Annotated in this window: 57 protein-coding genes, 1 other RNA gene and 2 pseudogenes (2 of these 60 only partly in view); 25 read left to right on the top strand and 35 right to left on the bottom strand. The window is 55.0% G+C overall.

Going from position 1 to position 56,756, the window contains the following annotated elements; all coding sequences use genetic code 11:
• Positions 1-1,085 carry the 3' portion of a guanine deaminase gene (gene guaD, locus DL239_RS03980; RefSeq protein ID WP_167682532.1) on the top strand. Its footprint begins 202 nt before the window's first position, so the window shows 1,085 of its 1,287 coding nt (coding positions 203-1,287); the start codon falls outside the window, past its left edge; the stop codon is at positions 1,083-1,085.
• A gap of 72 nt (positions 1,086-1,157) precedes the next feature.
• On the opposite strand, the gene DL239_RS03985 is transcribed toward guaD, so the two are convergent.
• The 4 genes from DL239_RS03985 to DL239_RS04000 form a co-directional block, all read right to left on the bottom strand.
• Complete coding sequence (locus DL239_RS03985) at positions 1,158-1,598, bottom strand: CAP domain-containing protein (RefSeq protein WP_240931706.1); 441 nt, start codon at positions 1,596-1,598, stop codon at positions 1,158-1,160.
• Between the two features lie 4 nt (positions 1,599-1,602).
• Positions 1,603-2,940 (bottom strand): 8-oxoguanine deaminase, encoded by a 1,338-nt coding sequence (locus tag DL239_RS03990; RefSeq protein WP_167682534.1) that lies wholly within the window; start codon positions 2,938-2,940, stop codon positions 1,603-1,605.
• A 110-nt stretch (positions 2,941-3,050) separates the two neighbouring features.
• Complete coding sequence (gene hisN, locus DL239_RS03995) at positions 3,051-3,842, bottom strand: histidinol-phosphatase (protein ID WP_167682537.1); 792 nt, start codon at positions 3,840-3,842, stop codon at positions 3,051-3,053.
• Positions 3,843-3,896: 54 nt separating this feature from the next.
• Positions 3,897-4,268, bottom strand: coding sequence for a helix-turn-helix domain-containing protein (locus tag DL239_RS04000; RefSeq protein ID WP_167682539.1), 372 nt, complete (start codon positions 4,266-4,268; stop codon positions 3,897-3,899).
• 369 nt (positions 4,269-4,637) lie between these two features.
• On the opposite strand from DL239_RS04000, the gene DL239_RS04005 reads away from it, so the two are divergent.
• On the top strand, positions 4,638-5,603 hold the full coding sequence (locus DL239_RS04005; protein ID WP_167682541.1) for an NADPH:quinone oxidoreductase family protein: 966 nt from the start codon (positions 4,638-4,640) through the stop codon (positions 5,601-5,603).
• 85 nt (positions 5,604-5,688) lie between these two features.
• On the opposite strand, the gene DL239_RS04010 is transcribed toward DL239_RS04005, so the two are convergent.
• Positions 5,689-6,576 (bottom strand): LysR family transcriptional regulator, encoded by an 888-nt coding sequence (locus DL239_RS04010; RefSeq protein ID WP_167682543.1) that lies wholly within the window; start codon positions 6,574-6,576, stop codon positions 5,689-5,691.
• 127 nt (positions 6,577-6,703) lie between these two features.
• Here DL239_RS04010 and DL239_RS04015 point away from each other — a divergent pair, with 127 nt between their 5' ends.
• From DL239_RS04015 to DL239_RS04025, 3 genes are all read left to right on the top strand, one after another.
• The gene (locus DL239_RS04015; RefSeq protein WP_167682545.1) at positions 6,704-6,913 is read left to right on the top strand and encodes a DUF1127 domain-containing protein; all 210 of its coding nucleotides are present in this window, start codon (positions 6,704-6,706) and stop codon (positions 6,911-6,913) included.
• Between the two features lie 183 nt (positions 6,914-7,096).
• Positions 7,097-7,876, top strand: a complete 780-nt coding sequence (locus tag DL239_RS04020; RefSeq protein ID WP_167682547.1) for a Bax inhibitor-1/YccA family protein — start codon at positions 7,097-7,099, stop codon at positions 7,874-7,876.
• An 83-nt stretch (positions 7,877-7,959) separates the two neighbouring features.
• Complete coding sequence (locus tag DL239_RS04025) at positions 7,960-8,433, top strand: GNAT family N-acetyltransferase (RefSeq protein ID WP_167682549.1); 474 nt, start codon at positions 7,960-7,962, stop codon at positions 8,431-8,433.
• Between the two features lie 81 nt (positions 8,434-8,514).
• Here DL239_RS04025 and DL239_RS04030 read toward each other — a convergent pair whose 3' ends face one another.
• The 8 genes from DL239_RS04030 to gatC form a co-directional block, all read right to left on the bottom strand.
• Positions 8,515-8,664, bottom strand: coding sequence for a hypothetical protein (locus tag DL239_RS04030; protein ID WP_167682551.1), 150 nt, complete (start codon positions 8,662-8,664; stop codon positions 8,515-8,517).
• Between the two features lie 227 nt (positions 8,665-8,891).
• Entirely contained in the window at positions 8,892-9,377 is a 486-nt protein-coding gene (locus DL239_RS04035; RefSeq protein ID WP_167682553.1) for a GNAT family N-acetyltransferase, read from the bottom strand.
• A 71-nt stretch (positions 9,378-9,448) separates the two neighbouring features.
• Positions 9,449-9,616: a 50S ribosomal protein L33 gene (rpmG, locus tag DL239_RS04040; RefSeq protein WP_008206879.1), complete on the bottom strand. Its 168-nt coding sequence runs from the start codon at positions 9,614-9,616 to the stop codon at positions 9,449-9,451.
• A 106-nt stretch (positions 9,617-9,722) separates the two neighbouring features.
• Positions 9,723-10,118, bottom strand: an RNA gene (rnpB, locus tag DL239_RS04045) — RNase P RNA component class A.
• 179 nt (positions 10,119-10,297) lie between these two features.
• The gene (locus tag DL239_RS04050) at positions 10,298-10,984 is read right to left on the bottom strand and encodes an N-acetylmuramoyl-L-alanine amidase (protein WP_167682751.1); all 687 of its coding nucleotides are present in this window, start codon (positions 10,982-10,984) and stop codon (positions 10,298-10,300) included.
• Positions 10,981-11,748, bottom strand: a complete 768-nt coding sequence (locus DL239_RS04055) for a hypothetical protein (RefSeq protein WP_167682555.1) — start codon at positions 11,746-11,748, stop codon at positions 10,981-10,983. Before DL239_RS04055 ends, DL239_RS04050 begins: the two co-directional genes overlap by 4 nt.
• A gap of 40 nt (positions 11,749-11,788) precedes the next feature.
• Positions 11,789-13,276 carry an Asp-tRNA(Asn)/Glu-tRNA(Gln) amidotransferase subunit GatA gene (gene gatA, locus DL239_RS04060; RefSeq protein ID WP_167682557.1) on the bottom strand — a complete coding sequence of 496 codons (1,488 nt, stop codon included), beginning with the start codon at positions 13,274-13,276 and terminating at the stop codon, positions 11,789-11,791.
• Between the two features lie 4 nt (positions 13,277-13,280).
• A complete protein-coding gene (gene gatC, locus DL239_RS04065; protein ID WP_167682559.1) occupies positions 13,281-13,568 on the bottom strand; it encodes an Asp-tRNA(Asn)/Glu-tRNA(Gln) amidotransferase subunit GatC in 288 nt (95 codons plus the stop codon).
• A 164-nt stretch (positions 13,569-13,732) separates the two neighbouring features.
• On the opposite strand from gatC, the gene DL239_RS04070 reads away from it, so the two are divergent.
• On the top strand, positions 13,733-14,143 hold the full coding sequence (locus tag DL239_RS04070) for a VOC family protein (RefSeq protein WP_167682561.1): 411 nt from the start codon (positions 13,733-13,735) through the stop codon (positions 14,141-14,143).
• 73 nt (positions 14,144-14,216) lie between these two features.
• On the top strand, positions 14,217-14,909 hold the full coding sequence (locus tag DL239_RS04075; protein WP_167682563.1) for a metal-dependent hydrolase: 693 nt from the start codon (positions 14,217-14,219) through the stop codon (positions 14,907-14,909).
• An 85-nt stretch (positions 14,910-14,994) separates the two neighbouring features.
• On the opposite strand, the gene DL239_RS04080 is transcribed toward DL239_RS04075, so the two are convergent.
• From DL239_RS04080 to DL239_RS04095, 4 genes are all read right to left on the bottom strand, one after another.
• Complete coding sequence (locus DL239_RS04080; RefSeq protein ID WP_167682564.1) at positions 14,995-15,603, bottom strand: DNA-3-methyladenine glycosylase I; 609 nt, start codon at positions 15,601-15,603, stop codon at positions 14,995-14,997.
• A gap of 18 nt (positions 15,604-15,621) precedes the next feature.
• A complete protein-coding gene (locus DL239_RS04085) occupies positions 15,622-15,909 on the bottom strand; it encodes a YciI family protein (protein ID WP_167682566.1) in 288 nt (95 codons plus the stop codon).
• A 36-nt stretch (positions 15,910-15,945) separates the two neighbouring features.
• Positions 15,946-16,515: a TetR/AcrR family transcriptional regulator gene (locus DL239_RS04090; RefSeq protein WP_369410533.1), complete on the bottom strand. Its 570-nt coding sequence runs from the start codon at positions 16,513-16,515 to the stop codon at positions 15,946-15,948.
• A 126-nt stretch (positions 16,516-16,641) separates the two neighbouring features.
• On the bottom strand, positions 16,642-17,091 hold the full coding sequence (locus tag DL239_RS04095; RefSeq protein WP_167682570.1) for a nucleoside deaminase: 450 nt from the start codon (positions 17,089-17,091) through the stop codon (positions 16,642-16,644).
• A gap of 61 nt (positions 17,092-17,152) precedes the next feature.
• Between DL239_RS04095 and DL239_RS04100 the strand changes: the two genes are divergently transcribed.
• The 6 genes from DL239_RS04100 to DL239_RS04125 all read left to right on the top strand — a co-directional run bounded on the left by DL239_RS04100 (position 17,153) and on the right by DL239_RS04125 (position 23,784).
• The gene (locus DL239_RS04100) at positions 17,153-18,163 is read left to right on the top strand and encodes a pseudouridine synthase (RefSeq protein WP_167682572.1); all 1,011 of its coding nucleotides are present in this window, start codon (positions 17,153-17,155) and stop codon (positions 18,161-18,163) included.
• 164 nt (positions 18,164-18,327) lie between these two features.
• Positions 18,328-19,221, top strand: a complete 894-nt coding sequence (locus DL239_RS04105; RefSeq protein ID WP_167682574.1) for a 5-bromo-4-chloroindolyl phosphate hydrolysis family protein — start codon at positions 18,328-18,330, stop codon at positions 19,219-19,221.
• Positions 19,222-19,237: 16 nt separating this feature from the next.
• Positions 19,238-20,428, top strand: a complete 1,191-nt coding sequence (locus tag DL239_RS04110; protein WP_167682576.1) for a toxic anion resistance protein — start codon at positions 19,238-19,240, stop codon at positions 20,426-20,428.
• 3 nt (positions 20,429-20,431) lie between these two features.
• On the top strand, positions 20,432-21,400 hold the full coding sequence (locus DL239_RS04115; RefSeq protein ID WP_167682578.1) for a DUF2927 domain-containing protein: 969 nt from the start codon (positions 20,432-20,434) through the stop codon (positions 21,398-21,400).
• 15 nt (positions 21,401-21,415) lie between these two features.
• Positions 21,416-22,576 (top strand): SPFH domain-containing protein, encoded by a 1,161-nt coding sequence (locus tag DL239_RS04120; protein WP_167682580.1) that lies wholly within the window; start codon positions 21,416-21,418, stop codon positions 22,574-22,576.
• Positions 22,577-22,653: 77 nt separating this feature from the next.
• Positions 22,654-23,784, top strand: a complete 1,131-nt coding sequence (locus DL239_RS04125) for a TFIIB-type zinc ribbon-containing protein (protein WP_167682582.1) — start codon at positions 22,654-22,656, stop codon at positions 23,782-23,784.
• A 63-nt stretch (positions 23,785-23,847) separates the two neighbouring features.
• Here the strand turns inward: DL239_RS04125 and DL239_RS04130 are convergent, their stop codons facing one another.
• From DL239_RS04130 to DL239_RS04140, 3 genes are all read right to left on the bottom strand, one after another.
• Positions 23,848-24,261, bottom strand: coding sequence for an Hsp20/alpha crystallin family protein (locus tag DL239_RS04130; protein ID WP_167682584.1), 414 nt, complete (start codon positions 24,259-24,261; stop codon positions 23,848-23,850).
• Positions 24,262-24,397: 136 nt separating this feature from the next.
• Entirely contained in the window at positions 24,398-25,504 is a 1,107-nt protein-coding gene (locus DL239_RS04135) for a CaiB/BaiF CoA transferase family protein (RefSeq protein ID WP_167682586.1), read from the bottom strand.
• 19 nt (positions 25,505-25,523) lie between these two features.
• The gene (locus tag DL239_RS04140; RefSeq protein ID WP_240931710.1) at positions 25,524-26,120 is read right to left on the bottom strand and encodes a cupin domain-containing protein; all 597 of its coding nucleotides are present in this window, start codon (positions 26,118-26,120) and stop codon (positions 25,524-25,526) included.
• Between the two features lie 119 nt (positions 26,121-26,239).
• Between DL239_RS04140 and gabT the strand changes: the two genes are divergently transcribed.
• From gabT to DL239_RS04170, 6 genes and pseudogenes are all read left to right on the top strand, one after another.
• Entirely contained in the window at positions 26,240-27,538 is a 1,299-nt protein-coding gene (gene gabT / locus DL239_RS04145; protein WP_369410535.1) for a 4-aminobutyrate--2-oxoglutarate transaminase, read from the top strand.
• Between the two features lie 11 nt (positions 27,539-27,549).
• A complete protein-coding gene (locus DL239_RS04150; protein ID WP_167682590.1) occupies positions 27,550-27,690 on the top strand; it encodes a hypothetical protein in 141 nt (46 codons plus the stop codon).
• A gap of 3 nt (positions 27,691-27,693) precedes the next feature.
• Positions 27,694-27,846: pseudogene (locus tag DL239_RS21615) on the top strand (aldehyde dehydrogenase family protein); the annotation flags it as partial.
• A gap of 4 nt (positions 27,847-27,850) precedes the next feature.
• Positions 27,851-28,726 (top strand): 3-hydroxybutyryl-CoA dehydrogenase, encoded by an 876-nt coding sequence (locus DL239_RS04160; protein ID WP_167682592.1) that lies wholly within the window; start codon positions 27,851-27,853, stop codon positions 28,724-28,726.
• An 18-nt stretch (positions 28,727-28,744) separates the two neighbouring features.
• A complete protein-coding gene (locus DL239_RS04165) occupies positions 28,745-29,503 on the top strand; it encodes an electron transfer flavoprotein subunit beta/FixA family protein (protein ID WP_167682594.1) in 759 nt (252 codons plus the stop codon).
• The gene (locus DL239_RS04170; protein ID WP_167682596.1) at positions 29,503-30,432 is read left to right on the top strand and encodes an electron transfer flavoprotein subunit alpha/FixB family protein; all 930 of its coding nucleotides are present in this window, start codon (positions 29,503-29,505) and stop codon (positions 30,430-30,432) included. The genes DL239_RS04165 and DL239_RS04170 overlap by 1 nt, the downstream gene beginning before the upstream one ends.
• 414 nt (positions 30,433-30,846) lie before the next feature.
• Here the strand turns inward: DL239_RS04170 and DL239_RS04180 are convergent, their stop codons facing one another.
• Genes DL239_RS04180 through DL239_RS04195 form a run of 4 tightly spaced genes read right to left on the bottom strand, consistent with a single transcriptional unit; the run spans position 30,847 to position 35,024 of the window.
• Positions 30,847-31,836 carry a glycosyltransferase family 4 protein gene (locus DL239_RS04180; protein WP_167682600.1) on the bottom strand — a complete coding sequence of 330 codons (990 nt, stop codon included), beginning with the start codon at positions 31,834-31,836 and terminating at the stop codon, positions 30,847-30,849.
• Between the two features lie 43 nt (positions 31,837-31,879).
• The gene (locus DL239_RS04185) at positions 31,880-32,851 is read right to left on the bottom strand and encodes a glycosyltransferase family 2 protein (protein ID WP_167682602.1); all 972 of its coding nucleotides are present in this window, start codon (positions 32,849-32,851) and stop codon (positions 31,880-31,882) included.
• A gap of 17 nt (positions 32,852-32,868) precedes the next feature.
• Positions 32,869-33,786 carry a glycosyltransferase family 2 protein gene (locus DL239_RS04190; protein ID WP_167682604.1) on the bottom strand — a complete coding sequence of 306 codons (918 nt, stop codon included), beginning with the start codon at positions 33,784-33,786 and terminating at the stop codon, positions 32,869-32,871.
• Positions 33,735-35,024, bottom strand: a complete 1,290-nt coding sequence (locus tag DL239_RS04195; protein WP_167682606.1) for an oligosaccharide flippase family protein — start codon at positions 35,022-35,024, stop codon at positions 33,735-33,737. The genes DL239_RS04190 and DL239_RS04195 overlap by 52 nt, the downstream gene beginning before the upstream one ends.
• Before the next feature lie 213 nt (positions 35,025-35,237).
• On the opposite strand from DL239_RS04195, the gene DL239_RS04200 reads away from it, so the two are divergent.
• A complete protein-coding gene (locus DL239_RS04200; protein WP_167682608.1) occupies positions 35,238-36,437 on the top strand; it encodes a polysaccharide biosynthesis/export family protein in 1,200 nt (399 codons plus the stop codon).
• Between the two features lie 5 nt (positions 36,438-36,442).
• On the opposite strand, the gene DL239_RS04205 is transcribed toward DL239_RS04200, so the two are convergent.
• From DL239_RS04205 to DL239_RS04215, 3 genes are all read right to left on the bottom strand, one after another.
• On the bottom strand, positions 36,443-39,001 hold the full coding sequence (locus tag DL239_RS04205; RefSeq protein ID WP_167682610.1) for a PAS domain-containing hybrid sensor histidine kinase/response regulator: 2,559 nt from the start codon (positions 38,999-39,001) through the stop codon (positions 36,443-36,445).
• 38 nt (positions 39,002-39,039) lie between these two features.
• Entirely contained in the window at positions 39,040-39,546 is a 507-nt protein-coding gene (locus DL239_RS04210; RefSeq protein ID WP_167682612.1) for a putative pterin-binding protein, read from the bottom strand.
• Positions 39,547-39,697: 151 nt separating this feature from the next.
• Positions 39,698-41,089: a WecB/TagA/CpsF family glycosyltransferase gene (locus DL239_RS04215; RefSeq protein WP_167682614.1), complete on the bottom strand. Its 1,392-nt coding sequence runs from the start codon at positions 41,087-41,089 to the stop codon at positions 39,698-39,700.
• Positions 41,090-41,329: 240 nt separating this feature from the next.
• On the opposite strand from DL239_RS04215, the gene DL239_RS04220 reads away from it, so the two are divergent.
• The 3 genes from DL239_RS04220 (at position 41,330) to DL239_RS04230 (ending at position 44,818) form a co-directional block, all read left to right on the top strand.
• Positions 41,330-41,944: a response regulator transcription factor gene (locus DL239_RS04220; RefSeq protein ID WP_167682616.1), complete on the top strand. Its 615-nt coding sequence runs from the start codon at positions 41,330-41,332 to the stop codon at positions 41,942-41,944.
• Between the two features lie 364 nt (positions 41,945-42,308).
• Positions 42,309-43,550, top strand: coding sequence for a GumC domain-containing protein (locus tag DL239_RS04225; protein WP_206188330.1), 1,242 nt, complete (start codon positions 42,309-42,311; stop codon positions 43,548-43,550).
• Positions 43,547-44,818: an O-antigen ligase family protein gene (locus DL239_RS04230; protein WP_167682620.1), complete on the top strand. Its 1,272-nt coding sequence runs from the start codon at positions 43,547-43,549 to the stop codon at positions 44,816-44,818. Before DL239_RS04225 ends, DL239_RS04230 begins: the two co-directional genes overlap by 4 nt.
• Before the next feature lie 48 nt (positions 44,819-44,866).
• On the opposite strand, the gene DL239_RS04235 is transcribed toward DL239_RS04230, so the two are convergent.
• From DL239_RS04235 to DL239_RS04265, 7 genes are all read right to left on the bottom strand, one after another.
• Entirely contained in the window at positions 44,867-46,702 is a 1,836-nt protein-coding gene (locus tag DL239_RS04235) for an aminopeptidase P family protein (protein ID WP_240931714.1), read from the bottom strand.
• On the bottom strand, positions 46,674-47,672 hold the full coding sequence (locus tag DL239_RS04240; RefSeq protein WP_167682622.1) for an ABC transporter ATP-binding protein: 999 nt from the start codon (positions 47,670-47,672) through the stop codon (positions 46,674-46,676). Before DL239_RS04240 ends, DL239_RS04235 begins: the two co-directional genes overlap by 29 nt.
• Entirely contained in the window at positions 47,669-48,661 is a 993-nt protein-coding gene (locus tag DL239_RS04245) for an ABC transporter ATP-binding protein (protein ID WP_167682624.1), read from the bottom strand. The genes DL239_RS04240 and DL239_RS04245 overlap by 4 nt, the downstream gene beginning before the upstream one ends.
• Positions 48,662-48,671: 10 nt before the next feature.
• Entirely contained in the window at positions 48,672-49,538 is an 867-nt protein-coding gene (locus DL239_RS04250; RefSeq protein ID WP_167682626.1) for an ABC transporter permease, read from the bottom strand.
• Positions 49,535-50,476, bottom strand: a complete 942-nt coding sequence (locus tag DL239_RS04255) for an ABC transporter permease (RefSeq protein ID WP_167682628.1) — start codon at positions 50,474-50,476, stop codon at positions 49,535-49,537. Before DL239_RS04255 ends, DL239_RS04250 begins: the two co-directional genes overlap by 4 nt.
• Before the next feature lie 63 nt (positions 50,477-50,539).
• Entirely contained in the window at positions 50,540-52,126 is a 1,587-nt protein-coding gene (locus tag DL239_RS04260) for an ABC transporter substrate-binding protein (RefSeq protein ID WP_167682630.1), read from the bottom strand.
• Positions 52,127-52,430: 304 nt separating this feature from the next.
• Complete coding sequence (locus DL239_RS04265) at positions 52,431-53,033, bottom strand: helix-turn-helix domain-containing protein (protein WP_167682632.1); 603 nt, start codon at positions 53,031-53,033, stop codon at positions 52,431-52,433.
• Between the two features lie 596 nt (positions 53,034-53,629).
• Between DL239_RS04265 and DL239_RS04270 the strand changes: the two are divergent.
• A pseudogene (locus DL239_RS04270) lies at positions 53,630-54,425 on the top strand (site-specific integrase).
• Positions 54,426-54,810: 385 nt separating this feature from the next.
• On the opposite strand, the gene gcvA reads toward DL239_RS04270, so the two are convergent.
• The gene (gcvA, locus tag DL239_RS04275; RefSeq protein WP_167682634.1) at positions 54,811-55,728 is read right to left on the bottom strand and encodes a transcriptional regulator GcvA; all 918 of its coding nucleotides are present in this window, start codon (positions 55,726-55,728) and stop codon (positions 54,811-54,813) included.
• A gap of 735 nt (positions 55,729-56,463) precedes the next feature.
• Between gcvA and queC the strand changes: the two genes are divergently transcribed.
• Positions 56,464-56,756, top strand: partial view of a 7-cyano-7-deazaguanine synthase QueC gene (gene queC / locus DL239_RS04280; protein ID WP_167682636.1) — the beginning only. The gene runs 400 nt beyond the window's last position; 293 of the gene's 693 nt are visible here — the first part of the coding sequence; it begins with the start codon at positions 56,464-56,466; its stop codon lies off the right edge, out of view.

Genomic DNA, 56,756 nt, shown 5'->3' on the forward strand with positions numbered 1-56,756 from the left:
TGGCCGGATTCGTTGATGCCCATGTGCATTACCCACAGACAGCCATCATCGCCAGCTGGGGCAAGCGGCTGATCGACTGGCTGAATGCCTATACCTTCCCTGAAGAAATGCGGTTTGGTGACCGCGCTTATGCCGACCAGGTTGCAAATCGGTATCTGGATCTGACAGCAGCCAATGGCACCACCACAGTGTGTTCTTTCTGTACGATCCACCCAGAAAGCGTCGATGCCCTCTTTTCGGCAGCACAGGCGCGCGGGCAGCGGATTGTAGCAGGCAAGACCTGTATGGATCGTAATGCCCCGGATGGCCTACGCGACACGCCGCAGACTGCATATGATGACAGTGAAGCTCTGATCGCACGATGGCATGGCGTTGATCGGTTAGATTACGCCATTACACCTCGTTTCTCACCAACCTCGACCCCGGACCAGCTAGAGGCCATGGGGGCGCTTTGGGCCAAGAATCCTGACTGCCTGATGCAAACACATCTGAGCGAGCAGGTTGATGAGATCGAATGGGTCAAATCTCTGTTTCCGCAGGCACGGGATTATCTGGACACCTACGAAGAGTTTGGCCTGCTGGGCGCGCGCGGATTGTATGGCCACGCCATTCACCTGGAAGAGCGCGAGCGGCATCGTTTGCGGGAATATGGTGCTGCGCTGGTGCACTGCCCGACTTCGAACACATTCATCGGATCTGGGTTGTTCGACATGAACGGCCTGATGGCCGAGGGCCAGCGGATCGGTCTGGCCACCGACACTGGTGGCGGGTCAAGCTTTTCCATGCTGCGGACCATGGCGGCGGCTTATGAAGTTGGCCAGTTACGCGGCACGCCGTTGCACGCATCGCAGCTGTTGTGGCTCGCCACCCAAGGATCCGCGGCGGCGCTGCGGTTGGAGGATAAGATCGGCAACGTTGCTACGGGTATGGAGGCTGACTTGGTTGTTCTGGATCTGGAGTCGACCCCTGCGATTTCCCAGCGCACTGCGCAGGCGAACGATCTGTGGGAGGCGGTTTTTGCCACTATTATGATGGGCGATGACCGCGCTGTGGCCGAAGTTTGGATAGGCGGCAAGCCAGTCTAAGAAAAACGCCCGCAGGCGCGGGCGTGCCTCCGGCGGAGGTATTTAAGACAAGAAGAAAGATGGGTTGCGCATTCAACAACCCGGACGCGCCAGCACCATAACCCAGATATTGCCTGACCCGCGGGCCAGTGCAAATTCGCTGACGGCTTTGTGCAGCATGTTCTTTCGGTGCCCCTGTGACGTTGTCCATGATTGCATGACGTCAACCAATGTAGGTTGGCCTGATGCAATGTTCTCGGCAGCCGTGCACCAGCCATAGCCGCTGCGCCTGACGCGGTCACCCACGCCTGATCCATCGCTGCCTGTGTGGGAAAAGAAGCCATTTCTGGCCATATCCTCGGCGTGGCGGCGGGCTGCTTTTTCCAGTTTCTTGGAATACTGTAATTCAGGCAGGTTCCTGTCTGACCGAAGAGCATTGATGCTGCTGGTGGCAGCGCTGCGATCGACGTCAGCAGCCGAGACAGGCAAGGCCCAAAACAGCAGGCTGATCAGGACCAGTGTCAGGCGTTTCAACTGTTCAAGCCTCCATCAATTTGCGCGCCAATGTGTTGTGACGCTGTAGCAGTTGCGGCAGATCCAGAGAAGTGATTTCACCGCCGCGCACGATTTGACGCCCCTCTACAAAGAGATGTTTTACCTGCGTGGGGCCAGCAAGCAACAGCGCGGCGGGATCCCAGCTGCCGCTGGAGCTGACACCTGTGGTGTCCCAGATGGCGATGTCGGCGCGTTTACCGGGAGCCAGGCGGCCACAGTCGGGACGACCAAGGATATCAGCCCCGCCACGGGTGGCCATTTCTAACGCCTCATAGGCGCTCATCGCGTCAGCGCCGTTTTGCACGCGCTGCAGCAGCATCGACTGACGCGCCTCGCCGATCAGATTTGCTGCGTCATTACTGGCTGAGCCGTCAACACCCAGGCCAACCGGCACGCCTGCATCTCGCATCTGGCGTACCGGGGCGATGCCGCTGCCAAGGCGGCAGTTGGAACAGGGGCAGTGAGCGACACCGGTGCGAGAGCTGGCAAACAGATCGATTTCAGTGACGTCCAATTTGACGCAATGGGCATGCCAGACATCGTCACCGGTCCAGCCAAGGTCTTCGGCATATTGGCCGGGGCGGCAGCCGAACTGGGATTCGGAGTAGGCGACGTCTTCGTCATTTTCAGCTAGGTGAGTGTGCAGCATCACCCCCTTGTCACGGGCCAGTATCGCAGTGTCGCGCATCAACCCACGGCTGACCGAGAAAGGCGAGCAAGGTGCAAGACCAACGCGGCACATTGATCCTTCGGCCGGGTCGTGAAAGGCGTCTACTACCCGGATCATGTCGTTCAGGATGGCCTCTTCCTGTTCGACCAGCGCATCGGGTGGCAATCCGCCGTCGCTTTCACCAATGCTCATGGCGCCTCGGGTGGGGTGGAACCGCAGGCCAACTGTTGCGGCGGCGTGAATGGTGTCCTCTAGCCGAGAGCCATTCGGGTAAAGGTAAAGGTGGTCTGAGCTGAGCGTGCAGCCAGACAGGGCCAGTTCGACCAGGCCTAGCTGTGCTGAAACGAACATCTCGTCCGGGCCAAAGCGACCCCAGATTGGGTAGAGCCGCTGTAACCAGCCGAACAGCAGCGCGTCCTGAGCGCCGGGAACGGCGCGGGTCAGGTTTTGGTACAGATGATGATGGGTATTCACCAACCCCGGGGTGACCACACAGCCACGACCCGAGATGACGTCACCTGTAGTTTGCAGCCCCTGCCCCACGGCAGCCACTACGCCATCACGGATCAGCAAGTCGGCACCATGCAGTACCTGCCCGCCATCATCCATTGTGATAATGGTATCGGCTTTTTGAATCAGAGTTTCTGGCATTTTGCCCTCACACTTCGCATTTGGCCCGCTTCGGTACGAAGTGTGTAGTGTCGCCGACAGAAGGGGCAAAGGACTCGGCTAGTGTCAAATAACCGACGGTCCCCTTACGCTCAAGCGTTTTTCAGAATATCCAAGGCAGCGGCGTGAATATTTGGATTGGCCGCAGCCAAGACCCGACCGCCATCGTGAGCCGGACCGCCTTGCCAGTTGGTGACAACGCCGCCAGCCGCCTGGATTACTGCGATGGGGCCCTGAATATCATAGGCATTCAATCCTGCCTCGATCACCAGATCCACCTGCCCTGCTGCCAGCAGCGCATAGGCGTAGCAATCCATCCCATAGCGGGCCAGTTTGACCTGGCTGGCAACACTTTCGAACCCGGCGCGTTCTTGCGGGGTGCCGACCTCGGGGAAAGTGGTGAACAAAATGGCTTGATCCAGGTTGCTAGTTGTCCGGGTTCGCAGGGGCTGAGATCCCATCGGCCCTGTCATGTCTGCGCCGTTCGCAGATCCGACAAAGCGTTCACCTGTGTAGGGTTGATCGACAATGCCCATAAATGGGCCGTTGTCATCGCTGAGGGCGATCAACACGCCCCAGGTTGGGGTGCCACTGATAAAACCTCGGGTGCCGTCGATTGGGTCCAGAACCCAAGTGCGGCCAGAGGTTCCAGATGTTTGGCCAAACTCTTCGCCCCAGATGCCATCATCGGGCCGGTGTTCACCTAAAACAACTCGCATCGCCTGTTCAGCGGCACGATCCGCAATGGTCACGGGGTCAAAACCCTCTGCCAGCTTGTTCTCGGCATTCAGGTCGGAACGGCGGAAGTGAGGTAGGATTGCAGCGCCGGCAGCATCGGCCAGCATATGAGCAATCTCGAGGTCGGTAAACGCGGTTGAGGTCATCCCCATCGGTTGCCACTCAACCGCGTCTATTGCAAGCCAAAAGGCCGATCGCGATCAGGCCACGTCGCTGAGCACACGCGCCAGTTCGAACAGGCGGCGGCGCTGGTTTTCAGGGATCGCATAGTAGGACCGAACCAAGTCCAAAGCTTCCTTGTCACCCATCAGGTCTGCAGGCACCGAGGATTTGTCAGCTCCAGCTTCGTCAGCCCCATCCAGGCCTTCGAAAAAGAAGCTCACCGGAACAGTCAGTGAGTCCGCGATATCCCAAAGGCGAGAGGCACTGACACGGTTTGCACCGGTTTCATATTTCTGAATCTGCTGGAACTTGATACCGACCTGTTCGGCCAGCTGCTGTTGGGTCATTCCAGTCAACCAGCGGCGGTGCCGGATGCGCTTCCCCACATGCACGTCTACGGGATGAGCCATGCTTATCTCCTCATGTAAAATTATCGGTCATAGGTTTGAGTGCCAAACTTAGATTGAAACCTTACGCAGACCACTCTGCACAGCCTTCAATCCGTCCCCATCAACAATCCAAACTCAACCACTGCTATTAACACTACGCTCTTCTTGGTTGAATTCAACCCCAGCGTCACTCGGTTCACGGTTTCTTTATTCCAAATATCTGATTTCGGGGGCCTTTTTTCTCACGTTTTTCGTGTAAATATCCTCTACCGCTCCTCCCCAAAAATAGCGAGGGTTGGTTTTGATGATTCTCCGTTAACAGTTCTTGTCGGAAACTTCTTAGCGCCGGTAAAAAACTTCTTAGCGTTCGGAAAAATAGAGATTTTTAATATGCATGCCTATCATATGTCTGCCTCTAACGCTGAGCCTCGCCTGGTTCATCTCGACTGCCCCGAACCGGGTTTAGGTCAAATTCAGGTCAAAGTTTTCGCCTGTGGGTTGAATTTTGCAGATATACTTATGCAAAATTCTACATATCAGGACACACCCAAGGCCCCGTTCACTCTGGGAATGGAGATTTCCGGGGTCATTACAGCGATCGGGCCGGAGGTTTCTGGGCTCTCGCTAGGGGATCGGGTCGCGGTGTTTTGCGGCCATGGCGGGCTGGCGGAACGTGGAGTATTTGACGCCAACCGCGCAATCAAAATTCCTGACCAAATGTCATTTGAACAGGCCGCAGCGTTTCAGATCACCTATGGCACCGGCCATGTCGCCTTGGATCACTGTGCACGGTTGCAACCCGGCGAAACACTATTGGTGACTGGTGCGGCCGGCGGTGCCGGGCTGACGGCTGTTGAAATAGGCAAACAGATGGGCGCGCGGGTGATTGCGCAGGCTCGTGGGGCTGACAAGCTCGCAATCGCGCGCGCTGCAGGGGCAGATCACCTGATTGATGCAGATGAAGATTTGCGAAGCATGGTGAAATCACTTGGCGGGGCGAATGTCGTCTACGATGTCGTCGGCGGTGATGTGTGGAAAGCAGCATTCAGGGCCACAAACCCCGGTGGTCGCCTGCTGCCAATTGGGTTCGCCGGTGGCGAAGTCCCTCAGATTCCGGCCAATCACTTGCTTGTTAAAAACCTGACGGTCATTGGATTTTACATCGGGGGGTATCTCAAATCCCATCCCGACGTCGTACATGGCTCCATGAAGACCCTGTTGGAATGGTTTGTCGATGGGAAGTTGCAGCCGCATATCAGCCACTGCCTGCCGCTAGACCGAGTTGCAGAGGGTATGGACCTGCTTCGCAACCGAAAGTCGACGGGCAAAGTTGTGATTACAATGCCCGAAACCTAACCGCAGACCTGTGAATTGGTTTCGGACCGCTGCTATGCATCTCAGAATATTAGTGCAGCCCGACATATGGCCGGACTACAAACAATTAGGCCGCATGCCACTGGGCCGATGCCAAGGGTGTTGGAACACTGCTAAAGGCTTGGCGCAGAAAATCCGACATCTCGGCGACAATATGTGACCCAGTCGCCTCGGCGCCATACAGGTTGATTTTTTGCACAGGCAGGTCTGGCAGGCTTCCGCCATGGTCGATTTGGACCAAATGCTGCGGCTCAGTGCCATCAATCATTGTTTGGACAGCCAGATCCGCCGCAACCGTCACTTCGATAGTCCGGTCGCTTTCGGTTTCCACAACCATGTCCCAAGAGATTCCGGCCTTGTCCAGCCGTTCTACTGCTTTGGGGCGGAACGTACAGAACCGGCAAAAGGCCATCGGTAAAGGCCGCTGTCGCCATGCAGAGCCACCCGGCGCGCCGATCCAGCGCAGCGGACGTTCGGCCAGCGTTTCGCTTTCATCGTTGCTGGCGCTTTCAGTGGTCAGAATCAGATCACACTCGCCCTTGCCAAACTGCTCTTTCAACTGACGTGTATTGCTGGCGACCATTTGCACCCGTACCCGGGGATAAGCGGCATTGAAACGTTGCAGCACTTGCGGAATCGCTGGGTAGACAATGTCATAGGGTACACCCAGTACGATCTCCCCCTCATAGACCTGATCCGTCAGCCGTCCAATGACTTCGTCGTTCAGCGATACCATACGGCGCGCATAGGCCAATAGCTGCTCGCCAGAAGCCGTCAATGCAATGGTGCGGCCCGAGCGATCCAGTAATTGCAGCCCCAGAAGTTCCTCTAGACGCTTCAACTGCATGGACACCGCAGACTGGGTCAAATGCAAAAACCCGGCTGCTCGTGTCACACCGCCGTTATCTGCCACAGCTACAAAAGAACGCAGTGTGGTGATGTCGAGATTTCGCATTATCACAATCCTTGATGGGTTGGTTCAAAAACATTCGTTTCCAATATCAATCACATTCCGCCATATACATCAACAGAATTGATCAACAGATCGAAAAACATCAAGATCTCCGGAAAGGACAAGAACAATGACCTATATCGCAAACACCTGCACACCCGCTCCACGCCGCTCCTCCCTGATCTCGGGCATTGCTGCGCGTCTTGCAGTCTGGAAACAGCGCCGCGTTCTGAAAGCCCTGAGCGATAGCGCATTGGAAGACATTGGCTTGACACGCCGCCAAGCCGACGCTGAAGCCCGCCGCACATTCTGGGATGCCCCAGACACATGGCGCTGCTAAGCCGGTAAAATACGGTCAAAACACATGATGAAAAGGACGGGAGCCCAGAATGGCCCCGTCCTTTCGCGTTTTTCCGTCAAATTGACTACGAAATACTTGAATATCAACTGCGTTCACCCGATATTTAGCGGGAGCGCAGCCGCAACTGGCGATGCAAGAGATTTCAAACGGAGACCATGACACATGGCACAATTTGACACTATTCGATCCGCTGCCGGTGCCCGCACCGCCGAGATCGATGCGGGCCTTCGCGCCCATATGAACAAAGTCTACGGCACGATGTCCGTAGGCATGTTTATCACATTCCTGGCAGCCTGGGCTATCGCAGGCTTGGCGGTTACTGCGGATCCTTCAGGTGCAGTAGCGCAAATTGGTGCTAACAAGTACCTGACGTCCTTTGGTAGCACGATTTATATGACGCCGTTGAAGTACGTCATCATGTTTGCACCGCTGGCCTTTATCTTCCTTGGTTTCGGCGCCGCAATGAACCGTATGTCCGCCGCTGGCGTGCAGACAATGTTCTATGTCTTTGCGACCTTGATGGGCCTGTCGATCAGTTCGATCTTTCTGGTGTTCACCGGTCAGTCGATCATTCAGGTGTTCCTGATTACATCGATCGCCTTTGCTGGTCTGTCGCTGTACGGCTACACTACCAAGAAAGACCTGTCCGCGATGGGCACATTCCTGATGATGGGTTTGATCGGCCTGTTTGTCGCGATGATCGTCAATATGTTCATGCAGTCGACCGCGATGATGTTCGCGATCTCGGCCATTGGCGTGCTGATCTTTGCTGGCCTTACTGCTTATGACACTCAGAAAGTCAAAACCACCTACCTTGAGCTGGCCCATTCCGGCGATCAGGAAATGCTGGGCAAGGCTGCCATCATGGGCGCGCTGAGCCTCTATCTGGACTTTATCAACATGTTCATGTTCCTGCTCCAGCTGTTTGGTAATCGCGAATAACCGCACCACCACATACCAAATTCAGCAAGGGGCGGATCACATTGATCCGCCCCTTCTCGTTTCTAGAACCAGTGAGAATTGTCATGAAGATAATCGATATTCCCGCGTCAGACTCGGCCCGTCTGGTGCCGTTGTTGCAAGGCGTGCATGCGCTGCATGTAGAACACCAGCCAAGCCGTTATGCGGCCAACCCCCGCGACAAAGATCTAGAGGCCTGGCTGAGTGACTGGCTGGGCACTGAGGGTATGTTTACGCTTGGGGCAGTTAGCCCGACAGGGGCCTTACTAGGGTACCTGATCTATCAAGTGGAACATCGCCCTGCTCTGCCCGTGCGCGCCGCTGAGACGCGGGCCATGATGCATCACATTGCCGTGCAAGGCCCGTGGCAAAGAATGGGCGTTGGCAAGGCACTGATGGCAGAAATGAAGTCGCAGGTCAGCGCCCAGGGGATCGAGGTCATAGCGACGACCTATGCCCCTTTTGATGCAGCCTCAGCGGCGTTGATGTCAGGCATGGGCTTGGCTCCGGTTATGAGCATGGCAGAATGGCGGGCCTAAAGAACCGATTCTCGTATCGTGCTTTGGGCTGTCGTTTGCTTGCCAGCCCACCCACATTCCGGACGCTTGTGAAATGGCTCCCTAATCCATGTCCCCCACCACCTGCGTTTCAACCGCGGGTGGGAAGTTCAATACCATAGGGTGCGCTTCTGGGTCGGCCTGTATCGCACCCGCCATTAGAACCAACACAACTAGGCCCAGGATAGTCAGCATCCGATAAGAACCTTGCATTTCGCACCTCCAATTCAATGATAGGTTGCGCTAGAAATATGGCGATACAGTGCATTTCATTGCACCGAGACCAGATATTCTGGAACAAGTTAAATCAAGTTGAGGATACTAAGCGACGCCGCTGTGAAGGCATTAATAACACGGCAGGACTACCACCCGAAGTTCTGTCCGGCTGCTCCTAAATGCGGGCCTTTAGTCCAAAAGCTAGGGACATTAGAGCGCTGAGTTTACTGCCAGACCTGTCGCATGCGCACTGCAGGGAACTGGATACCAGGTGCCAGTTCAATGATCATATCCTCTTCGACTTCAAATCCAACAGACGAATAGAAAGGAACTGCGGTCAGCGTCGATGCACACTCAAGCTCGATTACTCCGGCCTGACGCGCGGTTTCAATTGTGTGGCCCAGGATGGCTCGTCCGATACCCCGACGCAGGGCTCGGTCATCTGTCACCACATGCCGAATGTGCCCTTTGTCTGCCCGTACTCGATCCCGCGTCCAACCTCCTGCCGCCAGAACCTGATCGTTGTCCACGCCAACGTAATAGGTTCCACAGGCAATCAATCCGGGCCGTGCCCGGCTGATGATTGGCAGAGCCGTGACCAATACCGATGGTGCATAATCCGACTTTAGCAGTTTAGGGTAGCTACGCGCCAACAGCGAATCAACCGCTGCGAAATCTGCTTTGGTGGATGGCCGAACAATAATACTCACTTTTACTCCCTAAAACGAAACAGGGCCCCGCAGTGCGAGACCCTGTTGCTAGTCAGTCCTGACCAGAAGGCTTACTTGATTTTGCCTTCTTTGTACTCGACGTGCTTGCGTACAACCGGGTCATACTTACGGATGACCATTTTTTCGGTCATAGTCCGTGCGTTTTTCTTGGTCACATAGAAGTGGCCGGTGCCCGCGGTCGAGTTCAGGCGGATCTTGATTGTGGTAGGCTTCGCCATGGTGCTTCTCCTGCGTCCGAAAAGGCAGGGGCCTTCCGGTAAATATCTATTCGAGGTCGGCTTGTACCCTCCCCAGCCCCCAAGTCAATAGAATTCGGAGGGATAAATGCGCAGAGGGCCTATAAGCCGGATTTTGTTCCGGGGTTGCCCCCTTCGATGACCATTCCTCTAGGGCGCGCATTGCTGCGAACCTCAAGCTGCCAACCCGACCCCTCTCGGTTAAAGCGTACCTAGCGGCGATATCCTGTTGCCAGGATCAGCCCACGCGGGGGTCCTATTTGGCATTGCTCCTGGTGGGGCTTGCCGTGCCGCTCCTGTTGCCAGCAGCGCGGTGGTCTCTTACTCCACCGTTTCACCCTTACCGCACCTAAATGCGGCGGTCTGTTTTCTGTGGCGCTCTCCGTCGGGTTACCCCGCCCGGGCGTTACCCGGCACCACTGCCTTATGGAGTCCGGACTTTCCTCGCGGGGCTTGCGCCCCCCGCGGCCATCCAGCCCTCTGCGCGCCTCTGGCACTACGTTGGCTTACAACTGGCGTCAAGTATCAGAAGGACAAGTGGCCTTTCCCCTCTTGGTCTACTACCAATTCACCCCAAAGTATTTGAAACAAGAAGAAAGCGGGATCCCCTTCATCTGGCCTAAATATCCCGGAGCGCGAGGCAGAGCCTCGCAAGGCTCACGTTCAGCAAGTGCCGTCGCCCAAAACGGAGAAATCTTCCGGCGCCAATGGCCCTTTGCCCGCAGATCGGAAACGCAGGCGCACGGCCTGAAGCAGTGTTTCGTCATCCACATCTGCGGTGAAGCCCCGCCTTTGCGCCAGCGAACGGAACACCTGCATCTGTTCTGCGGCATTTTGTGGCGCTGAACCATGCCCGCCGGGAATCGCCAGCGACTGTGCTGCTAGGCGGGCCCAGTCAAAATGAGGGCCCGGGTCATGTTTGCGCCCCGGAGCCATGCAGGAGTGCCCAATCACATTCTCAGATGGGATCGCCCAGCGCGTCATAATGTCCACCAGAAGCTCTTCCAGCCGGGCCATTTGAGGCTCAGAAAATGGGTGATTGCCGAGATTATCCAGCTCGATGCCAATCGAGCGGGAATTGATATCGTCCTGGCCGTTCCATTCCCCGGCGCCAGCATGCCAGGCGCGTTGAGACTCGGCCACCATTTGCCAGCAGGTGCCGTCACCACCAATCAAATAATGCGCCGACACCTCAAACGATGGGTCACACAAGCGCTGCAGCGCCGCAGACGCGCTTGCCATTGCGGTGTAGTGGATCACGATCAGCGAAGGCGTCAGGCCATCACGGCGCGGCCCGAAATTCGGGCTGGGATGCCAGCAAGCTGCGGCAGTATCTGCTGACCCGCTCAGTTTCTCACCGCGTGCTGATAGATAATTGGATCCCACTCACAGGCGTAACCATCTCCATCGGGGTCAAGAGACAGTCGGTCGCGTTTAGGGCCACCTGCCTCAAGAAATGCCTGCTGGGCCAAATCTGGCGATCGGTATCCCGCACAATTGCGCGCAGACTTGGCGCGCAGATTGATGCCTGTGCGGCTGAAGATGCGATTACCGAGCGGATTATTGGTGCTAAGCGCGTAGCTTACCACGTTGGGCCCCGCATCCCCCTGACGCACTGGCACTGCGGAGGGCTCAATGACTTGATACTGCGAGCGGTTTTGCGCGATCCGGTCGGCGTCACTTGCAATTGTTTGCCGGGACGATACCGCGCCAAAATCGTTTTCATCCGATATACCGGCATTTGCGATCACAAGCGGCGCCGGATTCGAGGGGCTGGCCTGTAGCGGAGCTTGACCAGAGTTACTCTGCGCGGCCGATAGGGTTGCAGCCGTTTCGCTGGCGATGTCTGCATTACCGGAATCTGCTCTCAGGCTCCCTGCACTGCTGGAACTTCCCGCACTGCGTGGTGCAGCGCTGGGAGCGTCCAGAGACGTGCTCTCGACCTGGACTGGCGGCACCAGAGGCTCGCCAAAGATAGTTGTCCCGGCAGGCGGCGCAGCGTCAAACGGGCTGGTGTCGAACCCAGCCTCGGCACCGCTATCCGGGATGGGCGGCGTACAGGCGGCCAAGGCCAGTACACTACCCACAGAGATGAGGGAGACAAATACGCGCATCACTTCTACCTGCTTTTTCTGCTCTTGTTTGCGCGGATGTTTACCACCATTTGCCCGGTTTGGCTACAAACCCAGCCGCGGTCTCAAGCGCGTAGGCGGTGTTCAGCAAGTCACCCTCTTCCCATGGTTTGCCAATCAACTGCAGACCAAGCGGCAGACCTTGCGCGTCCAAGCCTGTTGGAACTGCAATTCCGGGCAGACCCGCCAGGTTCACGGTCACAGTGAACACATCATTCAGGTACATCTTCACAGGATCCGCATCGGTCATTTCACCCAGACCAAAAGCAGCCGAAGGGGTAGCCGGGGTCAGGATCGCATCTACACCCGCAGCAAAGACATCCTCGAAGTCTTTCTTGATCAGGGTACGCACGCGGCGCGCGCGGTTGTAATAGGCGTCATAAAAGCCAGCCGACAGCACATAAGTGCCGATCATTACCCGACGCTGTACTTCGTGACCAAAGCCTTCGGCGCGGGTCTTTTCGTACATTTCAGTGATGCCATCGCCTGCTTCCAGCGTGGCGCGGTGGCCATAGCGGACGCCGTCATAACGGGCCAGATTCGATGAAGCCTCGGCTGGCGCGATAACATAATAGGCCGGCAGCGCGTATTTAGTGTGCGGCAGTGAGATGTCGACGATCTCGGCACCGGCTGCCTTCAGCATGGCTGTACCATCGGCCCAAAGCTGTTCAATCTCACCCGGCATGCCGTCCATACAGTATTCCTTGGGGATACCGATTTTCTTGCCCTTGATGTCACCGGTCAGCATGGCCTCAAAGTTCGGCACCGCCAAATCGGCCGAGGTCGAATCTTTGGCATCATGGCCACACATGGCTTCGAGCATGATAGCAGCATCGCGCACCGACTTGGTCATCGGGCCAGCCTGATCCAGCGACGAGGCAAAGGCGACGGTGCCCCAGCGCGAACAACGGCCATAGGTTGGTTTGATACCAACGGTACCGGTAAAGGCAGCAGGCTGACGGATCGAGCCACCTGTGTCTGTGCCGGTTGCGGCCAGACACAGGTCAGCCGCAACTGCAGCCGCAGACCCACCGGATGAACCACCCGGTGTCAGCTCGGCATCGTCATTGCCACGACGCCAAGGACTGACCGCATTGCCGTAAATCGAAGTCTCGTTAGACGAGCCCATGGCGAATTCGTCCATGTTCAGCTTGCCCAGCATCACCGCGCCGTTGTCGATCAGGTTCTGGCTGACAGTCGACTCATATTCGGGCTTGAAGCCTTCAAGAATGCGGCTACCGGCCTGGGTGTCGACACCTTTGGTGCAGAACAGGTCTTTGATCCCAATCGGCAAACCACACATTGCAGGCGCATTGTCACCCTTCAGGCGCTCATCTGCGGCCTTGGCACGTTCCAGCGCAAGTTCGGGTGTTTTGTGGACAAAGGCGTTCAGTGCACCGGCTGCATCAATGGCTGTCAGGCAGGACTGCGTCAGCTCCACGGATGTGGTTTCGCCTTTACGCAGCAGGTCGCGGGCCTCGGCCAAGCCCAGTTTGTTCAGATCAGTCATGCTCTTATTCCATTACCTTAGGCACAGCAAAGAAGCCCTCGCGGGCGTCGGGGGCATTGGCCAGCACTTTGGGCTGCTGATTGCCGTCGTTGACCACATCCTCGCGGCGCTTCAGACGCTGCGGCGTGACCGAAGTCATCGGCTCAACGCCTTCGACGTCGACCTCGTTCAGTTGCTCGATAAAGCCAAGGATGGTGTTGAACTCGTCTGCCAGCGCAGGCAGCGCGTCATCTTCTACCTTGATCCGGGCCAGTTTGGCCACTTTGGCGGCGGTGCTTTGGTCAATCGACATGGGAACCTCATATACGTTGCCTTGGCATTTACCGTCCCCAAGGCGCTGCTGCAAGCCTAGGAGGAGCGGATATCTATCATTGAGTAGAAATGGCTTGCCTGAGCAGCCAGCCTAAGGTCACTCTGCTGACATTCCCAAGACGCATTACGCACCGGAGCCCCCGCATGAAGTTGAAGCTACACCATATCAATCTGGCCACAGAAAATGTTGACCGGATGAATGACTTTTACCGAAACATTCTGGGCTTGGACAAAAAGACTGAGGGCTTGCCGGTATTGGAGAAGAACAAGGGCTATGGCGGTGATGTGTCTTTTGTAACCGATGGTGATATCCAGATGCATCTGGCGCAAAAAGATGTTCATGCCGGGTTCAACAGCGGTCAGTTCGTCAATCCGGTTTCACATGGTCATATCGCCTATCGTACTGATGATCTGGACACCTTTATCGCCCACCTAGAGGAACAGGGCATTCGTTACTCGGACTGGGGCCATCAGGCGGTGGAAGGCTGGCGGCAGATCTTTTTCTACGACCCGGATGGCAATGTGATCGAGGTGCACGAAGTGAACGAAAATTAAGCCGAGTTGCCACGACCAACCGGACAAGTAGACGTTTCACAAACCGACCAACCTATTATCGGGAGTATTTACAATGAAAATCATCTGGCTGGGCCATGGCTCCTTCCGAATTGAGACCGGCAACAAGGTTCTGTTGATCGACCCCTGGCTGACCGGCAACCCAGTGCTACCCGAAGTCGCCCATGACAAGGCCATCGAAGGCGCCACCCACATCCTGCTGACCCATGTGCATTTTGACCATGTGGTGGACGTTCTGCCATTGGCCAAGAAACTGGGCATTCCGGTGGTTGGGCAATACGATCTGATGGGCTATTGGGGTGAAACCGAGGATATCCAAACCGTTGGCTTTAACAAAGGCGGCACGGTTGATCTGGGTGGGGTCAAAGTTTCGATGGTCAACGCCACACATTCCTCAACCTTTGCGACCGAAGATGGTCCTCGCGCTGGGGGGAGTGAATGTGGATATATGATCGCCGCCGAGGGGCATACGATCTATGTGTCAGGCGATACCGACATCATGGCCGACATGGATTGGATGGGCGAATACTATCAGCCCGATATTGGCATTCTGTGTGCGGGCGGTCATTTCACCATGGACATGCGCGGCGCTGCTTTTGCGGCGAAGAAGTTTTTTGACTTCAAAACCGTGATCCCTTGCCATTACAAAAGCTTCCCCATTCTGGAGCAGGACGCGCAGGCCTTGATCAATGGGCTGCCGGGTGTGGATGTGATCGAGCCGGAAGTGATGCAAGCGATCGAGATTTAGAACAAAGGATCGCGCCTTACCTTGGGGAGGTGTAAAGCGCCTTCCCAAGGTAAGGCGCTGTCCGAGCCAACTGCCCGGACCAAAATCAACTAGGCCGCACAAACTCTTGCCGTGCCTTTTGAGCCCTCTCCCGGCAAACACACCCCCGCGCGTGATCATTCACCAACCCCATCGCCTGCATAAAGGCAAAGGCGGTGGTGGGGCCTACAAATTTCCAACCGCGTTTTTTCAATGCCTTTGACAGCGCCACAGATTCGGGACTGGTGGTCTGGGTTTGCGGTTCAGGCAAACTCTCGGGATCAGGCTCAAAACTCCAGAAAAACGCTGCCAATGATCCGGCCTCGGCTTCTAGTTCCAGCGCGCGGGCCGCATTGTTGATCACCGCGTTGATCTTGCCACGATGGCGAATGATTCCTGCATCCTGCAGCAGGCGTTCCACATCTTCTTCGGTGTACTTAGCCACCTTGGCGTAATCAAATCCGTCAAACGCAGCGCGGAAATTCTCGCGCTTGTTCAGAATTGTCCGCCAGCTGAGGCCCGACTGGAAACTCTCCAGACAGACCTTCTCGAACAGGCGGATATTGTCGCTGACCGGGTAACCCCATTCATTGTCGTGATACGGCAAGAACTCGGGCACCGAACCGCTCCAGTTACAGCGGGTTAGACCATCGGGGCCTTTGGTAACATTGCTCAAGAAATGCGCTTTCCTTGCTTAATCCGTCAAAAACTTCAGCCGCTCGTCGGCGCGCGCCGGTGAGATCTCGATGATCTCAGGCCTCACCACATCCTCAACAACAAAGGGATCCTCGGCAACAAGAACCTCTAGCTCTTCCAGCGATATGTTATGTGCCAGCACGCCACCACCCGCCATAGGATTCATGCTGCCAACCAGCAGAAACACCCCGGCTTCAAACCCACGCTGGATCCAGGCTTTGTGCCCTTCCATGAATTCGTGGGCGCGTTCTTTATTGTTTGAAAACCTCAACAGCACGATGAACATCGGTGCTCTCCTTTGTATTCTTGTTGTTCTGTAGATCTATGCCACTGCCAAGGCCTGCACCCAATCCAGCATCTGGCTGACTTCCGCCTCGATGAATTCAGCATCCCGAAAGGCTGTCGCCATGGTGGCAACGCCTTGACTGCGGGCCAATAGCTGCATCGCCAAGGCATCAGCCTCTGCGCCTTGTCCCAGCTCCTCAAACTGCGCGCGCAGCCAATCCCGGAACAGGGTAAACACGGCGTTTGCGTGACCTTGCGAGGCATGATCCAGCTTGGCCAGCTCGGACACCAATGTGCCAACCGGGCAGCCGTACAAGAGGATCTTGGCCTGGTTGGCGATCAGGATTTGAATGAAACAACCGATACGCTCAGCCGGTCCCTGCCCTTCTGCCTGCCAGTCTCGCAGCATCGCGCGCGTTCTGGTCAGCCGCAGATCAATCACCGCCGTCAGGATTTCATCTTTGGTTTTGAAGTGGTGATAAAAGTTTCCACGCGAAATCCCAACTGAGCCTGCGATGTCAGCAAAAGACGTGTGCTCGAACCCGCGCTGATAGAACAGCAGGTCAGCAGATTCGACAATTTTATCCTGCGTATTGGGCTTAGGCACCAGATGTCCCTCCATGTGATTCCATGCAAATTAGGACAATTGACCTAGAGTGAAAAGATCAAATTAGGGCGCCCGACCTAATTTGTTTCCTCAGTTTAGGATTAAGCCTGACAGAATACGGCCATTTTAGCGCTTGGCGGCAAAGAAGTCCTTCAACATCCGCTCGGCTTCATGCTCAGCAATCCCGTCATAAACCTCGGGGGTATGATGGGCCTGCGGGTGAGAGAACACCCGCGCGCCGTGCGCTACTCCGCCGGACTTCGGATCAGATGCTCCATAGTAGACCCGCTCTATTCGTGCTGCGGCAATGGCGGCGGCGCACATGGCGCACGGCTCTAGTGTTACGTACAGGTCGTAACCTGCTAGTCGTTCCGACCCGACAGCGGTACAGGCCTCACGGATCGTCAGGATCTCTGCATGAGCAGTGGGATCACAGTGTTCACGTGTTCGATTGCCAGCCGTAGCCACCACCTGCCCCTGCGGGTCGATCAGCACAGCCCCCACCGGAACTTCACCCCGATCTGCCGCTGCGCGCGCCTCGCTAAGCGCCTGTTCCATATGAGATTTGAAAACCATGCTACAAATTGCCTTGGAATGCATGCTTTCGCAACCGCTCAGAATGGTCTAAGGGCGGGTTATGACCCAATCTCAGACCCCTCCGCCCGGCGACCGCATCGCCAAAGTTCTGGCCCGTGCCGGTATTGCCTCGCGTCGCGAGGCTGAACGCATGATCAATGCCGGACTTGTGACCGTCAATGGCACAGTGATCGACAGCCCTGCGCTGAATGTGACACCGCAGGACAGAATCACCGTCAACGGCAAACCGGTAGGAGACCCGGAGCCAGCGCGGTTGTGGCTGTACCACAAGCCATCTGGCCTGGTGACCACCAATAGTGACGAAAAAGGTCGCAGGACCATTTTTGACGAACTGCCGGATGACCTGCCACGGGTGATGACAGTTGGTCGACTGGATCTGAACTCTGAAGGTCTGCTGCTGCTGACCAATGACGGTGGCATCAAGCGCCAGCTTGAACTGCCATCTACCGGCTGGCTGCGCAAATACCGAGTGCGGATCAATGGCCGCCCACAAGACTCAGACTTCGCCCCCCTGCGCAAGGGACTGGTAATTGACGGAGAGCGGTTCCAGCCGATGGAAGTTACTCTGGACCGTCAGCAAGGCGCCAACGCTTGGCTGACGATCGGGATTCGCGAAGGCAAGAACCGAGAAATTCGTCGCGCCATCGAGGATATCGGTTTCACGGTGAACCGATTACTGAGGGTGTCGTATGGTCCTTTCCAGCTGGGTCAGCTGAAGCTGGGCGCGGTTGAGGAAATCCGCCGCAAGGTCATGCGTGACCAACTCGGGTTGGAGGCTGAGCCGGAACCGGAAAAGCCCAAGAACACAAGACGCGTGGTGCGCAAAAAGCCCAGCACGATGGCAGGCAGGCCCGGTCGACCTAAGCCACCCGAAGAGGACGAACGGCCCTATGGGCGTCGTTTCTCTAACAAGGGACAAGGCCGGTCTGACGGCGGCAAGCCCAGTGGCCGGTCTGGTGGAAAGCCCACAGGCAGACCATCTGGCAAGCCCGCACGACGTCCCGACCGGCGTTCAGGCGGCAAGCCGGTCGGCAAGAATCCCCGCCGTTGATCCACCTGCGCGTGAGTTCCCCCTAGCAAGACGCCCTGCTATCACTTAGTTTCGTAGGCAGAACAGCGTCTTCGGGAGAACCCGCGTGCAAAAACTTGCCTTTGTGGCCCTTTTGATCTTGATGTTCGGTCTTAGTACCGGCTGGATTGTGGGGGCCTAAGCACATGGCCCAGAAATTTGGTGGGCGTTATAGCCCCGAGGCCAGCTCGGACGCAACTGTGCCGCCTAAAAACCCATACAAGAATGCCCGACCGGACCCGATTGGGGCTGGGTCAAACCTGATGTTTGTCCCTCCTGCGGCGATGGTACTATTTTCACTGCTTGACGGGGCCACAGGTTTGGCTTTGGGCCTAGTGGCTGCTGGGCTTTGGACTGGTGGTGCCTGGATGCTACGTGAGGGTCTGCGGGCTGAGAGTGCGTTTAATGCGCGCCGTGTCGCCAAGCGCCCGGCCCTGCCCCGCAAGCTTGCTGCGTCTGTTTTGGTCGGACTTGGCGGCGCTATTGCTGCTTGGAAGGCGGAACCGGGTGTGCTGATCGCCGCGATCTATGGCTCAGCAGCAATGGGACTGCACCTTGCTGCCTTTGGCCTGGACCCGATGAAAGACAAAGGCGTCGAGGGCATTGACGAATTTCAGCAATCTCGAGTGGCCCGCGTGGTGGACGATGCCGAGGAATATCTGGTCGGAATGAGCGACGCGGCGTTGCGTGCGAAGGATCGACAAGTCGAAGCCCGCGTCGAGCAGTTTCAGTCTGTGGCTCGCGAACTGTTTCGCACAGTCGAAGAAGACCCGCGTGATCTGACCGCCGCGCGCAAGTACCTGACGGTCTATTTGCAAGGTGCGCGCGATGCGACGGTGAAATTTGCCGACATTTATGGCCGCAGTGGCGATGCTCAGGCGCGTGCAGATTATCTGTCGTTGCTGGATGATCTGGAACAGAATTTTGCCGCCCGCAACCGCAAGATGCTGCTGGAAGACCGCAGCGACCTAACCATTGAAATTGACGTGCTGCGTGATCGTTTGCAGCGCGAGGGGGTCCATTTGGACCTGACTGATTAAAAGAAGGAATGCCTTTATGTCCGAGATTGTAAAACAAAAAGCTGCCGAGGCCGAGATTTTGGTCAAGGAAACCACTGCCATTGTGCTGCCGGAACCCATTGCTGAAATCCAAACTCTGGAGAAAGCCGACGCACCACAAAGCGAGGCGATCCGCACCCGGATGGATCAACTGGATATGGCGGACACTAACTCGATTATTGAATTCGGGTCAGCGGCGCAGGCTGAATTGCAAGTTATTTCACAGGCCATGCTGGCAGATGTGCGCAACAAGGATGTTGGCCCCGCCGGTGATAGTCTGCGCAGCATGGTTACCGCCATCCGTGGCTTCTCTGTTTCAGAACTGGATGTGCGCCGCAAACCCAGCTTTTGGGAGCGCCTGATCGGTAAGGCAGCGCCGTTTGCCCAATTCACTGCGCGCTATGAGTCTGTGCAGGGGCAGATCGACAAGATCACCGACAACCTGCTGGGTCACGAGCACACGCTGCTCAAGGACATCAAATCACTGGATGTTCTCTATGCCAAGACGCTGGAGTTTTATGACGAGTTGGGCCTGTACATTGCCGCTGGTCAGGAAAAGCTGGCAGAACTGGACAGCACCACCATCCCCGCCAAAGAGGCCGAAATGAACGCCGCCCCAGAGAGCGAACAGGTGATGCAGGCGCAGGAACTGCGTGACATCCGTGCCGCCCGTGACGATCTGGAACGCCGTGTGCATGACTTGAAACTGACCCGCCAGGTTACCATGCAGTCGCTGCCGTCCATCCGTCTGGTTCAGGAAAACGACAAGTCTCTGGTCACCAAGATCAACTCGACCCTAGTGAACACAGTACCGCTGTGGGAAACTCAGCTGGCCCAGGCTGTAACCATTCAGCGAAGCACCGAAGCCGCCGCCGCTGTGCGCGAAGCCAATGACCTGACGAACGAGTTGCTGACCTCCAATGCCGCCAATCTGCGTCAGAGCAACAAAATGGTGCGCGAGGAAATGGAGCGCGGTGTGTTTGACATCGAAGCAGTGAAACAGGCCAATGCCGATCTTATTGGCACCATTCAGGACAGCCTGGCCATCGCTGACGAAGGCAAGGCCAATCGTGCCGCTGCCGAGGAAGAGCTGAAGAAGATGGAAGGCGAGCTGCGCGATACCCTGGCTGCGGCCAAGGCGCGCAAGGATGGGGTTGGCGATACGGCTTCGACCTCGGTTCCCGGCTAATTAATGACAGGTGGAGGGGTGAAACGACTGCAAAGCATACCACGAAACGTCGCCGGTCTGATTGGACTGACGGCCCTACTGGCCTGCACCCCTCCGCTCCAAACTGACTCGCTGGTTCCTCCGCAGCGACCGGAAGAGTTTCAGCCTCCACCGCGTTCGGCCGAAAGCGAACAGTTGGTCCAGTACTACTCGGTCTTACAGCGAGATCTGTTGACCCGCGGTCTGTTGCGTACCGATGGTGGCGGGCCGGATACGCCATACAACGCTGACAAACTGGTTCGAAACTTTGAGGCGATTGCCTTTTTCGACGAATATGCTGGCAGTGGAAGCGGGAGTGCCGGAGGATTAAGCCGATGGCCCGGGCCGGTACGTCTACAGGCTGAGTTCGGCCCTTCTGTATCACCAACACGGCGCCAAGAAGATCTCCAGTTTCTAACCAATTATGCCAACCGATTGGCCCGCATCACCAAACATTCGGTTAGCACCACAACAACCCGAGGCAACTTTCATGTAATCTATGCCAGCAAGGATGATGGCGATTTCATCCGCAAGCGTGTGCCACAGATCCTGCCCAATATTAGCGCTGAAAACCTTGAGATATTCGCCAACCCGCCGCGTAGTTTCTATTGCCTTGTACTGGCCGGCGGACCTCAACAGGATCCGCTTTCCTATACTCAGGGCGTTGCCTTGATTCGGGCCGAGCACCCGGATCTTGTACGCCAAAGCTGCGTCCACGAGGAAGTCGCGCAAGGCCTGGGCCTGCGCAACGACAGCCCGCGAGCGCGGCCGTCTATCTTTAACGATGACGATGAGTTTGCGCTGCTGACCAGCCATGACGAAAAACTACTGACCATGCTATATGACAGGCGACTGCAACCGGGGATGAGCGCAGAACAGGCCCGTCCCATCGCCCGGGTCATTGCAAATGAATTGATGGGGCTGCCTGCGGAATCTATGCCCCGCGCCTATTAATAAGAGGACCTGACTGTGGGAATTTTTGATTTTCTGACCGGTGAATTCATCGATGTCATTCACTGGACCGACGACACCCGCGACACTATGGTCTGGCGATTTGAGCGCGAAGACCACGAAATCAAATACGGCGCCAAACTAACAGTGCGCGAAGGGCAAGCTGCTGTTTTTGTTCACGAAGGCCAGCTGGCAGATGTCTTCACCCCCGGTCTTTATATGCTAGAGACCAACAACATGCCGGTGATGACGACATTGCAGCATTGGGATCACGGCTTTCAGTCGCCGTTCAAATCCGAAATTTATTACGTCAACACCACTCGCTTCAATGATCTAAAATGGGGCACCAAGAACCCGATCATTTGCCGCGATCCTGAATTTGGCCCGATCCGTCTGCGCGCCTATGGCACCTATTCGGTCAAGGTCGCTGATGCTGCCCGTTTCCTGACCGAGATTGTCGGCACCGATGGTGAATTCACCATGGATGAGATTTCGTTCCAGGTCCGCAACATCATCGTGCAAGAGTTTTCGCGCGTGGTGGCCGGGTCCGGGCTTCCTGTGCTGGACATGGCTGCCAACACGTCTGATTTGGGCAAACTAGTCGCGGCCGAGATTTCCAGCACGATCAGCGAATACGGGTTGTCGATCCCCGAGCTGTACATAGAAAACATCTCGCTGCCGCCCGCGGTCGAGGCCGCGATGGATAAACGCACCCAGATGGGCATAGTCGGCGATCTGGGCCGTTACACGCAATTCTCTGCCGCCGAGGCGATGACTGCCGCGGCACAAAATCCAAATGGCGGCATGGGGGCTGGCATTGGCATGGGCATGGGCATGGGCATGGCGCAATCGATGGCAGCAGGTCAGGCCGCTGGCCCATGGGGCGCCCGCCCTGCCCCCGCTGCGGCTGCACCGGCAGCGCAACCTGCACCGACGGCTGCGCCAGTTGCCCCGCCACCGCCACCCGTGGAACATGTCTGGCATTTGGCAGAGAACGGTCAGACCACCGGGCCGTTTTCCAAGGCGCGACTAGGGCGTATGGCTGTCGAAGGCGGATTGACCCGCGAGACCCATGTCTGGACCCCTGGTCAGGACGGCTGGAAACGCGCAGGCGACGTGGCTGAACTGGCGCAACTGTTCACCATCATGCCACCGCCTCCACCACCTCCGGCTGGATAACACCACGCCAGCACCCGCCGACACTCTGGCGGCGGGTGAACCGCATTGATTGACATTTTCCAAATCCGAGATCTGCCTTGACCACTCCGCCACCACCACCCGCATCTTCAGACAGCACTTCAGCTCCACATGAAGCACATCTTTTTCCCTGCGAGCAATGCGGCAGTGATTACCGGTATGATCCCAAGAACCGGACACTGACCTGCGACCACTGTGGCCATACCGATCAGATTGGTGGCGGACCGTGGGAGGGCGCAGGCCTACGTGAGCTGGACTTTGAAACCGCGGTCGCACATCAGTTGCCTGAGGCCGAGATTGAGGTGACACGGGTCTCGTCCTGCCCTAGTTGTGCGGCGCAGGTCGAGTTTGATCCAAACACCCACGCCAAGGAATGCCCATTCTGTGCCACGCCTGTGGTGGTGGATACGGGCGAGAACCGGCATATCAAACCCAAAGGCGTGCTGCCCTTTGGTGTCGATGAGCGCAGCGCGCACAAGGAAATGAGCGCCTGGCTGGGCAAACTGTGGTTTGCTCCGAACGGGCTAAAGGAATACGCACGTAAGGGCCGCAAGATGGAGGGCATCTATGTGCCCTACTGGACCTTTGATGCGGACACCAAGTCCAGCTACACCGGCCAGCGTGGCACTGTGTATTACGTCACTGAAACCAGAGTCGTTGACGGCAAAACCGAAAGCCATCAGGTTGCCAAGGTGCGTTGGACCCCGGCTGCTGGTCGAGTGAAGCGCTGGTTTGACGATGTTCTAGTGCTTGCCTCTAAAAGCCTGCCTAAAAGTTATACCGAAGCGCTGGAACCTTGGGATCTGTCGTCGCTGGAACCCTATCAGCCGCAGTATCTGGCTGGGTTTCGGGCCGAAGCTTATGCGATTGAATTAGAAGACGGATATACCGAAGCGCGTGAAAAAATGGACCGGGTGATCGAACGCGATGTTCGCTTTGACATCGGCGGCGACCGCCAGCGCATACATGATATCAACACTACGGTGGCAGATGTGACGTTCAAACACGTCCTACTGCCAGTCTGGCTGGCGGCCTACAAGTACCGAGGCAAAACATACCGGTTTGTCGTCAATGGGCAGTCAGGTCGTGTGCAAGGGGAGCGCCCCTATTCAGCCTGGAAGATTGCCGGTGCTGTTGCTGTGGGCCTGATTGTGGCCGCTGGCATCGGCTATCTGGCTGCACAACAATAAACGAATGGCCCGTGCAGGCAAACACGGGCCATCTAGTGCCGCATCGTTTTTCAGAACTTAGCTCTACGCGATCTCAATCTTCTTGGCCGTCTCTGGTGTCTCAAGCGCCCGTTTGGGCACCATCACATGCAGAACCCCATCGGTCATTTGCGCCGATGCCGCTGCTCCATCTGCATCCTCTGGTAGGCGGAATGAACGCCTAAAGGCCCCATACTGACGCTCACTAAAGAACCAAGTGTCGCCTGACTTCTCGGATTGGGTCTTTTTCTCACCACGAATGGTCAAAACACCATTGTCCACCGTCAGGTCGATATCCTCCTGCCCGACCCCTGGCAGCTCCATCGCAATATCATAGGATTCCTCGCCTGACGACGCTTCGGTCGCTGGGCTTAACCAATCCGCCAACCGGGATCCAAACCCGCGAAACGGATCATAGAGTGACGGCCAGAAGCCTCCGGTTTCGGTTTTTTCTACCATGGTCTATCCTCCTTTCGTTACAGTAAGGAGTGTAGCAGATGACATGAATCCATGCCTTGATTTCAATCAGATCCCCGGCGGACGGAAAATTTCACATAATGACCGGCCCCAAGAAATTGAGGCCGGTCCTTGTCTATCAAGCCTTAGGTAGGATTGGGGCAGATTTCTCTGTTTCCAATTCAGCATCTGAGAAGACCCAGGGGCCTCGTACGCCCGGCACACCTTCCGGGGTGATGACCATTCCACGTGACTTGATCTGCGGATCATCAAATGTCTGTGCAATCGTATTGATCGGACCGGCTGGTACAGTTGCTGCCTCGAGTGCCGCAAGGAGATCTGCGCTGGTCCACGCCTGAAACAGTTTTTCAAGGCTTTCGGTCAGTGTATCGCGATGTTCAACCCGCAGGGCGTTGCTGGTGTAGCGCGTGTCACTTGCCAAATCGGGGCGATCAAGTACCTCGCACAACCGAAGGAACTGGCCGTCATTACCCACAGCGATAATGATATGCCCGTCTGACGTCGGTAGCACCTGATATGGCGCGATATTCGGATGGGCATTGCCCTTGCGCTCGGGGCTGTTTCCCGTGGCCAGAAAGTTCATCGCCTGATTGGACAACATGGCTGTAGCGCAGTCCAGCAAGGACATGTCGATATGCTGCCCCTTGCCTGTGGTGTGACGCTGTTCAATTGCCGCCATGATACCGATGGTGCCGTACAACCCCGTCACGATATCAGTAACCGCCACGCCAACCTTTTGTGGCTGCCCATCTGGGTCACCTGTGATCGACATCAAACCGGACATTCCTTGCAAAAGGAAATCGTAGCCAGCCCGTTTTGCATAGGGCCCATCCTGACCAAACCCGGTGATCGAACAATAGACCAAACGTGGGTTGAGCTCTGACAGGCTGTCATAGTCCAAGCCGTATTTCTTCAGCCCACCGACCTTAAAGTTTTCAACCAAGATGTCCGCATCCGCGATCAGATCTCGAACGATCCTCTGGCCCTCAGGTGTACGAAAATCGGCAACTACAGATTTTTTGCCCCGATTAGCTGAATAGAAATAGGCCGCAGATTTATCACCATTACGTTCGATGAACGGAGGGCCCCACGTCCGGGTATCATCACCTTGCGGAGCTTCAACCTTGATCACCTCGGCACCAAGGTCGGCCAGTGATTGGCCTATCCATGGGCCGGCTAGAATCCGGGCCAGTTCGACGACCTTCAGACCTTCAAGAGGTTTCATTACTGGGTTCCTTGCGTGTTTAGAGATAGGGGGGCGTACAGGCCGAAATGACTTCAGCGGGACGATCCGAGATATTGCGAAAACGGTGCGGCTCGCGGCTATTGAACAAATAGGCGTCGCCGGCCTTTAGAATGCGGGTCGTCTCACCCACGGTGATTTCGATCTCACCAGAGATCACGATTCCACCTTCGTTGGCATCATGTTCGATCATGGTTTCACCGGTATCAGCGCCTGCCTCATAGCGCTCTTGCAGAACTTGCAGGCCGTGCGCCTTGGCATCGCCCACCTGTTTGATTGTGATCTTCTGCTGTGTCGCCTCACTGTCCTGATACAGAAGCGACGTCAGATCACGTAGCTCGCCCGGCGTAAAGAAGACTTGCGAGGATGTAACGGCGTCTGGCTCAAAAAACTCTGACATAGTTATGCCAAATCCGCCCAGAATTTTGCGCAACGACGCGACAGACGGACTACTTCGGTTGGTTTCTATCATTGAAATCTGTCCATGCGGCACACCTGCGCTGTCCGCCAATTGCCTTTGGGACAAGCCAAATTGCTGCCTCAGGGCCTTTAGACGTCCGCCCACGTCAAATTCATCTGCCATTACTGGAATCCCCATATCGAGTCCTCCCGACAATAGTCGAAACAATGGATGTTGCGCAACTTTTTGCTAGCACCGCTCAATATATTGAGCAATAAGGAATGCAGAATCAGAACGCTGGGCAGGAGAAATCACCCGTGACAGTTACCAAAGACCTGAAATCGCGTCGCGATGCAGCCGTGGCCACTGGGGTGGCCACTCGTGGAATTTATGCAGTGCGCGCCGAAAATGCCGAGCTGTGGGACGCCGAAGGCAAACGATATGTGGACTTTGCAGCCGGGATTGCGGTGAACAATACTGGTCACCGCCACCCTAAGGTCATGCAAGCCGTCGCGGAACAGTCGCAGGCCTTCACTCACACCTGCTTTCACGTGGCCCCCTATGAAAGCTATATCACACTGGCAGAGCGTCTGAACGCTGCCACACCCGGCGATTTTGCCAAGAAAACCATGCTGGTAACAACCGGCGCCGAAGCGGTTGAAAACGCCGTAAAGATGGCACGCGCCTATACAGGCCGGTCAGGTGTTATCGCCTTCAGCGGCGCGTTCCACGGCCGCACACTGATGGGCATGGCCCTGTGCGGTAAGGTAAACCCCTACAAGAAAGCCTTTGGTGCAATGCCACCCGAAGTCCTGCACGCGCCGTTCCCCAATGCATTCCACGGTGTTAGCGTCTCTGACAGCTTGAACGTGCTGGAAAACATGCTGCGGTCATCGATCGACCCCGAACGCGTTGCCGCAATCATCATTGAACCCGTTCAGGGCGAAGGTGGATTTGTCACCGCTCCGCCAAATTTCCTGCGCGCCCTGCGCAAAATTTGTGATGAACATGGTATCCTGCTGATCGCTGATGAAGTGCAAGCTGGTATCGCACGCACCGGGAAACTGTTTGCGTTTGAACATTCCGGTGTCGCCGCTGATCTAGTAGTCATGGCCAAAGGGTTGGCAGGCGGTTTTCCACTGTCGGCAGTCACAGGCCGCGCAGATATCGTAGATGCCGCACCAGTTGGCGGTATCGGCGGCACCTATGCAGGTAACCCACTGGCTGTCGCCGCCGCCAATGCAGTGCTGGACGTGATTGTTGAAGAAGACCTGTGCACCCGCGCCGCTGAAATCGGTGACATGCTTACATCCCGATTGCAGTCAATTGCGGCGCAACCCGGCATGGAGGTCATTGGCGAAGTACGCGGCCTAGGGGCCATGGTTGCTTTTGAGCTGGTCACTGACCGAACCACCAACGCCCCGGACCCAGCCCTGACCCAAGCGATTGTAGCCGAGGCCGAAACACGGGGGCTAATCATTCTGCCCTGCGGGACACGAGCAAACTCTATCCGTTTGCTGCCCCCCCTGACCACACCGATGGCCCAAGTGAACGAAGCACTGGACATCATCGAAGCCTCGCTTGAAGCAGCAATCAACACCGCAAAAGCGGCGTAAGGAGATCAAGGATGCCAAAAGATCTTGCACCGCAAAGCAAACCCGACCTGAACACATTAAACTGGGAAGACCCATTCCAGTTGGAAAACCAGCTGGGAGAAGAAGAGCGGATGATCTGCGGTTCTGCCCGCGCCTTTCGCGCCCGGGCATAGGTCGGCATGGTGATGGTCAACCTGCCAACCGTCGGCGTAGGCTACAACGTGCCATTCGGCGGCACCAAGGGTTCATCTTATGATTAGCGAGAGCAAGGGCGTTACGCAGCCGAATTCTATACCACGGTCAAAACGGCCTACAGCTTTGCGGGGTAGAGCCATGCCTATTCAAACTGTTGGCGTCATTGGGGCGGGTCAGATGGGCAATGGCATCGCCCATGTCTTTGCCACCAGCGGGCACGATGTCTTGCTCAGCGATGTCTCTGCTGATGCCCTGACTGCTGCAATCGGACGGATTGAAAAGAATACCGCCCGGCAGGTCAGCAAGAGCCAGATGAGTGAAGGTGATCGAGACGCTGCGCTGTCGCGCATCACGGCCACCACAGAACTGGGAGAACTCGGCGGCAGTGATCTAGTCATCGAAGCTGCAACCGAAAGCGAAGAAGTCAAGGATCAGATCTTTGCCGGGCTAGCCCCCTCGCTGGGCCCGGATACAATCCTGACATCTAACACTTCGTCCTTATCGATCACCCGATTAGCAGCCAAGACTGACCGGCCCGAGCGGTTCATGGGCTTTCACTTCATGAACCCGGTGCCCCTGATTCAGCTGGTCGAACTGATCCGCGGCATTGCCACCTCTGAGGACACCTATCAAACGCTTTTGGCTGTAGTCGGCAAGCTGGGCAAGACGGCCGCCAGTGCCGAGGATTATCCCGGATTCATCGTCAACCGGGTTCTGATCCCAATGATCAACGAAGCCATCTACGCGCTGTACGAAGGCGTCGGAGATGTTGCTAGCATAGATGCCTCACTCAGGCTGGGCGCCAATCACCCAATGGGGCCGTTGGAACTCGGCGACTTTATCGGTTTGGATACCTGCCTGGCCATTATGCACGTGCTGAACGATGGGTTGGCCGACACCAAATACCGCCCCTGCCCTTTGCTGGTGAAATACGTCGAGGCCGGATGGCTGGGGCGCAAAACTGGCCGGGGCTTTTACGATTACCGGGGGGAAACCCCTGTTCCTACTAGATAACTTCTGGAGATACGCAAAATGAAGGTACTCGTGCCTGTCAAGCGCGTGATTGATTACAACGTGAAGGTCCGCGTGAAAGCGGACGGCAGCGGTGTCGATCTCGCCAATGTTAAAATGTCGATGAACCCCTTTGACGAGATTGCCGTCGAAGAGGCCATTCGCCTGAAAGAGGCCGGCAAGGCAGATGAGATCATCGCGGTCTCGATCGGCGTCAAGCAGGCGCAGGAAACTCTGCGCACCGCGCTGGCCATGGGTGCGGATCGCGCCATTCTGGTGGTTGCTGCCGAAGATGTTCAAACCGACATCGAGCCGCTGGCCGTAGCCAAGATCCTTGCCAAGATTGTCGAGGAAGAGCAGCCCGGACTGGTTCTGGCTGGCAAGCAAGCCATCGACAACGACATGAACGCCACCGGCCAGATGCTGTCGGCGCTGCTGGGCTGGTCCCAGGGCACGTTCGCATCCGAGCTGGACATCGACGGCGAGCACGCTGTTGTGACCCGCGAAGTGGACGGCGGATTGCAGACCCTCAAGGTTGCGATGCCCGCCATTGTCACCGTTGATCTGCGCCTGAACGAGCCGCGTTACGCCTCGCTGCCAAACATCATGAAGGCCAAGAAAAAGCCGATGGATGCCAAGACTGCCGAAGATTACGGCGTTGATGTCACTCCACGTCTGGAAATCGTGTCGACCACCGAACCTGACACCCGCGCCGCAGGCATCATTGTCGGTTCGGTTGACGAGCTGGTTGAGAAACTCAAAGAAGCGGGGGCTGTGTAATGGCTGTTCTTCTCCTTGGTGAAGTGACCGATGGCGCGCTGGCGCTGGATGCCACTGCCAAAGCTGTGACCGCTGCAGGTTCGCTGGGCGATATCACTGTGCTGTGCGCCGGTGCTACCGCTGCTGCTGCCGGTGACGAGGCTGCCAAAATTGCTGGCGTTGCCAAAGTCTTGGTTGCCGAAGACGCATCGCTGGGCCACCGCCTGGCGGAACCCACTGCCGCGCTGATCGCCGGTCTGGCTGGCGACTACGAGCACATCGTTGCTCCGGCCACCACAGATGCCAAAAACGTACTGCCGCGCGTTGCTGCGCTGCTGGATGTGATGGTTCTGTCGGATGTTTCTGGTGTTGTCGATGGCAACACATTCGAGCGCCCGATCTACGCCGGTAACGCGATCCAGACCGTCAAATCGTCGGACGCCAAGAAGGTGATTTCCTTCCGGACATCGACCTTTGACGCAGCTGGCGATGGCGGTTCTGCCTCGGTTGAAACCATTGGTGCTGCTGAAAACCCAGGCCTGTCGGAATGGGTTGAAGACAAGGTCGCCGCATCTGACCGCCCCGAGCTGACCTCGGCTGGTGTGGTTGTGTCCGGTGGTCGTGGTGTTGGCTCCGAGGACGACTTCAAACTGATCGAGGCTCTGGCAGACAAGCTGGGCGCCGCTGTTGGTGCATCGCGTGCTGCGGTTGATTCAGGCTATGCCCCGAACGACTGGCAGGTTGGTCAAACCGGCAAGGTGGTTGCACCGGATCTGTATGTTGCCGTCGGCATCTCAGGCGCGATCCAGCACCTGGCAGGCATGAAGGACTCTAAGATCATCGTTGCGATCAACAAAGACGAAGAAGCACCGATCTTCCAGGTTGCTGACTTTGGACTGGTCGCCGACCTGTTCCAGGCAGTGCCGGAACTGACTGAAAAGTTGGGCTAACCCTAACGGCGCGTGCCAGCACGCACCACACACCAATAGAAAAAGGCCCGCGGATCACCGGCGGGCCTTTTCTTGTTGAAACTGAAACCCTGACTTTGGATACTGCGCGCATGGCGGAACATCACAAAGAAGGTCAGCGCAAGAGACAAGCTCAGCTTGCTGGCCATCCAGAGTGGATGAAGTATCCACGTACGCGTCCCAGAGCCCTGAAAGCCGGAACTGATTTTTTCTTTACGGGGCGTATGTGTAAGAACCGGCACTATAATCTGCGCACAGTATTGGGGTCTCGGTGCGTCGCTTGTGAAAGCAATGAACAAGACATAAGCCCCAATCTTGCGGCCTTTATGCGAGACTGGCAGTTAGACCTGTAGCATCGGTCATGACGGTCATCACACTGCCCTGCCTGTGACGGTTTCAAAGACCGCTCAGGCATTCTTCCCAGTCATGCTCAAACCGGGTTTTCTCTGCAACGTGCTGGGCAGTGTCACTACGCCCACTGTGGCTACCTTCATCCAAGGATTGTGCGGCTTTGTTGATCGCTTGTTTCCACGCTGAAATACTGTGGTCATGCACATCAATAGCCCCTGTTTCAATGTGGTCCTTTAAGCCATCAGTTGCGGCAACAATCACCATTCGTCCAGCAGAGAGCGCTTCTCGGGCGACCAGTCCATAGGCCTCCCAACGTGATGGCATAAGCAAGACATCTATCGAACGCATAGGCTCTAACGGATCATTGCAATGCCCATGGAAAGTGATCCTGGGGTCGCATTTTGCCAACTCAACCAGCTCAGCCCGCATTGGGCCGTCACCGAATACTTTCAACCTTAGATCCGCCCCGCAGCAGTCACGGAATGCCCGGATTGCGATATCAAATCCTTTCTGCTCGTGCAGCCGACCCACAAGACCAAAAACCCTATGATCGCTTTCTAGATCGGGCAAAGTTTCAAAGCCTGACAGATCAACAGAGGATTGAATGACTGACAACCGGTCGGCGTCGATCAGATCGCGGCGAATTAGCCAGTCCTTCTGGTCATTGCTAACTGCGACAACCCGATCAAACAGGCTGAACGCGCTGCGCAGCATGGCAAAAAACCGCGTTTTATTGAACACTTTTTGTGCAACGAAACCCTGCGTGTAGCTATGTTCAACATGGATCATCGGAATGTCGGGGTGCATGGCGCGAAGCCGCGCGCGGGCTGCAAAATTACGCCAGTTCAATGCCAAATGCGAAACGATGATATCCACCCGGCCATTGGGCAGGGTCAGATTACTGTTTTCAACCACCGCCATTTGGTGCTTGCCGGTTTTGGCCAGATACTTCGATGAAAGAATTGTGTCGATAACTCTCATGACTCCACCCGGTGTTGTGTCGTCGGTCAGGTGTAGAATTGAAGCATTGCTCATGAGAACCTCCTTTTGATTGTTGGTATTGGCCTGTGCATCGTCTTCAACGCCTTAGAACTGACGCAAGTTGCATCGGGCCAAAGCCAGTACGCGACAGAAGCTCTGCTGCGATAAGGGTTGTGAGCGTTTTTAGTGGTTCCTCAATAACCGGTTTGAGCGAGGCATTCAGGAACTTGCGTGTGTATTTGTGCGCTTTTAACCCGTCGCCGGCACTAACTGCGCGGCGTGCGAGATAGCGCATTTGATAGGCTTTGGCTGCTGGTTCATGACTGTCAAAGAAGGCTGGATTTAAAGGCCGGAGTTTGTCGACCATGCGCATCCAGGAGGCCAGTTGTTTGTTGGTGTTTGCCGATAGCCCGTGGTTGGCGATCCGGTACTTCGTAAGATGACCGGGAATGCCTTCGATCTCCCAATCCGTCGTCAACGCCATACGGAGCCAGCATTCGATATCTTCGGACTGACGGAATGTTTCGTCAAAATACCACTGCCGCGACTGATCTTTATGGGGCGTGTAGGCAATATCTTTCAGTGCTGCCATTCTGATCACCGGCGCGGATCCATTCCCCACAGGGTTTCTTTTAAAAACAACACTTGCGTTTACATTGGAGAGTTGTGGGCTCTGCTTTAAGCCTAGCGACTGGCTATTGTCATCGATCAAGACGGAGCCCGCATAGCTAAGGCCAACGTCTTTACGCCTATCCAGATGCCGGACATGTCGTGCCAGCTTGTCCGGCGTCCATAAATCATCCGAGTCACAGAACCCCACATATTCACCACTCGCATTGGCGATCCCGGTGTTTCGAGCGCCAGCCAGCCCTCGGTTTGGTTGGTCGACAACCCGAAATCTACTGTCCCGTAGGAAACGTTTGATTACATCCACGGTGGCATCGGTGGAACCATCGTTGACCACAACCACTTCAAAGTCCTGAAAACTCTGCGCTTGTAGACTTTCAAGCGTCTCGACGATGGTCTTAGAGGCATTAAAGGCGGGCACAACGATGGTTGCTTTGGGCATTTGATATTCCTTTCGTTTCAGCGAGAGAAAAGCGAGCGACGGAACGCTTTGGGCATCATAGGTGCGCAGATAGAGCACAAGGCTGTGACCAACCCGCGTCGCAGCGGAAACAAGAAACCGGCTGGACTTTGCAGTATCCCTTTCATTGTCAGATACAGAGCAGATCGGCCGTAATGACCTAGCCTAAGTGAGCGACGTGCTAGATAGCGGAAGTAGATCGCTTCGGCGCGTTTGTCTGGCGAGAACCCAAATGAGCAGGCAGTGGCCAAAACGCGCTGTCGTGACCGGGACATGGCCACCAGATCGGATGATAGCCCCTGAGGATTGGTTCGATACCAAACATGAAGCTGCGCTAGGCCTTTGATGGTTGCCCCACTTCCAACGATGCGGATCAGCCATTCTAGGTCTTCATTGTGGACCATGCTGGTGTCGAACCCACCACTTTGCAGGAAGGCCTTGCGGCGAATTGAAATATTAGATGAGGTGCAAACAGGGTTTTCCCCCATTAGAAAGGGAACAGATAGTGGAGCGGCTGGTACGGTTGAATGGGTATCCGCCTTGCCACGTTTGCGGAAAAAAGCGACCCGCCCGAACAGCCCATCGACGCTTTCATCCTTAAAAGCCCGGTGTAGGTTTTCGAGCTTATTCAACGCCCACAGGTCATCTGAATCGCAGAAACAAAGAATATCCCCGGTGGCGTGATGTGCCCCCAAGTTACGCGCAGCACTTGGCCCTTGACCTTGGTTTTGCATCACTTTGATGCGGGGGTCAGCTGAAGCCCAACCTTTCAAGAGCGTTGGCGTTTCATCACTTGATCCGTCTTCGATGCAGATCAATTCCCAGTCCCTGACCGTTTGTGACAACAACGAACCGATCGATTCATTCAGCGTTTTGGTGGCGTTGAAACACGGCATGATGATTGTAAATTCAGGCATGGGTCAAACCTTTCTGATGTGCTAGAGGAGGCGGTGGTAAGATGCGGCAGCGCCGCGGCGAAAAGAATAATTGTAGTGGTGACCACATAGGCGGTCGCCATGGCTCCCAGCCCGTAAGGGGCTGAAATGACAGCTGACAGGATCAGCGCGATTGTAAGTATCAGGGTGACGCCGAACTCGACCTTTGGACGGCGGCTAACACGCAGGCTGGCAGCAACGGCAGTCCAGATGGACAGTGGCAACGCTGCAAAGCACAACACTGAAACCGTTGGCGCAATGTGTGCCCACTTAGCCCCTAGAAGCAGTGGTACGTAGTAAGGTGCGAAGATAGCTTGCAGCAGGACAAACGGCAGGATGCATGCAATCGACAGGCCAGCCGTGCGGCGTAAGGCTTTTAGTTGGTCGGCCTCCTGACAAAGATGCGGAAACAAAACAATCCCAAGCGCCGCGCAGTATGAAGTGGCCAAGCTTAGTCCTGCATTGAAGGCAAGGAAGTAGATCCCCAGAGCTTTCGGGCCCAACAATGCGCCGACCACGATCTTGTCCGCATGCAAGCGAAGGGATTTGACCAGTTCGATCCCAACTACAGGTAGGCCGTAGGTCAGAAATGGGCGTATTGGTGCCATTGCAGCTTTGCGGGATCGCTTCCAGGGGCGTAGGCGACGGACGGCTGCAAGCCAGATCGGAGCGGTTAGAACACGTGGCAGAATCAATACAATCGGCGATGCCCAAGTAAAGGCCAAGGCCACGGTTATCAGGTTTGCACCTGACACCTGAACCGCTGAAATCACCGCTACCCGTTTCAGTCGGTCTTCGCGCATCGCAAGTGCGACTTGAACCAGGCCAGCAGGCATAAACAGGTATTCAATGGCCATCAGCCCTACCAGAGCCCCAACTGTCATGTGCCCGGCGTAGTGCAGCCCCACCCCCAGACACATCTGAACGGCACTTAACGTGACACAGACACCCCAAAACAAGCGGTGGGCTGCACAGCAAACTGCCTCAAGATCATCCTTGTGGGCTGCAATGACACGTTGCCCAATGCCGTTTTCAGTCAGTGATTTTAGGACTTCCCCCAGGGCCAGCGCAGCCGCAGCATAGCCAACACTTTCCGCATCCATCGTTCTGGAAATCGCCACGACAACCAGCAGGCGTGTTGCTTTTCCTGAGACCTCCGACGCACCAAAGGCCAGCAAGTTTGCCAGTAATGAAGAAGTGCCTGATGTGAAGTTGGACATTTGAAACTCATTCTCTGTTTCATCCAACCTAGCCCCGCATGCACTCCGACAGTGGCCCCGCATTCGGAGATCACCGGGCAATTCTGTAGCGCATTTGACCCATAGGGATAGGAAAACGATCCACCTGCATAAGGCGAGCTAGACACGGGTCTGGTCTATGGTTTGACTAGATGAAAAAGTAACGAGGTAGGGTAAGTTTTGGTTGACCAGTGGATGAGACGTCTCAGCACGCTTTCTTTTGTGTTGCTTGCCAGTTGTGCTGCAACTGGCCGCCCTGACAACTTGGAAACCCAATCCGGCGACTACGGCTATCAAGCCCAGTATCGTGACATCGAAGTCAGCCGCGCAGATGCAGGCTTTCTAAAATCAGCCAGGCTCAACTCAGAAATCTGTTTGCCCTATCGTGGCGGCGCGTATGGGACCAAGACCAGTGGAGTCGCCAATACTTTGCTGGGTGAACGTTTGTCGCGCAATGATCTGCTAGAGGTCAGAATTGGCAGCGACGAGGATCTGGGCGGGAACTATGTCATCTCTCGGGATGGCACATTAAAAATGCCGTTTCTGTCGCCCATTCGTGCGCAGGGCCGCAGTACCGCCGATGTTGAACGCGACCTGAAGAATATGCTTGTTGAAAAACAACTGTATGACACCGCACCATCAGTTTCAGTGCGGATCATGGATGTTGCCTCGGCTTTAGTAGGAGTGTCCGGCGCAGTGTTCGAGCCGCATCAAGTCGAACTGGGTGGTGTGAATGGAGATCAGCTTGACGTGGGGCGGCAAGCGGCTTTGGGGGCTTCGACGGAATCCCGCAATCTGTCTGCAGCACTGCGTGCCACTGGCGGCGTGCGTCCGGATGCTGACTTGTCCGCTGTAGAACTCCGCCGCAACGGCAGGCTCTACACGTTGGATCTGCGCGGCGTATTTCAGGGCCATAACATGGTGGACGTCATGTTGTTGACCGGGGACCAGGTCTTTGTGCCCTCACGCCAGTGTTTTCAGGACGACCTGATGCGCCCTAGCCCAATCAGCCCACCCGGGGTTAGTGTTTTCATGTCGAACCTGACCCAACCGGCGACTGGCAACGCGGTTTCTGCTGTTGGTCGGAGTGTTCGGGAAATGCCCTATGGCTCGCGTTATTTGCAGGCGATTGTCGATCTGAACTGTGTAGGTGGTTCACGGGCAACCAGCGCTCATCGTTCGGGATTATTAATGTCGCGAAACCCAATCACAGAGGTTTCAATCGCTATTGAACGAGATATCGAGGATATGCTGCGACGGGCCGACCGGGACGACTATGATCCCTTTATTCTGCCCGGAGATTCAATCGCCTGCTATGACAGCACACTCACCAACGTCGCTGACGTCGCCCGCGTCATGGGCCTAATCGGAGTTGGCTTGCTACTGAACGACTAACCCTCTCACTCAGCCGAAGGTGCGGCTTCGTAGTTTGGGTCAAGAGACATTCGGGTCTTCAGCCAAATTTCGGACAGATTAGCGATTTCGATCAAGCAAGCCGCTTCATTTGATTGTTTGGCTTCCTGCTCGAGGTTTCCGAGGCTAGTCGCAAAGTTATCGGCGCCAAACAGGCTGGCCGTGCTCCGTATTTGGTGGGCTTTCGACACGATTTCGGTGAAATCCATGCCGCCCAAAGGAATAACGGCCAACGTTTCCATAAATGCTGCACCTTCATCGATGAACCGCTTTAAGTAGATGTCGTATTCGCTTTGGTTCAAGACATCCTGCGCCTTTTCAGCCATGTCATCCACAGCAGGCTCTTCTTCACCCAGGTTGGCAGACAAAGTGTTATCCAGCACCGCCTGTAGCGCACGGCGAAGCTCTGAAAGCTGCAAAGGCTTGCCAATGAACCCATCCATGCCACTTGCCCTGAAGTGATCCGTTTCTTCAGGCAACACATTTGCAGAGAAGGCTAAGATAGGAACATCGCAGAAAGGTGGAGGAGCCTTACGAATTTCTTGGGTCGCCTGAAGCCCGTCCATTCTGGGCATGCTGATGTCCATCAAAATCACATCGAAGACTTCAACCTTGGCCCGTGCGACGGCAGATAGCCCATCTTTGACAATCGTGACCTTGTGGCCATCACGCTCAAGCAGTTTAAGCGCAACAAATGCGTTTGTCTCGATATCCTCTGCAATAAGGATAGAAAGCGACTGCTCAGTGGGTTTGACCCTTTCTTCCCCATCCGACTCGTCGGGTTCCATAACCGGCAAGAATGGTAAACGCAGCCAAAAAACACTGCCTTCACCCAGCGTGCTCTCGACCCCAGCCTGGCCGCCAAGGAGTTGTACCATACGTTTGACAATGGCTAGCCCCAGTCCAGTCCCTCCGCCGTCACGCGTGTACGTTGAATCGCAGGTCTCAAAGTCCTCAAAAATCCTGAGCTGGTCTTCTTCGGAAATGCCAATACCGCTGTCGATAATTCGTATTTCAACATTGCAACCACCATCTGGTGGCAAGAGCTGTTCTGCCTCAATGCTCATACGCCCACCGTGGGTGAATTTGATAGCGTTGCCCACCAGATTAAGCATGATCTGCTCAAGGATAATCTTGTCGCCATTGACCCAGTCAAGACTTGTTCCCAACCATTCCCACTCGATTGAAGTTTGGTTTCTGCCAGCGTGGCCACTTTGACTGTCGACAATGTCCTGGAGGAAACGCCCCAAATGAAAATTCGTATGGCTGACAGTGGCCTTCCCAGATTCGAATTTCGCAATATCCAAAATCGAATTGACATGATGCATCAGCTGTCGCCCGGATATTTCCATATTCTCGGCGAATACTGCCTGCTCTTTATCCAACTGTGTTTTGCTGATCAGGGTCAGATTTCCCAGCAAACCATTCAAAGGGGTCCGTATTTCATGACTCATGACCGCCAGAAAGTTCGCCTTTGCCTGTTCTCCGGCCAAAGCCTGGTCGCGGGCCGCTCGTATTTCAGCCTCAACTTCCAACTGTTGAGAGATATCTCTTAGAAAGCCAATGAACACTTCGCCATCGTCTGTCTTTGCGGACTGCATGGCCAGTTCAACAGAAATGCGTGTTCCGTCCGCCTTCAGCGCCTCAAGGTGTACACTGCCTTTACCGACCAGCCGGCTTTGGCCCGTTTTCACCAGACGAGCGAACCCTTGGGCATGGGCCTTCCTGTGTTCTGGCGGGACGATCAAATCACCTATGCTCTGATTTTTTGCCTCAGCTAACGAATAGCCAAAAGTAGTTTCTGCCGCTGTATTCAAATCCACAATTTTTCCACGAGTATCCGCAACAATTACAGCCTCGTGAGTTGTAGAAAGTATGGTTTGCATATGAGCGTTGGTTCGAGCCAGCGCACGCGCCGAAGTCTGTGCCTGCGCGTTGGCATACATAGAATAAAACGACAACGCCCCCAACGCGATCAGAATAGTAACTGAGATAATTGCCAATTCTGTCAATGTAGTGAAAATGCTTAACCTTCGCTGATCTGACTGACTGGCGAAATACTCCAGACCCTGAACAAACAGACTGCGGATCTGCGGTCTCAGAGCGTTTGCCTGCTTTTGCAACTCGGGAATATAGGCCTGCAGATCGGCATCAGAACCGTCGATGGCGGTAGTTGACTGATCCAAAAAGAATTTTACGTCCGTAACCGCATTTGAAAACCCGTCTATCTCACGCATTGGGGCAAAAAGCATACCGCTACCTAGAATGCCCACACGGCTATACAGAATATCAAAATCTTTTCGAACAACCGAAAGATGATGGTCCTCTGCTGAGCTTGCCCGTTCTAGGGTGAGCAAAAAGTCGAGATACTCGATCTCGACTTGGGACAATGTCCATTGAACCGAATCGATATCAGCTGAACGGAGAAGCTTCAGATCCCGGTAGACCTCTTGCCCCAACAATACCAACAACGGCAGGCACAAAACGACCAGAGGCAGAAATACCCAGTTCTTGAGAAACAGAAACAGTCTGGAGTGACGGGACAATGAGCGGCACTTTCTAAAGGATGGTTTTAGCTACCTTATCACTGAACTATATTTAGTCGATTAAGTTGCCAGATGCTTCGCGAATAGATTGTTTCAGTACGAAACTCTGGCGATTGATCAAACGGGTAGATAATCCAGAGTGGGCCTTTTTCACGTCTGGGGATCGGCTGACCGTCGATGGCAAACGCAACGATAGGTCCCCCTGCCTCGGCGTCACTTAAGGGAATTGCCACCGAATAATCGTTGAGTGCAATCGCCTCAATAGTGGTCCCCGTGACCTCTAGGTGCTGCAACAGTGTATGAAGTGGCACGCCAGAGAATTCATGCACCCCCTTCGTCCAGATTGTCGATGTGACAATATCTTGGACAGCAATATCACGCAGATCCTGAACACTCAGTGTGTAAGTTTCGCTCGGAGACTGTCCGCCAGTCACCTCTAGCACTGGTGTCTGGTTAATATCTGCCATTCCGGTTGCCCCCTTGGTCGCGACAATAGCCGCAAGGAACAGGGCTCGGGCGAAAGGAATAAAACCGTCGATTTTCATGATACACCTATGTTTTGACCCCTTCAGTTTCACACAGTATTCCCAACTCTTTCTGCCCCCCTCACGGATAAGGCCCTATCCGAACGGGTAGATGGTCATGATGGCTGAGTGGGAATGGCCAGTCGCAGAGTCCCCCGCGACTGTAAATGGTTCAGTAGGCTCCGCGGCCCTTGAACACCGCCTGAAAGGTCATGGAAATCAAAGCCAGGTCCAACAGGATTGACCGTGAGCGGGCATAGGCAATGTCCATATCCACCATGCGATCAAAGTCGATATCGGCGCGGCCCGAGACCTGCCAGATACCCGTCAGGCCCGGCTTGACGCTCAGGCGACGTAACGCCCGCTGAGAGTATGCATCCACTTCTTCTGGCAACGCAGGACGCGGGCCTACAAGAGCCATTTTACCGGAAAGGATATTCACAATCTGAGGCAACTCATCCAACGAATACCGCCGCAGAATACGTCCGACCCTTGTGACCCGCGGGTCATTGCGAGCCTTAAAGCAGATGCCATCACGATCAGAAGCGGCCAATAATTCCTTACGTTTTTCACTAGCGTCCACATGCATCGAGCGGAACTTGAACAGGGTGAATTCCTTACCATTGCGCCCAACACGTTTCTGACTGAAAATTGCGGCTCCTGGACTTTCTAGACGAATAGCAGCCCATATTAGAAGAAGAAGTGGCGAAAGGGCAATCAATGCACTTGCGCTGATCACAATATCAATCAGCCTTTTGTGGATTGCATACTTTGAGCTGTTACGCATAGCGGACCACGATGCGCGCCATAGAAAGGCAAAATTGCCCAAGAGGTACCGTTTTGCCATGCGGGTTGGTTCCATCGCCAGACGCCAGACCCATTCGCATTTGGATTTTCGTACCCACAGCGGTGCGCGCCGAACATTCCCTGCCCAAAAATCAAACAACCCTCCTACTGCCATCCTAAGATCAGGGAGTAACTTGGGCCCGTAACGATCCAGCCACAGTTCCTGCAACGGCACCCCCATGGCCACCAACAAGATGTCCGCGTCCGAGGTGTTGATAGTGTCAATCGCGGTGTCGGCATCTTGGGCACCTTCATAGCCATCCAACGTTCCGGCAATACGCAACCCTGGAATTCGCGTTGCAAGATGTCGGGCTGCCATTTCTGCGGTGCCTGGCCGAGCGCCAAACAGGAATACACTCTTCCCCTGTCTGGCAGCTGCTGTCAGCAAAGGTGGCAAAAGATCCGTTCCGTTCAGGTTTGCCGTCAACTCGTCCCCCTGCATCCGCGCGGCCAGATCAATACCAATCCCATCGGGCAAAATCTGATCCGCACGTGCTAGTGATTGGGAATATCCAACATCTGTCGCACGCAGGTTTGCGCAGTGGGCGTTGTAGAAGAAGACTGTACGCTGACCGGGCTGTAAAAGATATTTGATGGTCGTCTCGGGGGTCGCATCTACCAGATCAATATCCATGACCGAGCGTTGGTCCAATTTGGGATATACCGGTGTTGCGCCCCGAGAAATGATGTTGTCAAAACTGCTGAAACGATGTTCCATGACGTAACTCCTTGTGACTAGGCTCACAAATTACTGTGCATGATCAACAAGATTGATGGTTGAGGACTTCAGGATGGGTGCCGCGCCAAAATTTCCTAAATGGTACGATCGACAGCTAAAACGCCCACTCGCAGGGTTGAATTATCCAATTGGATAGGAATCTGATCTAAATTCTCTAACGACCCTCGCCTTTTGCTCTTACAATAGAGGGTATCGGGTCCTTTTTTATGAGGTTTAGTGGTGCGAATTCTAATTGCAGATGACCATGAACTCCTGCGTGATGCACTTGGTGCCTTTATGCAGAGCGAAGATGGTATTGAATTACATACGGCAGCAGATTTTGCCGAGGCTTGTACCCTGTTGAAGGGCGAATGGACCTATGATCTGGTTCTCCTGGACTACAATATGCCGGGCATGAATGGTCTGGATGGCATCGCTGTCGCCAATGAGATCAGCGGTGTCCACCGCGTCGCCCTGATGTCAGGCGAGGCCAGCCGCGAAATAGCCGAACAGGCTCTTGAGATGGGGGCGATTGGGTTCATCCCCAAAACCCTGCCTGCAAAATCACTGGTCAATGCCATCAAGTTTATGGCCATGGGTGAAAAATACGCGCCGCTGGATTTCATGACTGCCGAACAGGAAGAGATCAATCACCCTATACTGGACAAACTGACCAACCGCGAACGTCAAGTGTTACATGGATTGACCGAGGGGAAATCCAATAAGGAAATCGCCCTCGACCTCGAACTGTCTGAGCCAACGATCAAACTGCACGTCAAAACGCTTTACCGCAAACTAGAAGTCGGCAATCGTACTCAGGCAGCATTGGTTGCCCGGGATGCAGGTATATTTTGAACGGTTTCTATCCTAACGGATAGCCCAGCATCCAGCTGGGCACTCGATAATGCCAATGTGATCGCCGACTCACCGCCGACGCCCAGTATCATCCATTGAAAGAAACTTTCAGTGAGATGACTTAATGTTTTTTCAGGCTGTAACCAGCAAGATTTCAGTTGATCCTAGTGCGGAAAAGGCGTCGCTCAAGCGAAGTTCTGCAAAAGGGAACGGGTATCCCAATGCCCAGTTTCTTCCGCGCAAACCCCGAAATTTCTTATGGCGTTGCGGCAGATACACCGTGTTCTTTCTGTGCTGGTGTGTTGGGATCTGGATGCCAATATTCACCTACCTCACAACGACACCTCCGAAATTCACATCCAAGATGGCACTGATCTTACCAGGATCAGGCGCTTCAGCATCAATCAACTTAGAGAGCATCGGCCAGGCTTCTTCTTTTGCATCTTCGGCCTTTGCCTCTCCCTCGGTCAGCCCAACTCAAACATATAAACGCCTTATCACCGCCGACCGTATTCGACTGGCCGCGGCAGAAAGCCTGAACCTAGACCTTACCGAGTTACCGGTCCCAACAATTGACCTAGTAGACCAAACCGGACTGATACGAGTGGAATTGACCGGTCCCAGCCCCACAGATGCGCAATTGCGGGCCGAAGCCATCCTGCAGGCTTTTCAAAGCGAACTAACGCTGCTCCGAAATGACGAACTCAAAATGCGCGAGCAAAGTTCAGTTTCAGCCATCGACGATTACCGAACATCGGTAATTGCAACCCGTGTCGACATCGACCGTTTACAGCAGGAAACCGGTTTTCTGTCCAAAGATCAGTTTACTGCCCAAGTCCGCGAGAACGACGCTTTGCGGGTTCTGACCGAAAATGCAAAAGTCAGACTCCTTGAAAAAACTGCTTATGTCAAAGCGTTGGAGGAAACTTTAGGCCTTCCTGCACAAACGGCAGCCCGGGTTTTGAACCTCTACTCCGACAACAGTTACCTAACTTTCTCTAAGGACGCCTCGGACAAGGCTGCAGTTCTTGCTGAAATGCGCTCGATCTACGGCAGCCAGCACCCGCGTGTAGTTGAGGCCCTTGCTCAGTACACTCTTGCGCAGAAGTCACTTGTGTCGATTGCCGTTGCGCTGACCGGGCTTAGCAAGTCCGAGATCCTGAACCTGGAAATGTCCCAAAAAAGCGACCGCACGGATCTGCTGGCGGATCTGGTGCGCAATGAGGCGGCTCGGCAAGGGGCGAGTGCAGAATTTGAAACCTTGCACAAGCGATGCTTGGAGGAGCGTTTAAAACTGGAGAAAATTGCACCGATGGCGGCCCAGCTCGAGGATCTGCAACGCGACTTTCGTGTATCCGAAGCGGTTTTCACGTCAGCCATCGCACGCGGCCAATCATCCAAGGTCGACGTCTATGCATCCTACCCTCTGGTTCAGGTGCTAGAGGCCCCTTCTTTGCCTGTAAAACCTTCCTCGCCGCGCCGCATGCTGACTATAGCCGTCGGCGTCGCTGCAACGCTTTGCGTTATCTTCTCACTCACACTGGGCTGGGCACGCTTTGGAATTATCAACTGGCTGATAGCGCGCCGCGAGGAACGTCGAGCATGAGCAGCATTGTTCCACAGAACCCGGCTGAGACAATGGTCTACAAGACCCTGATCTGGACATGGCCGTTCTACGCGGTAGGTGCGCTCTATATCGTTGGTCCTGTTCTGGGATGGATGTTGGGAGGTTTGGCCATTGTGGTGGCCTATCTGGGGGCCGCTGTCCGAGAAGACCTGCGTGCCACCACGCCAATCCCGCCAGTAGTTTGGGCCTGGATCATCGGAATGCTAGCAATGCTCGTCATCCTGTGGATTGGACTTTTAAATTTTCAGTTCGGAACCAAGACGATCATCAGATCCTCAATCGGCTGGGCAAAAGGTTGGGCACTCATGGCGTTATTCCCGTTGGCAGGCGCAGTATTGCCAATCCGGCGGGAAATTTTGATACGCGGTCAATGTGTGGTCGGTCTGTGGATACTGTGCCTTGCGCCACTACTACTGGTCGCCCCCTACATTGGCTTGCCTGAAAAAATCTTTATCTCACCACTCAAGGCGGTCGGCGGACCCGGCCCAGAATATTTTACTGTCTTTCTCTACACTTTGGACCCCGGTAATGGGATGCCTCGCTGGCAGTTCTATGCCCCTTGGTCCCCCTTCGCAGCGCTACTTGGAGTCACGATGGTTCTATTCGCTCTCGAAGAACAATGCACCCGCTGGAAATCTATCGGAATTGCTGCCGGTCTCTTTTTGATCCTGGCCTCAAAATCCCGCATGGGGTTGGTCGGAGTGGTTGTCTGCCCCGCCATCCCACGCCTGCTGCGCCTATCAGCACAGTCCTGGGCCTGGCAAGGACTGGCGGGATGTCTCGTTGTGGCGTCAATGGTTGCCGACGGCTTGATCAGCTCAGCACAGTCCAGCATTCACGCATTCAAATCCGCCCGATCCGACAGTTCCCGGGTACGTGCTACGTTGCAGCGTATCGCTACCGAGCGTTGGCAAAATGAAGCCATCTGGTTCGGTCACGGTCGGGTCGCCCCCGGTTCTCATATTGTGGAATACATGCCGATCGGCAGCCATCACACTTGGTATGGCCTGCTGTTTGTCAAAGGTGTGGCGGGGCTGCTTGCCCTGTTGATACCCTTTATCTGGCAAATCTGGCTGGGCGCTTCAGACACGGTACGATCCAATAGAGGCAGGCTCCCGTTTGGCCTAATGCTTGTATTTTTCCTGTTGTCTTTTGGTGAGAACATCGAAATTGAGGTCTACCTGCTTTGGCCCAGCCTGTTGATCATGGGGATCCACGCCAAAGAACTGGTCGAACGCACCGCCTGACGCCCTTCAAAGGCGACAGGTTATGGTTCTCTGGTCCCAGCTCCGCTCTCAAGTTGTAGCTGGCATCAACTTACCGCAGACCGAGGCCAGCCATTCACGTGTTGCGTCGCTGACCAATGGCGACAGCCGTTCCACGACCTCTTGATGGTAGGCGTTCAACCAACTCATCTCCTTAGGTGACAAACTGCCAATTTCCAGCATGTCAGTCTGGATCGGCGCAAGTGTCAGGGTCTTGAACGATAAGAAACCATCCGCCTCTTCAACAACCTCAAACAGGTTCTCGATCCGAATACCGTACTTATCAGCCGCATAGAAACCTGGCTCGATTGACAGAACCATACCAGAAATAAGATCGACCGGGTTCACATCCTTACCAATCCGATGCGGATGCTCATGTACCGCAAGGCAGTGCCCAATCCCGTGGCCAGTGCCATGGTCGTAGTCCAGCCCAAGATCCCACAGCGGACGGCGGCAGATTGCGTCGATGTGGTGCCCCTGTGTCCCCTTGGGAAAGCGCAAAGTCGCCAGTGCGTGAAAGGCTTTGAACACGGCGGTATAGGCGCGCGTGTATCCTTCGGGGGCACTGCCAAAGCAAAAACTGCGGGTGACATCGGTTGTGCCGGTCTCATACTGCCCGCCACTGTCCAATAGATAGGGGTTCTCTGGCAAGATCGGAGCATTCTGATCAGCTGTTGTGGAATAATGGCACATGGCGGCATTGCCAGAGGCGGCCGAGATGGTGCTGAAACTCTCGCTGATAAAACCCGCTTGGGCCCCACGCAGGGCAAAGATCTTCTCTTCTGCGTCTCGCTCACGCAGCGGCACACCTGTGGCGGCCTGCAAGGGAACAGTAGCGGCCAGCCATGCGCAGAACTCTGTCAGCGCAATGCCATCTTGGACATGGCAGGCACGTAGCCCTTCCAGCTCGGTCGCGTTCTTTTGGGCCTTCGCCAAAGTCAACGAACTGGTTTCGTTGATCTCGACTGCCTGAACATCAGCAAGCGCAAGGCGCACCGCCATGGGTGAGAACCCCGGATCTAGTAGAACAGTTTTGCCAGCACCAACTTTTTCATGGATCGCCTTCTGAAAATCCCCTTGCGGCAGCACCGCAACGTTTTCAGGAAGAGCATCAAGGATCAGATCATCAAATTTCGACTGATCGACAAACCAGAACACCTGCCCTGATTGTTCCGCAATCAAAAAGGAATGCGGAACCGGAGTATAAGACACGTCCTGACCACGCACATTCATAAGCCAAGCGATGTTATCCGGCTGGGTTTCAACAAAGAAATCCGCACCAGCCTGCACCATGTGATCGTTTAAGTCTGCCAGCTTGTCGGCGCTGCTTTTTCCGGCAAATTGCAGCGGAAAGGAAGAGATACGCCCCTTTGGTGGTGTCGGTTGATCCTGCCAAATTACGTCCACCGGATTGCTTTGAAGCGGTACGAAATCTGCCCCGACGCTCGCGCAACTTTGGTGAAAACGGTCATGCCATGTGGTTGGCAGGTGCATCGGGTCGAACCCTACGCACCAATCTGATAACGCGTTGTTCGCCAACCAGCTTTCAGGTGGCGCATCGTGCAAGTGCCAATGTGTGAACAGCTCACCTGGACATTCATTCGCTACCTGCACAGTATAGCGCCCGTCGACAAATACAGCGACAGTTTCATGCGTGACGATGGCCATGCCGGCAGATCCGGAGAATCCGGTGATGAACTTCAACCGCTCATCGTGCGGCGCAACATATTCACCCAAATGGGCATCAAAACGCGGAACAACAAAGGCATCTAGGTCACGTCTGACCATCTCTGCGCGCAGGTCGGCAATATGCTGAACAACTGTAGGTATATAAGGATCAAGCATGTTTACTGATTTCTTCAGCATGATGGCAGGCGACTTCTCCACGGCCTGACAGCGCACGCAGCCCCGGTACTTTGGCTTTACAAAGTTCGGTCACATGGCGACAGCGTACATGAAATGGACAGCCAGGCGGCACGTTCAATGGTGACGGCAACTCGCCTTGCAGTCGGATTGCATCCCCCTTGTCATCAGGATCAAGCGAGGGCGCAGCACTAAGCAGAGCCTGCGAATAGGGGTGCGAAGGATTGGAGAATAACGTCTCACTGTCGCCCACTTCGACGATCCGGCCCAAATAGATAACGGCGACTCGGTTTGACACATGGCGGACCAGTCGCAGATCATGGGCAACAAATAGGATTGTTAGGTTCAGCTGATCCTGTAGTTCCAGCAGCAGATTAACCACCTGCGCCTGCACTGACACATCAAGTGCCGAGACAAGCTCATCAGCAATCAGAACCTCGGGCTCAACCGCTAGTGCCCGCGCAATTGCGATACGCTGGCGCTGACCGCCCGAAAACTCGTGCGGTAGTTTGCCTGCCGCATCCTGCGGCAATCGAACAAGGTCTAACAGTTCAGCAACACGAGATGGGATCTCAGCCTCGGGGCGCATGTTGTGCACACTCAGCGCCTCGGACAGAATCTGGCCGGTTGTCATACGCGGATTGAGGGAGGAATACGGGTCCTGAAACATCATCTGAACCCGGCGATTATAGCTACGGTCAGCTTTTGCATCAGCGGCAAAGATATCTTGGCCGTCAAAGTGAATAGAGCCGTTCTGTGGTTCGTACAAACGCACGATGCAGCGGGCCAAAGTGGATTTACCGCAACCGGATTCGCCAACAACGCCCAGCGTTTCGCCCTTGTGCAACTGAAGGCTAACACCGTTCAGCGCTCTGACCACCCTCCCCGGCCGCTTCTTCACAAAATCGACTAGAGACCGGGAAACCGGAAACTCCAGTTCGATGTCTTTGATGTCCATCACAGTCTGTGTCATGCGGCTGCTCCCTGCGCATCGGTGACTGGGTTAAAACAAGCAACAGACCGGCCCTGCGCGATGCTTTCAAGCGGTGGGCGCGTTGCCATGCAGCTATCCGTCCGGCTTTGGCAGCGTGGAGCAAAAGCGCACCCCTGTGGCAATGCCTCAAGGCTGGGTGGCGTTCCGGGCACCGTATACAGCTGGCTACGTGGTGGAACATTCTGTGGCACTGACCGCATCAGGCCAACAGTGTAAGGATGACGGGGCGCACGCAAAACCTGGCGCACATCGCCCTGCTCTACGATACGGCCGGCATACATAACGGCAGCTTTGTTACAGGTCTGCGCGACAACGCCCAGATCGTGAGTGACAAGGATCACCCCCATCGATAGCTCATCCGCAAGTGACAGGATCAGATCAAGGATCTGCGCCTGAATGGTTACATCCAGTGCGGTGGTCGGCTCATCCGCCAAAAGAAGTTTTGGATTAGCGGCCAGCGCAATGGCGATCATCACCCGCTGGCGCATGCCACCGGAAAACTGGTGCGGGTATTCTTCCAACCGCGAGGCGGCAGCGGGAATGCCGACATGGTCTAGCATCTCAATAGCACGGTCCCGACGCGCAGCCCGATTCAGATCCGTATGGGCCTTCAGCGTTTCGGTCAGTTGCATGCCGACCGTCAACAGCGGGTTGAGCGACGTCATCGGCTCCTGAAAAATCATCGCAATGTCGCGGCCTCGGATATGGCGCAGTTTGCGTTCCGGCATCTGAGCAATATCCTGCCCCATCCATTTAACACTGCCAGTTACATCGCCATAACGACGCGACAGCCCTAGGATTGAACGCAGGGTCACACTCTTGCCGGACCCGCTTTCGCCCACAAGGCCAAGCACTTCGCCCTTGCCGACATTAAAGCTCACATCGCGGACCGCGGGCAGTGCAACACCGCCACGGGTGAACGTCGTGCAGAGGTTTTCGACCTCTAGAATTGGTTGAGTATCACTCATATTTCGTTCCTCATCCACGGGGGCGCAGCAGGTCTGCCAGGCCATCGCCAAGCAAGGAAAAGCCGAGACCGGTCAGGACAATAGCGATGCCGGGCATCAGGCTGAGCCACCAAGCGGTGGTAATGAAGTTGCGGCCTTCGGCGATCAACACGCCCCACTCGGCCTGCGGCGGCTGTGCGCCAAGACCCAGATACCCCAGCGACGAACCAAGTAGGATCGCCAGCGCCATATCGGTCATCCAATAGACAATCACCGGTGTGATCGCGTTGGGCAGCAGGTGGCGGAAAATGATGCGCCGGTCAGAGTATCCCATCACAACGCCTGCGCTGGCATAGTCATTGCCCATTTGGGCAATCACTTCTGCCCGCATCAAGCGTGCGTAATACACCCAGCCAACCAGCGTGATCGCGATGTACATGTTGATCAGACCGGGCCCAAGCACAGCGACAACAGCGATCACCAGCACCAAAAATGGGAAGGTGATGACCGCATCGACTACCCGGCCGAAAATCATATCAGCAAAACCACGGTAATATCCGACTAATGCGCCGACGATTACGCCGATGGTCATCGCGAACACAGTGGCCAGAATTGCCATCTGCATGTTCACCTTATAGGCAAAAATCACCCGGCTCAGACTGTCCCGGCCCAGCATATCGGTGCCAAAGGGGTGGGCCCAGCTTGGCGGCTGCTTTACTGCGACATAATCGATCAGGTTGGGATCATAGGGCGCGAACACGCCCGGCATCAGCGCCAGCATGGCTGACACTCCAATGATAAACGCTCCGATCAGGAAACCGGGTTTGCGCAAGGCCAGTTGCAGGCGGGTTTTCTGTGGGATCGTGGCTTCAGCGGAAAGTGCGGTGATATCGGTCATGTCAGGCGCATCCGAGGATCAAGAGTGCTTTGGAAAAGATCAGTCAGCAGGAATACCACCGAGACCAGAACCGCGAAGGTCAGTGTTAGGCCTTGGATCAGCGGATAGTCACGGGCGAAAATCGCCTCTAGCATAAGCCGTCCGACGCCAGGCACCGCAAACACGGTTTCAGTGACCAGTGTGCCGCTCATCAGGTTGCCAATCGACAAGCCCAACAGAGTAACGGTGGATATCAGTGCGTTGCGCAGGACATGCCGCCCCAGCACCAGCCGGTCAGGCAAGCCTTTGGCGCGGGCAAACTGAACGTATTCAGCATCCAGAACCTCGATGATCGCAGAGCGCAGATTGCGCATAATGATCGCGGATGTATAGAGCGCAACGGTGACCGACGGCAGGAACATGTGATGCAACCGTTCAACAAAGGTATCGCCATATCCGCCGACCGGGAACCAGCGCAGCTGCGCCGCGAGAAAGGTCAATAGAATCAGGCCAATATAGAAAACCGGCATCGATAGACCGACCTGGAAAACAGTGCGGATCACCGCATCGGGCCATTTGTTGCGGTTCAACGCTGCCACAAAGGCAAGCGGACCGGCAATCAACAGCGACAGCGTCACGGCATAAAGTGTCAGAAAGATTGTGGTGGGCAGTCGATCAAAGATCACGTCGATCACTGGGGCCCGCAATAGGATTGAACGGCCCAGATCACCTTGCAGGGTATTGGTCACAAACAACCAGAATTGCACCAACATCGGCTGGTTCAGGCCCAAACGTTCGCGGATCGCTTCCAGATCGGCATCAGAGGCTCGGTCACCTGCGATCGCAATCGCTGGATCCCCGGGCAAGAAACGCACCAGAAGGAAAATGATGATCATGACCAGAAAGAAGGTCGGGATCATCAGCAGCAATCGTTTGAGTATGTATTGGATGCTGGCCATCCTTGCCTCCGTAAAAAAGTGGCGCCGCCGACGTAGAGGGTCGGCGGCGCGGGATCGCTGCGTTTAGCGGCTAACTGTTGCTTCTTCGAAGATGTTGTTGCCCAATGGAGTTTGGACATAACCTTCAACGGCAGTGGAGACTGCCACGGCAAATGGTGTTTCGTACATGAACAGCAAAGGTGCGGAGTCTGCATAGAGTTTCTGCATGGTCTCGTACTGTTGTGCACGTACTTCAGCGTTGATTTCAGTTGCTGAAGCTTCAAACAGGCTGTTGAACTCTGGGTTTTCCCAACCTGTGCCGACTGCTTTGGCAGTTGGTGTGTGTCCCAACCAACCAACGACTTGGCTGGGATCGTTCACATCATTCACCCAACCATAGGTGTGGATATCAAACTCACCCGAACGGTTCTTAGCACCACGAGTTGGGCCATCGACCTGTTCAACTTCCAACGCGATACCCAACGGGGACCACATCTGCTGCAGAGCGGCAAAGATGGTGCTGTCATCGGTTGAGCCAGCCAAGGTGGTGAAGGTGATTTTGGTACCAGGCTCGATGCCAGCTTCAGCGATCAAGGCCTTAGCTTTTTCCATGTTATAGCCATAGAGAGGGCCCAGATCTGCCGACAATTGTGTCGCAGCGGCCATCAGAGGTGATGTCATCGGCTTACCAGCACCTTGCAGGACCAGACCAATCAATGCTTCCTTGTTGGTCGCATAGTTGATCGCCTGACGAACGCGTACGTCTGCCAGTGGGTTCGGCGTTCCATCAGCACGGTTTTCCCGTGTGTTGATCGGCGAATAGATGATCCGTGTTGAAGGATACAGATTCATGTTGATCGATGGATCAGCTTGCAGTTCTGCGACCCGCGAAAACGGGATGAACTCAGCAGCGTCAACTTCACCGGCCTGCAGTTTCAGGATCCGTGTGGCATCGTCTGGGATGATCTGGAATTCAACACCATCAACATAAGGCAAGGCTTTGCCGTCAGCGCCCATTTTCCAGTAGTTCGGGTTTGCCGAGAAGCTCATGGAAGAGCCATGCTCAAAACCAGAAAGGAAGAACGGACCTGAGCCGACACCAGCGCCACCTGCAGCGAAGATTGCAGCGGATTTTTCCTGATCAGTCGCGCCTTCTGCGGCGTCAAAAACAGACTTGGAAACGATCGCAGTGTTGAACGTGGCCAGCATCGACAGAATTGTAGGATCAGGCGAGTTCAGCGAGATTGTGACAGTACGGCCATCTGCTGTGATTTCTTTGATCGAACCCAGCAGACCTGCCCAAGGGCTAAGATCTGGGTTACGAGCGCGGTCCAGCGAAAATACAACGTCATCTCCGGTTAGCGGCGCGCCGTCTGAGAATTTCAGCCCCTCTTGCAGGGTCAGCGATACGGATAGGCCGTCATCAGACATCTCATGGCTTTCCGCCAGGCCTGAAACAACGGAATTTCCGTCAGGGCTAGAACGCAGCAGTGTGTCGAACAGGCTGCCAACCATCCAGATATCTGGGTTGCGGTCAGCATAGATCGGATCGATCAGCTTTGAACCATCATAGCGAGCGAAATTCAAAACTCCGCCGCGATCCTGTGCCATCGCTGGCATCGCAAATGCCGTTGCTGCAGCAACGGCCGCCGCTATTAACTTGCCTCTCATAGTCGTGTCCTCCCAAGACGATTGACTGTAAAATGAAGTATAAGATATTTTCTTAGTCTGACTATAATTTCTTTTAGTCAACTAAAAATCACAAATCGCCCCCTTTCCCACTGTTGGTTCTGATTTTTTTAACGAGCATTTTCATGCCATTAGACCACTGTCACATCGGCTACATGCGAAACTGTCCAGCTCCAGGCATTGCGGCACAGCAAGCCGAAACCCTCGCCGGTTCACGGGGCTTCAACGATGCGGTCGCCGCAATCGACCGACTACTGCGAATCGATCTCTATGGAATCAGTTCAAATCAGCTACCGCTGTTGGCTTCACTAATAGGCGATGTACTCACCCAAAGCTCGACCGCTTCGGTTTCGCTAGTCACTTTCGAGAAGTGCGTTTTGGTGGTATCATGATGCACGGTATCGCCTGGCGACATGATAAACACATCGTCATTCAGATGGTATTCCAACTGGCCGGACAACAGGTAACAAAACACCTCTCCGGTGTGCTGCATTTTCTCAGAAACATGCCCAGGTGGTCGGTGAATGATAATCGAATATAACAACGATCCAGCAAACCCCGGCCCCAGTTTTTCATACATTCGACCCGCGGTTCCCAGAGAATAAACTTGGCGTTTTTCCTTAGGAATGTACTCGCTTAACTCTTCCGGCACGCTCAGCAGCTGCTCGATACTCGTCTGCAGACACGAGGCAATGCTCATTAGCGACGATAGCGATGGCGAACTAAGGCCGCGCTCAACTTGCGAAATGAACCCGGTGGTCAGACCCGCTTCACTTGCGACGTCGTCCAGCGTCTTTTTCAGCGCCTTTCTGCGATAACGGATGGCGTTTCCCAGTTGAGTGGGTTGCGCACTCTTGCCGCGCTTACGCCGTTTATTTGATCCGTCCATCAATCTACCCTTTGTACTTCAGTTTGATGATACACTGACTTTAAAACACGGCCATTCGGACGGCGTGTCAAACTTAGTCGCTGCGTTCTTCCGCCGTTTGGACACCGTTTTTACAGCTTTTACCACAGTATTTAGTTGTTTTGATGCTTTAAAAAAGCACTTTCCTGAATGGGGATGCTCTCTCAGCCCCACGCGAGGGAAACACGACCGCTCAACACAACCTTGAATGGAGGTGCGTTCTTTTAACGCACGGCTTTGAATTTTTGATCAGGAACACGCCGTGCCGAAAAAACAAACCGAGTCCTCGCAAGACCTAACCAGGAGCCAGTAGTGCGCAGGTCCAATTTATTTTTTTCGATCAAAATCCAAAAGAAAACGCAGGCAAGCTTATTCTCCAATTTTCTATGAAACAGGTTGTGTCTCAGTTAAGCGGACGTTGTGTATTGGTAATACCATGGCCTTCCAAACAAAGCTGCTAAGTTTCGCGACGTATCACTGAGCTGCTTAGCCTTATTTTTATTGATTTTTGCATCGCATTTGGTTGCATTGTGTACCACCAAATTGCGTACCATTACCTACAAGAAGCCGACAAAGATTTGCTTAAGCTCACAGAGACATTTGCCAGGAATTTCCTCATGCCAAATCCAGTACGGACAAATACTGGGATGCCGAAGTTAAAGGCTTGGTGCTCTTCGTGGGGAAGCGGTCCAAGACCTGGTACTTCCAGAAAGATGTTGGCGGCCGGACCAAGCGCATTTTGATCGGCCGGTTCCCGATCATCTCGGCGCAAGCTGCTCGGCACTCTACAAACATGCACGCCGGACCAACGATCTGGCCGAGTGCCCTACGATGGCTATCGAGTGGTTTGAAGAAACACCGGATGGCCGGATCATTGGCGACTTGAAGGAGTGGCGGCAAACAATCGACGATCTGAGCAACCCAATTCATCGCGTATTTTTTGAACTTCTCCTGTTTACAGGTCTTAGAAAAACCGAGGCACTTACTCTTCAATGGAAACAAGTCCAGGAAGATCGGATCCACTTGCCGATGACAAAGAACGGCCGGAGTTTTGATCTGCCTATCCTGCAGGTACACCATGAGATCCTGGCACCGCTGCGCCCTCTCAGCCGTCAATGGGTATTTCCGTCTCCAAAGTCGGTGGCAGGGCACATCACGAAGCCGGAAAGGCTTAAATTCAACCCGCACATGCATCGCAGGACATTTGCGACGGTCGCCATGGAAGCTGGAGTTCTGGAAGAGGTCGTCGGTCGGTTGCTGAACCATACGCCACTGTCGATAACCGGGCAGAGATATACTCGGCCATCTTTGGATGCGCTTCGGCCCTCCATTGAAATCGCATGCAAGGAAATATCGGATCGTATCGAAAACTAACGCCGTCAGCTGAACAGAACTTCAGACCCTGCGGTTATTGGCTAAGTTTGAGGTCGACCCGAGCTCAATATGGACCGCCCTCCCCTGCCCGTGATAGAAAGCTGTGTCAACGTCAAGTTGTCGTTGCAGATGGGCTTTCTTGTTGGTGATGTGACCTCCGCTCACGGAGTCTGCAGCGGCTTAGCGGGCCTTCCAGACCGCCACAGGGATCAGTGAAACTGAAGCTTCAATCCTGACCGGACTCCATCAGATTGCGTCCAACCGCAGGTTTGGACGGCCCTGCGCAGCACCTATTTGATGTAAAACGCCAACTCCGGACCTTGTTCAATCCTTGCAGCTTCATCAACTCTGCTCGTTTCCATCTGGGTTTGTTCAGAATTTGTCCTTAAGCAATTCTCGTTCTGTTGCTTTCAGCTTCAGCCAGCAGCCATTCGCAGAATACATTTACTTTCATTTGGCGCCTGCGTCCCACTGGGCAGACTAACCAATAGCCCATATCCGTCCGCAAGGTGAGATCAAAGGGCCTGATCAATCGGCCCGCCTTCAATTCTTCGGCAATCGCAGAATGGCTGATCAAGGCAATACCATCCCCGTTTATTGCCGCTTCGATCGCCATGCTTTCGATCGTAAAACGGGGGCCGTAGTTCACTTTGACACCTTCGACACCGGCTGCCTTGGTCCACATGTTCCAATCCGGTATTTGTATCGTCATCTTGCCCCAATCTACGTGGATCAGGCGGTGATGCTTCAAGTCGTCCGGGGTGCGTAAGGGGCTATTACCAGTCAGAATTTTTGGACTACAAGCCGGGCTGACTTCCTCCCCAAGAATACGCGTTACCTCCAGTCCGGGGTAATCCCCCATCCCGAGGCGAATACCAACGTCGATACCGTCACGATCAAAATCCCGGGTTTCCAGAGATGCATCCAACCGCACATCAATATCGGGATAAAGACTGGAGAAATGAGGCAATCGCGGCAGCAACCATTTGACTGCGAAGGTGGGGACACAACTGACGGTCAAAAGGCCTGACGCCTCGTTCTGAGCCAGCCGGTCAACCGCTTCTGCTAGCTTGTCGAACCCTTCTGTGACCAATGGCAAGACCGCCCTGGCCTCTTCGGTCAATTGAACCGCCCGTGTCATACGACGAAAGAGAACGACGCCGAGATAGCTCTCCAATTGCTTGATTTGCTGGCTGACCGCGGCAGGTGTTACGAACAGCTCCTCGGCTGCCTTAGAAAAACTCAACCATCTTGCAGCAACTTCGAAGGCTTGCAAAGACTTAAGCGGTGGTAGGCGACGCATACAAACCTCCGGAAACGCGACGGTTAAGAAAAACTAACCCTCAGACGTAAAAAACATCGTTTGTAGGAAATGTCCAGAAGAGGCTAACGGAAACTATCAATCAATTATCATCCCGCAGCCAGGAGACACAAGAAAATGAACCACCCGATCAACCAATACCCCGCGCGGCCGACTGCCCTGTCGATGCTGATTTCCGAAGCGTCCTATCGCGTTGTTGTCGCCGTTGCGCGCCGTCTCCAGCGACCACAAAGCTAGCCCATACCAAACACACGATGGATGCTTGAGGTTCCGCTTTAACTACCTTTATCAAGCGTGTGGATCACAGCGAATGTCAGTTAACGTCCTTCTGGTCGAAATGTAAATGGTGCAGCAATTTGGTCACTTCACGCACCTATAATGTAGCAAACGACCCTGAGCCGACATTCGTAACAAACCCGTCCAATGGCCGCGTCCAGTCCAAAGCGGACTTTTTATCCGCTGTCTCGCCACAACTTACACGCTGTTTTGGTTGCGGGCCTGCGCAACAATGGCAAGAGCGCTGAAACACTTTCCCCAAACTGGCCCTGCTCAGACGATACTTGCAGAGCAGCCACTAAAGATCGGGCATTTGAACAGTTCGGTCACCCGGCAAATAGTTCGTTTTACCTAGCCAAATGTTTCTGCTAGAAACACGGCGTTCGCACAACGCGAACGCCGGTCGTAGCCAACCCGGCAAACAAAACATGGATCTGAAAAATGAAGACAATCGTTATCTGCTCAGGCGGACTCGATTCGGTATCTTTGGCGCACAAAGTTGCGGCAGAACACGAATTGATTGGCCTGATCGCCTTTGACTATGGCCAGCGCCACAGCAAAGAAACCGACTTTGCCGCGCGTTGCGCCAAACGCCTGGACATCCCTTTTGACCTAATCGACATGCGCCACATCGGCGCCCACCTCTCGGGCTCGGCGTTGACGGATGATGTAGATGTGCCGGACGGACACTATGCCGAAGACACCATGAAGGTCACCGTGGTACCAAACCGCAA

The organism is Parasedimentitalea denitrificans, assembly GCF_011813015.1.
In the GTDB taxonomy this organism is placed as follows: Bacteria; Pseudomonadota; Alphaproteobacteria; order Rhodobacterales; family Rhodobacteraceae; genus Parasedimentitalea; species Parasedimentitalea denitrificans.

Bases quoted from the DNA above. Each gene is read 5' to 3' on its own strand.
- DL239_RS03990 (WP_167682534.1), bottom strand. From the start codon at position 2,940: ATGCCAGAAACTCTGATTCAAAAAGCCGATACCATTATCACAATGGAT.
- hisN (WP_167682537.1), bottom strand. From the start codon at position 3,842: ATGACCTCAACCGCGTTTACCGACCTCGAGATTGCTCATATGCTGGCC.
- DL239_RS04000 (WP_167682539.1), bottom strand. From the start codon at position 4,268: ATGGCTCATCCCGTAGACGTGCATGTGGGGAAGCGCATCCGGCACCGC.
- DL239_RS04005 (WP_167682541.1), top strand. From the start codon at position 4,638: ATGCATGCCTATCATATGTCTGCCTCTAACGCTGAGCCTCGCCTGGTT.
- DL239_RS04010 (WP_167682543.1), bottom strand. From the start codon at position 6,576: ATGCGAAATCTCGACATCACCACACTGCGTTCTTTTGTAGCTGTGGCA.
- DL239_RS04015 (WP_167682545.1), top strand. From the start codon at position 6,704: ATGACCTATATCGCAAACACCTGCACACCCGCTCCACGCCGCTCCTCC.
- DL239_RS04020 (WP_167682547.1), top strand. From the start codon at position 7,097: ATGGCACAATTTGACACTATTCGATCCGCTGCCGGTGCCCGCACCGCC.
- DL239_RS04025 (WP_167682549.1), top strand. From the start codon at position 7,960: ATGAAGATAATCGATATTCCCGCGTCAGACTCGGCCCGTCTGGTGCCG.
- DL239_RS04030 (WP_167682551.1), bottom strand. From the start codon at position 8,664: ATGCAAGGTTCTTATCGGATGCTGACTATCCTGGGCCTAGTTGTGTTG.
- rpmG (WP_008206879.1), bottom strand. From the start codon at position 9,616: ATGGCGAAGCCTACCACAATCAAGATCCGCCTGAACTCGACCGCGGGC.
- DL239_RS04055 (WP_167682555.1), bottom strand. From the start codon at position 11,748: ATGCGCGTATTTGTCTCCCTCATCTCTGTGGGTAGTGTACTGGCCTTG.
- gatA (WP_167682557.1), bottom strand. From the start codon at position 13,276: ATGACTGATCTGAACAAACTGGGCTTGGCCGAGGCCCGCGACCTGCTG.
- gatC (WP_167682559.1), bottom strand. From the start codon at position 13,568: ATGTCGATTGACCAAAGCACCGCCGCCAAAGTGGCCAAACTGGCCCGG.
- DL239_RS04070 (WP_167682561.1), top strand. From the start codon at position 13,733: ATGAAGTTGAAGCTACACCATATCAATCTGGCCACAGAAAATGTTGAC.
- DL239_RS04075 (WP_167682563.1), top strand. From the start codon at position 14,217: ATGAAAATCATCTGGCTGGGCCATGGCTCCTTCCGAATTGAGACCGGC.
- DL239_RS04085 (WP_167682566.1), bottom strand. From the start codon at position 15,909: ATGTTCATCGTGCTGTTGAGGTTTTCAAACAATAAAGAACGCGCCCAC.
- DL239_RS04095 (WP_167682570.1), bottom strand. From the start codon at position 17,091: ATGGTTTTCAAATCTCATATGGAACAGGCGCTTAGCGAGGCGCGCGCA.
- DL239_RS04100 (WP_167682572.1), top strand. From the start codon at position 17,153: ATGACCCAATCTCAGACCCCTCCGCCCGGCGACCGCATCGCCAAAGTT.
- DL239_RS04105 (WP_167682574.1), top strand. From the start codon at position 18,328: ATGGCCCAGAAATTTGGTGGGCGTTATAGCCCCGAGGCCAGCTCGGAC.
- DL239_RS04110 (WP_167682576.1), top strand. From the start codon at position 19,238: ATGTCCGAGATTGTAAAACAAAAAGCTGCCGAGGCCGAGATTTTGGTC.
- DL239_RS04115 (WP_167682578.1), top strand. From the start codon at position 20,432: ATGACAGGTGGAGGGGTGAAACGACTGCAAAGCATACCACGAAACGTC.
- DL239_RS04130 (WP_167682584.1), bottom strand. From the start codon at position 24,261: ATGGTAGAAAAAACCGAAACCGGAGGCTTCTGGCCGTCACTCTATGAT.
- DL239_RS04135 (WP_167682586.1), bottom strand. From the start codon at position 25,504: ATGAAACCTCTTGAAGGTCTGAAGGTCGTCGAACTGGCCCGGATTCTA.
- DL239_RS04140 (WP_240931710.1), bottom strand. From the start codon at position 26,120: ATGGGGATTCCAGTAATGGCAGATGAATTTGACGTGGGCGGACGTCTA.
- DL239_RS04150 (WP_167682590.1), top strand. From the start codon at position 27,550: ATGCCAAAAGATCTTGCACCGCAAAGCAAACCCGACCTGAACACATTA.
- DL239_RS04160 (WP_167682592.1), top strand. From the start codon at position 27,851: ATGCCTATTCAAACTGTTGGCGTCATTGGGGCGGGTCAGATGGGCAAT.
- DL239_RS04165 (WP_167682594.1), top strand. From the start codon at position 28,745: ATGAAGGTACTCGTGCCTGTCAAGCGCGTGATTGATTACAACGTGAAG.
- DL239_RS04170 (WP_167682596.1), top strand. From the start codon at position 29,503: ATGGCTGTTCTTCTCCTTGGTGAAGTGACCGATGGCGCGCTGGCGCTG.
- DL239_RS04180 (WP_167682600.1), bottom strand. From the start codon at position 31,836: ATGAGCAATGCTTCAATTCTACACCTGACCGACGACACAACACCGGGT.
- DL239_RS04185 (WP_167682602.1), bottom strand. From the start codon at position 32,851: ATGCCCAAAGCAACCATCGTTGTGCCCGCCTTTAATGCCTCTAAGACC.
- DL239_RS04190 (WP_167682604.1), bottom strand. From the start codon at position 33,786: ATGCCTGAATTTACAATCATCATGCCGTGTTTCAACGCCACCAAAACG.
- DL239_RS04195 (WP_167682606.1), bottom strand. From the start codon at position 35,024: ATGTCCAACTTCACATCAGGCACTTCTTCATTACTGGCAAACTTGCTG.
- DL239_RS04200 (WP_167682608.1), top strand. From the start codon at position 35,238: ATGAGACGTCTCAGCACGCTTTCTTTTGTGTTGCTTGCCAGTTGTGCT.
- DL239_RS04210 (WP_167682612.1), bottom strand. From the start codon at position 39,546: ATGAAAATCGACGGTTTTATTCCTTTCGCCCGAGCCCTGTTCCTTGCG.
- DL239_RS04215 (WP_167682614.1), bottom strand. From the start codon at position 41,089: ATGGAACATCGTTTCAGCAGTTTTGACAACATCATTTCTCGGGGCGCA.
- DL239_RS04225 (WP_206188330.1), top strand. From the start codon at position 42,309: ATGGCACTGATCTTACCAGGATCAGGCGCTTCAGCATCAATCAACTTA.
- DL239_RS04230 (WP_167682620.1), top strand. From the start codon at position 43,547: ATGAGCAGCATTGTTCCACAGAACCCGGCTGAGACAATGGTCTACAAG.
- DL239_RS04235 (WP_240931714.1), bottom strand. From the start codon at position 46,702: ATGCTGAAGAAATCAGTAAACATGCTTGATCCTTATATACCTACAGTT.
- DL239_RS04240 (WP_167682622.1), bottom strand. From the start codon at position 47,672: ATGACACAGACTGTGATGGACATCAAAGACATCGAACTGGAGTTTCCG.
- DL239_RS04245 (WP_167682624.1), bottom strand. From the start codon at position 48,661: ATGAGTGATACTCAACCAATTCTAGAGGTCGAAAACCTCTGCACGACG.
- DL239_RS04250 (WP_167682626.1), bottom strand. From the start codon at position 49,538: ATGACCGATATCACCGCACTTTCCGCTGAAGCCACGATCCCACAGAAA.
- DL239_RS04255 (WP_167682628.1), bottom strand. From the start codon at position 50,476: ATGGCCAGCATCCAATACATACTCAAACGATTGCTGCTGATGATCCCG.
- DL239_RS04260 (WP_167682630.1), bottom strand. From the start codon at position 52,126: ATGAGAGGCAAGTTAATAGCGGCGGCCGTTGCTGCAGCAACGGCATTT.
- DL239_RS04265 (WP_167682632.1), bottom strand. From the start codon at position 53,033: ATGGACGGATCAAATAAACGGCGTAAGCGCGGCAAGAGTGCGCAACCC.
- gcvA (WP_167682634.1), bottom strand. From the start codon at position 55,728: ATGCGTCGCCTACCACCGCTTAAGTCTTTGCAAGCCTTCGAAGTTGCT.